The following is a 55,251-nucleotide window of genomic DNA, read 5'->3' as shown; positions in this document are numbered from 1 at the left end:
ACTTCGCCGCGCGCCACCGCGTCGAGGCGCTGGTCGAGCGCTTCCCGATGAGCGGTGTCAACGACGCGCTGGCGCACCTGCGCGCGGGCAAGGCCCGCTACCGCGTGGTGCTGGACGCCGACTTCGACTGAAGCGCCCTCCTTGCCCCGGTGGGCACCGCGGGTTTGGGGCCCGGGCTATCCCCGGTTGCTATCGTTGCCCTTTCCTTTCGGCAAGGAGTCGCCATGAGCAGGAACGCGCGCATCACGGGCCAGGTCGAGTACCGCGAGGGCGACGGCCCGGCCCTGGCCATCCGACCCGGCCCGGTGCAGTACGACGAGGGCGACGACGACGTCACGCTGAGCTGGCACGACGGCGACTACCGCGGCAGCACCGCCATGCCGCGCGCCGACTGGCAGCGCTTCGTGGAAAGCCGCGACATCGAGCTGCTGGACTGAGCGCGGCCGCCGATCATCGAGCCGGCGCGGGGCACAGGCACGCGGTCTGAGCTATCGTGCTCCCATGGGCGGCAGGAGGTTGCCGCCGCAACCGCAATGGGAGAATCTCGGATGCGTCATTTGATGGCCACGCTCGTGCTGGCACCGGCTGCGGCGCTGGCCGCCCCCGGCGACTCGTCGCCATGGCAACCCGACCACGCCTTCGTCCAGCTCGGCAAGCAGTCGGACACCCGCGCCCTGACCATCGGGCTGAACTGGGACTGGTCCTGGTCGCGCCCGCTGGGCTCGGGGCTGCTCACCGGCTACCACGACATCGCGCTCGGCCGCCTGCGTGCCGACGTGCCCGAAGGGCGGGAGAACTTCACCCAGTTCGGCTACACGCCGGTGCTGCGCTGGTGGGGCAGCGGCGAGCGGCGCGGCTTCTTTGCCGAGGCCGGCATCGGCGCCAACGTGTTCTCGCCGCGCTTTCGCACGGTGGACAAGCAGCCGGGCAGCAACCTCACCTTCGGCGACCACCTCGGCGTGGGCTGGCGCAGCGCCGGCGGCATGGACGTGTCGTTGCGCTATCAACACTTCTCCAACGCCGGCCTGGCCAGCCCCAATCCGGCCATCGACTTCGTGCAGCTGCGCCTGAGCCTGCCGCTGCAGTAACCCCCCGCCCACCGGGAGAGCGCCATGTCCGCCGATCCCCGCTTCGACCCCGCGCGCGTGGTGCGCGCGCCACGTGGCACGCAGCTGCACTGCCGCAGCTGGCAGACCGAGGCCGCGTTCCGGCTGCTGCAGAACAACCTCGACCCCGAGGTGGCGGAGGACCCGCAGCGGCTGGTGGTCTACGGCGGCATCGGCCGCGCCGCGCGCGACTGGGCCTGCTTCGACCAGCTGCTGGCCTCGCTGCGCGAGCTCGGCGACGACGAGTCGCTGCTGGTGCAGTCGGGCAAGCCCGTGGGCGTGTTCCGCACCCACGCGGACGCGCCGCGGGTGCTCATCGCCAACTCCAACCTGGTGCCGCGCTGGGCCAGCTGGGAGCAGTTCGAGGAGCTGGACCGGCGCGGCCTCTTCATGTACGGGCAGATGACCGCGGGCAGCTGGATCTACATCGGCAGCCAGGGCATCGTGCAGGGCACCTACGAGACCTTCATGGAAGCCGCGCGCCAGCACTGGGGCGGCGACGCGCGCGGGCGCTGGATCCTCAGCGCGGGCCTGGGCGGCATGGGCGGCGCGCAGCCGCTGGCCGCGAGCCTGGCCGGCGCCTGCTCCCTGGTCGTCGAGTGCCGCCAGGCCCGCATCGACGCGCGGCTGCGCACCCGCTACCTCGACGCGCAGGCGCGCGACCTCGACGACGCCCTGGCGCGCATCCAGGCCCACACCGCGCGCGGCGAGGCCGTCTCCGTCGGGCTGCTGGGCAACGCCGCCGAGGTGCTGCCCGACATCGTGCGCCGCGTCCAGGCCGGCGGCCCGAAGCCCGATCTGGTCACTGACCAGACCTCCGCACACGACCTGCTGCACGGCTACCTGCCGCGCGGCTGGAGCCTGTCGCGCTGGGAAGCCGCGCAGCAGGACCCGGCGCAGCACGCCGCGCTGCGCGCAGCCGCGGCCGAGTCCTGCGCCACCCACGTGCAGGCCATGCTGACGCTGCGCGAGCTGGGCGTGCCGGCCGTGGACTACGGCAACAACATTCGGCAGGTGGCGCTGGACGCGGGCGTCGCGCGCGCCTTCGATATCCCCGGCTTCGTGCCGGCCTACATCCGGCCGCTGTTCTGCGAGGGCAAGGGCCCGTTCCGCTGGGTGGCGCTCTCGGGCGACCCCGAGGACATCCGCCGCACCGACGCCAAGGTGCGCGAGCTTTTTCCCGACAACGCCGGGCTGCAGCGCTGGCTCAGCCTGGCCGGCGAGCGCATCGCCTTCCAGGGCCTGCCGGCGCGCATCTGCTGGCTCGGCCTGGGCGAGCGCGACCGTGCCGGCCTGGCCTTCAACGACATGGTGGCGCGCGGCGAGCTGAAGGCGCCGATCGTCATCGGCCGCGACCACCTCGACACCGGCAGCGTCGCCAGCCCGAACCGCGAGACCGAGGGCATGCGCGACGGCACCGACGCCGTCTCCGACTGGCCGCTGCTCAACGCGCTGCTCAACACCGCCGGCGGCGCGACCTGGGTGTCGCTGCACCACGGCGGCGGCGTCGGCATGGGCTACTCACAGCACGCGGGCATGGTGATCGTGGCCGACGGTACCCCGGAGGCGGCGCGCCGCCTCGCGCGCGTGCTGGTCAACGACTGCGGCAGCGGCGTGATGCGCCACGCCGACGCCGGCTACCCCGCCGCGCAGGATTGCGCCCGCCGCCACGGCCTGAAGCTGCCGATGCTGCGCTGACACGGAAAGCCCCGCCTTGACCGACGACCTGCTGCTCGAACCCGGCGCCGTGGCGCTCGACACCTGGCGCCGCCTGTGGCGCGCCCCGGCACGCGTCACCCTGCCCGAAGGCGCCTGGGCGCCAGTGCGCGCCTCGGCCGCGGCCGTGGACGCGCTGCTGGCCCACGGCGCGCCGGCCTACGGCATCAACACCGGCTTCGGCAAGCTCGCGCACACGCACATCCCCGACGACCAGCTGGCGCAGCTGCAGCGCAACCTGATCCTGTCGCACGCCGTGGGCACGGGCGAGGACCTGCCCGAGCCCGTGGTGCGGCTGGTGCTGGCCACCAAGGCGGCGAGCCTGGCGCGCGGCTTCTCCGGCGTGCGGCCGGTGGTGATCGAGTCGCTGCTGGCGCTGCTCAATGCCGGCATCACGCCCTGCATCCCGGCCAAGGGCAGCGTCGGCGCCTCAGGGGATCTCGCGCCGCTGGCGCACATGACGCTGGCGCTCATGGGCGAGGGCGAGGTGCGCATGGACGGCGTGCGCCGCCCGGCCGGCGCGGCGCTGCAGGCCGCGGGCCTGGCGCCGCTGGCGCTGGCGCCCAAGGAAGGGCTGGCGCTGATCAACGGCACGCAGGTGTCCACCGCGCTGGCGCTGCACGGGCTGTTCCTGGCGCAGCGGGTGCTCGAAGCCGCGGTGGCGGTGGGCGCGCTGTCGGTGGACGCCGCGCGCGGCAGCGACGCGCCCTTCGACGCGCGCATCCACGCCGTGCGCGGCCAGCCCGGGCAGATCGCGCTGGCGCGCGCCTACCGCGCGCTGCTCGCCGGCAGCGCGATCCGGCGCTCGCACCTGGTGGCCGACGAGCGCGTGCAGGACCCGTACTCGCTGCGCTGCCAGCCGCAGGTCATGGGCGCCTGCCGCGACCTGCTGCTGCAGGCCGCGCGCACGCTGGCGGTGGAGGCCAACGCCGTCACCGACAACCCGCTGCTGTTCGGCGACGAGGCGCTCTCGGGGGGCAACTTCCACGCCGAGCCGGTGGCCTTCACCGCGGACCAGGTCGCGCTGGCGGTGGCCGAGATCGGCGCGCTGGCCGAGCGCCGCATCGCGCTGCTCATCGACTCGAACCTCTCCGGGCTGCCGCCCTTCCTGGTGCGCGACGCGGGGCTGAATTCCGGGTTCATGATCGCCCACGTCACGGCCGCGGCGCTGGCCTCGGAGAACAAGTCGCTGGCGCACCCGGCCAGCGTGGACAGCCTGCCCACCTCCGCCAACCAGGAGGACCACGTCAGCATGGCCACCTTCGCGGCGCGGCGGCTGCAGGAAATGGCGCTCAACAGCGCCACCATCGTCGCCATCGAGTGGCTGTGCGCGGCGCAGGGCGTGGATTTCCACCAGCCATTGACCAGTTCCGAGCCGCTGGAGGCGCTGCGCGCGCTGCTGCGCACGCAGGTGCGGCACTACGACCGCGACCGGCTGCTGGCGCCCGAGATGGAAGCGGCGCGCGCGCTGCTGCTGCAGGGCGCGGTGTCGCAGGCGCTGCCCGGCGTGCTCGGCGCGCTCTGGAGCGATTGACGCCATGAGTGCCGCGCCAGCCTGGGACGCGCTCTGGCGCCACGTCCACCTGATGCCGCTGACGGCCGCCGACCCCGGCGCCACGGTGCGCGACGGCGCGCTGGCCGTGCGCGGCGGGCGCATCGCCTGGCTGGGGCCGCAGGCCGCGCTGCCCGCCGGCGCCACCGCCGCCCGGGAGCACGACGGCGGCGGCGCGTGGCTGCTGCCGGGCTTCATCGACTGCCACACCCACGTCGTGCATGCCGGGCAGCGCAGCGAGGAATTCGAGCTGCGCCTGGGCGGCGAGAGCTACGAGGCCATCGCGCGGCGCGGCGGCGGCATCCTCAGCACCGTGCGCGCCACGCGCGCGGCCGGCGAGGAAGAGCTTTATGCGCAAAGCCTGCCGCGCGTGCGCAACCTGATGCGCGAGGGCGTGACGACGCTGGAAGTGAAATCCGGCTACGGCCTGGAGCCTGAAGCCGAGGCGCGCATGCTGCGCGTGGCGCGGCGGCTGGGACGCGAGCTGCCGTTGCGGGTCAAGACCAGTTTCCTGGGCGCGCATGCGCTGCCGCCCGAGTACGCCGGGCGCGCCGACGACTACGTCGCCATGTGCTGCGAGCTGCTGCCCACGCTGGCAGCCGAAGGCCTGGTGGACGCGGTGGACGCCTTCTGCGAAGGCATCGCCTTTTCCACGGCGCAGGTGGAACGCCTGTTCGAGACGGCGCGGAACCTGGGATTGCCCGTGAAGCTGCATGCCGGGCAGCTCTCCGACTTAGGCGGCGCCGAGCTGATCGGCCGATTCGGCGGGCTGTCGGCGGACCACCTGGAGGAAGTGTCGGACGCCGGCATTGCCGCGCTGCGCGATGGCGGCAGCGTCGCGGTGCTGCTGCCCGGCGCGATCCACTTCCTGCGCGAGACGCGGCGCCCGCCGGTGGCGAAGCTGCGCGCCGCCGGCGTGCCGATGGCCCTGGCCTCGGACTGCAATCCCGGCACTTCGCCCATGCCCTCGATCCTGGCCGCGCTGAACCTGGGCTGCCTGCTGCTGGGGCTTACGCCCACCGAGGCGCTGGCCGGCGCCACCTGCCATGCCGCCGCGGCGCTGGGCTTGTCGAACGAAACCGGCAGCCTGGAGCTTGGCAAGGCCGCGGATCTTGCGCTGTGGGAAGTTGAGCGGCCGGCGCAGTTATGCGCCACGCTGGGCATCAATGCCTGCCGACACGTGGCATTCGAAGGATGTCTCCGGACCGACCAATGAAAAAAGCCCGGCAAGCCGGGCTTTCTCATCAGGATTGAATTTTCAGACGTTGTGCTCGGGTTCAAGCACGGATTCCGGCTCCAACAGCGACAGGTCCCGGACGTTCTTTTGCACCGCCACCGCGGCGAACAGGCTAAGCGCAAAGGCCATGGCATAGAAACCCTTTTCACTCAACGCCATCTCGGCATTCCACAAACCGACCGAGAGCAGCACCAGGCAGGTGACCAAGGAAAACCAGCACAAACCGAAATATATTCCAGTGACCGGCGTGCCCTCCAGCTTGTCCCGCACGCTCTTTTGCAAGGAAACTGCCGCAAACAAACCATACAGCAGCACCGTCAAATAATATCCCTTCTCATTGAGCTGCATCTGTGCATTCCAGAGTCCCACCATAAAGCTCAAAACTCCCAACATCAATGCTGCCCAGGAAGCGCCAACGAAAGCGCCGGTGGGCCTTTGAACTTGGGATTGCATGCAGTGCCTCCTGGGGCAGTGAAGGAAAGCCCAATATACACATCGTTGCTGCCCGATCATTGCCCCAAAAGTGGGACAGGGTTGACCCGGAGATTCAAGCCACTGCTCAAAAACCCGGCTTGAAACCCGCAAGATACCCACGCAGCAACCACACCGACACTTCCTCCACCGCATCGCCCAGCAACAAGGCAGGGTTCACACCCTTGACCAGGAAAGGGTTGGCATCCCGCGGCGGGTAGGTCTCGCAGTCGGGAAAGCGCTGTTGAAACCGTGCCACCACCACCGGCGCCCATTGATCGCGGTGCACGCCGATGCACATCGTATGTCCGCGCTCGCGCCACAGCTCAGACCAGATGCCCAGGTAGAGCACCGGCTGGCTTCGGCATTTCAGGACCATGCCGTAATCGCCATCGGTCCAGCGCTTGTGGAATATGCCCTCCACGTCGAAGCCAGCCGCCTCAAACCGGGGTGCAATCTGCTCCATGAAATCAAAAAGCCGACGTGCAGCCGTGGGCGAGGCGACACCGAACATGATGCTGAATCCTTCAGCGCGCCGACAGCGCCGCCACGACCGTGGCCACGCCCAGCGCCAGGTTCACGCCCACCAGCTGGCGGATGGCGTTGAGGGTGCGGGCGGCTTCCGGCCAGCTCGATGCCGCGCAATGCCGGCGCAGCCGGGGAAAAAGCAGGAGGTATATCCAGGCAAAAATCACGGCCATGACGCTGCCCAGTGCCGCCATCACGTGCCAGCCCGGCGGCGCATTCCTGAAACCGGTCTGGACCATCATGCTGGAACCCGTGACCAATATCACGATCACGGCGGCCGCCACCATGGGCAGGAATCGCGAAAAAACCGCCGACCACAGCGGCAGCCGCTGTGGCGGCTCCAGCACCTGGGCTGCGGCCGGGCGCAGGCAGAAATAGGCGAAAAACATGCCGCCGAGCCACAGGATGACGGCCAGCAGGTGCAGGTTGATCAGGAGCTGGCGCGGCATGGAGCAGGCTTCCGAGAGCAGCAGTGGCTGGGCATTCGTCGCAGTCTAACGAGCGCCCGGCCTTGCCCGGTGCAGCTGCCGCATCAACGGCGCCGCGGCCGTGCAAAGCATGAAGTCCCGCATCGTCCTCAAGCTCCCGCCACCCGTCCCCGGATGGCATGGGCCCGGGCGCTGCAGGTGAACGGGCCGCCTGCCCGCGTTTCCAGCCGGGCGCGCACCCGCGCCTGCAGCTCGGCTTTCTGGGCCGCGCTCACTTCCCTGATCCGGGCCCCGACGCTGGGCCCGCCGCGAACGGTGTCCCAATAGTCCTCGAAACCCTGAAATTCGCGCTGCACCTCGATGACCGTGGTTTCCACCTCGACCAGCCCGGCGCCGTGCCACAGCCCCCGCAGCGTTTCCAGGCGCGAGGCCTCCGGACTCGGTGGCAGCGGCACGGCCAGGCCCAGGGCGCGCATTTCCTCCTGCAGCGGCGCGTAAGGAAAACCGCCGCCCGCCATGTCCCAGGCATAAGCCGCCACCCAACCGCCCGGCCGCCCCACGCGCGCCATCTCGGCCACGCCCCGTGCCGGGTCCGGCACGAAGAAAATCACCAGCGGCATGACGGCCAGGTCGAAACCGTCATCCGCAAACGGCAAGGCCTGCGCGTCACCGATTTCAAACTGGACGGTATCCGAGGCCAAATGGGCCCGCGCATATTCGATCTGCTCGGCAGACGGGTCCACGCCCCGAACCATGGCCGGTCGGCAGCGCCGAATGATCAAATCCGTGAAAGCGCCGTTGCCGCAGCCCACGTCCAGCCATTGCAGGCCGGGTGCGGGGTTCAGCCAGTCCAGGAAGATGTTGCCGGCGGACCGGCTCCAGATGCCCATGTAGCGCTCATAGGCGGCGCCATCGTTGAAGCTGATGGTGGCGCTCATGTCAGCCCGGGATCTCCGGCTCCACCAGCGTGGCCAGCTGCGCCAGCGATTCCTGCCAGCCCAGGTAACACATCTCGACCGGAATCGCCTCCGGAATGCCCTCCTGCACGATGCTCAATTCCGTCCCGCACATGACAGGCTTCAGGCTCACCGTCACCCGCAATTCGCCGGGCAGATTCGGGTCGTCGAAGCGGTCCGTGTAGCAGATCTTCTCATCGGGCACCAGCTCGACATACTCGCCACCGAAGGAGTGCGCATTGCCGGAACCGAAATTCACGAAACTCATCCTGAAAGTGCCGCCGACCGTGGCTTCCAGGTGATGCACCTTGCAGACGAAGCCGTACGGCGGCAGCCATTTCGACATGGCGTCGGCATCGAGAAAAGCCTTGTAGATGCGCGCCGCAGGCGCGCGCAGTACGCGGTGCAGCCGGACGGTTCCAGTGGGCATATCCTGTCTCCTTTCAACGCGGATTCAAGCGGCGGCGCAGATCATTCAGCCGTGATGATTTGATGCGTGGCATTGTCCACCACGACCGGGCTGTCGAAATACGTGACGGTCGGCTCGGTGCCGTATTTTCCCTTCACGAACTCGCGCCAGCTTTCGGTGTACAGCGCCTGGGCATCGGCCCGGGTTTTCCAGAGATAAACACCGCCGGCCGTCCTGCCGTCTTCCGACAGGATGTAGCACTTGCGCACCAGGCCGGGCACCTCCTGGTATTTTGGCGCCGTGCTCAGGAATATTTTCTTCGCCTCTTCCGGCGTGATGGGCTGGGGCAACTGGAACGTGGTGATGGTCGTGATCATGGGAAGGCTTCCTCTCGATGGGTCGCGGCGAAGAGGGACGGCATTTCTGCCGGCCCTGTACGCCAGCATGCCAGTTCGCTCACGACCGTTTCAAACATGTTCCCGGCCAGGTCACCGCCACTCGAACCCCTCTGCCCCCACCAGCCGCCACTTGCCCTCCCCCTGCAGCTCCAGCACCTGCCGGTGGTACTTCTGCACCGCCGGGCGGTGGCTGATGCTCACCGGCGTGATGGACAGCTCGGCCAGCTGCGCATAGAGCAGCTCCTCGTTGGCGGCGTCGAGCGCGCTGGTGGACTCGTCCAGCAGCGCGTAGCGCGGCTTGGCCACCAGCGCCCGGGCAAAGGCCAGGCGCTGCTGCTCGCCCACCGACAGCAACTTGCCCCAGTCGCGCTCGGCCATCAGGCCGCCGACGCGGTCGGCCAGCGTCGGCAGGTTCACGCGCTGCAGCCACTGCAGCAGCTCCTCGTCGCTGATCTCGCGCTCCACGTTGGGGTATAGCAGCTGCGTGCGCAGGTTGCCCGGCGGCAGGTACGGGCGCTGCGGCAGGAACAGCATGTCCCCCCCCGACGGCCGCAGCACGCGCCCATGACCCGTGCTCCACAGGCCCGCCATGACGCGCAGCAGCGAGCTCTTGCCCGAGCCGCTGGGCCCGACGATCAACAGGCCCTCGTGCGGCGGGATGCGGAACGACAGGTTGTTGATCAGCACCTGCTCGCGCTGCGGCGTCAGCACGCTCAGGCCCTCCACCGCCAGCTGCGCGCCATGCACCAGCCGCACGTGGTCGGTGCCCTCCTCGCGCTCGCGCGCCTCGCGCGTGGCCTGCTCGTTGAGCACTTCCTGGAAGCCATGCAGCCGCTCGATGCCGGCACCGAAGCGGCTCAAGCCCTCGAAATGCTCCACCACCACCGTCAGCGCGCTCAGGATGGCCGAGAACGCGCCGGCGGCCTGCACCGCCGCGCCCACCTCCAACGTGCCGTCGAGCACCTGCGGCGCCACCACGATGCTGGGCAGCGCCAGCGTCAGGAAGCTGTGCGCGTACTGGAACAGGTTGAGCTTCAGTTGCCAGCGCAGCACCTTCTGGTAGTTGCGGTAGGCAAAGCCGAACACCCGCTGCAGCGCCGTCATCTCGCGCGGCTCGCCGTCGTAGAAGGCGATGGGCTCGGCGTTCTCGCGCACGCGCACCAGGTTGAAGCGGAAGTCCGCCTCGCGCTGCAGCTGCGTGAAATTCAGCGGGATCAGCCGCTTGCCGAACACGGCCGCGGTGAAGAACGTGGCAAAGATGGCGTAGCCGATGAGCACCACCACCAGCAGCCGCGAGATGCCCCACAGCACGCCGGTGAAGGCCACGAGCTGGATCACCGAGCCCAGCACGATCATCGAGAAGTACAGCGACTGCGAGGTCAGGCTGTTGATGTCCTCGGCGATGCGCTGGTCGGGGTTGTCGAGCTCGGGCTGGGCATTGAGCTTGTAGTAGGCGCGGTGCCCCAGGTAGCGGCCCAGGAAGTGGAACGTCATCCAGCGCCGCCAGCGCAGCCCCAGCGTGTCGCGCACGAAGTAGTACAGCGCATAGATCGGCACCGCGAAGGCCAGCCACAGCAGGAAGCGGCGGATCGAGTCCCAGAAGCGGTCGGCGTCGCGCGCGGCCAGCGCCGAGGTGAACTCGCCCGTCTCGTGGTTGAAGGCCACCGCGAAGCCGGTCTGCGCCAGCAGCAGCGCCACCAGCACGGCCAGCAGCCCGGCGGCACGCCAGCGCTCCTCGGAAGTCCAGTACGGGGCCGCGATGGCCTTGAAGCGGTGCAGCAGGCGGGCGTTGAAGCCGGGTTGTTCTTGGTTCGTCATCCAGGCAGGCGCAGGTTCCTCGGTTCATCTTAGACGCGCCGGCGCGGGCCATCCCGCGCGAGGTGCGCCGCCGGCGCCACGGCGACGGCACGGCGCTACAGTGACCGCAGCGACCCGGCCCTGGAGCGACCGCCATGCCCATCACCCGCGACGACTGCCTGCATCTGGATGCCCGGGATGCGCTGGCACCGCTGCGCGAGGCCTTCGAACTGCCCGAAGGCGTGGTCTACCTGGACGGCCACGCGCTGGGCGCGCTGCCACGCGGCGCCACGGCACGCGCGCTCGAGGTGGTGCGCCGGGAGGGGGCCGAGGGCCCGGTGGGCACCGACCCAGGCGCTGGCGGGATCGCGCCGCCGCGCCGCTTGGGCGACCGGCTCGCTCCGTTCATCGGGGCCGGCCCGGGCGAGGTGTTGGTGACCGACGCCGCGTCGCCGGGCCTGCCCAGGCTGCTGGGCGCGATGCTGCGGCTGCGCAACGGGCGCCGCCGCGCCATCGTTGCCGAGCGCGACAACTTCCCCGCCGGGCTGCACGCCGCGCAAGGACGGGTCCGCGGGCTGCGCCAGGCCCACGAGCTGCGCCTGGTGGACACGCCCGCCGACCTCCCAGCCGCGCTCGACGACGACGCGGCGGTGCTCCTGCTCACGCACGTGGACCGCCGCAGCGGCGCGCTGCACGACATGGCGGCGCTGACGCAACTGGCGCACGCGCGCGGCGCGCTGGCGCTGTGGGACGTGGCGCATTCCGCCGGCGTGCTGCCGCTGGACCTGCCCGGCACGGGCGCCGACGCGGCCGTGGGCTGCACCTGCAAGTACCTCAATGGCGGCCCGGGCGCGCCGGCCTTCCTGTGGCTGGCGCCGCGCCGGCATGGCGAGCCCGGGCTGTCGCCACCGGGCGGGTGGGGCCACGCCGAGGCCTTCGCGGAGCCGCTGGAGCAACCTCACACGGGCAGCGGCCGCTTCCCGTGCGGCGCGCAGGACCTCATCTCGCAGACGCTGGTGGAGTGCGGGCTGGCCGTGTTCGAGCGCACCGACCTGGCCCGCATCCGCGCCAAGTCGCTGGCCTTGACGGACCTGTTCATCGCGCTGGTGGAGCAGCGCTGCGCCGCGCACCCGCTCACGCTGCTCACGCCGCGCGAGCACGCGCGCCGCGGCGGCCAGGTGAGCTGGCGGCATCCCGAGGGCCACGCCGTGATGCGGGCGCTCATCGATCGCGGCGTCATCGGCGACGGCCGCGGGCCCGGCCTGCTGCGCTTTGGCTTCGCGCCGCTCTACACCCGCTTCATCGACGTGTGGGACGCGGTGCAGGCACTGTGCGCGGTGCTGGACGGCGGGGAATGGCGGGAGGAACGGTTCCGGACGCGTTGGGCTGTGACCTGAGCCGCGTGCCGCGTACGCCCGGTCGCGCGGGCGCCGAACAACGACCAAGGAGGGCCCATGAAAACCTGGCTGCCGCTGCTGCTGGCGCTGATGCTCGGCACCGTGCTGGCGCAGGCCTTCACGGCGCCGTTCGCCATCGGCGTGCTGGCCGCCTTCGGCGTCTGGCTGCTGCGCCGGCAGGCCCGGCTGGAGGCGGAGCTGCGGCAGCTGCGCGCGGCCCTGGAGTCGGCACGCGCGCCGGGCGCGGTACCCGCGGCCGAGCCGGCGGCAGCGCCGGCCGAAGTTCCGGCCGAAGTTCCGGCCGAGGTTCCGGCCGACGTTGCGGCGACGCAGCCGGCCGGGTCCAGCCCGGCCCAGGACGTTGCGGCCGAACCCGTTGTCGCCGCACCTGCGTTGCCCGCCGAGGCGGTGCCCGCCCTGGCGCCGGCCACCGCCCTGGAAACCGACGAGCGCAGCCTCGGCGTGACCAGCTCGCTGGGCGCGACGCTGAAGGCATGGTTCACCGGCGGCAACACCATCGTGCGGCTGGCCGTGCTGATCCTGTTCCTGGGCGTGGCCTTCCTGCTGCGCTACGCGGCCGAGCGCGCCGTCATCCCCGTCGAGCTGCGCCTGGCCTTTGTCGCCGCCGGCGCGCTGGCGCTGGTGCTGCTGGGCTGGCGGCTGCGCGAGCGGCGCCGCGGCTACGCGCTGTCGCTGCAGGGCGCGGGCATCGGCATGCTGTACCTGACGCTGTTCGCCGCGCTGCGCCTGTACGGGCTGCTGCCCGCGGCGCTGGCCTTCGCGCTGCTGGCGGCGCTGGGCGCCTGCGCCGCGCTGCTGGCGCTGCGCCAGGACGCGCTGCCGCTGGCGGTGCTGGGCACGGCCGGCGGCTTCCTCGCGCCCGTGCTCACCAGCACCGGCGAGGGCAGCCACGTCGCCCTCTTCAGCTACTACCTGCTGCTCAATCTCGGCATCGCCTTCATCGCGCGGCACAAGGCCTGGAAGCTGCTGAACCTGGTCGGTCTCGCCTTCACCTTCGGCATCGGCCTGGGCTGGGGCTTCACCAGCTGGCGCCCCGGCCTGCTGGCCAGCACCGAGCCCTTCCTCGTCGCGCATGTGGCGCTGTACCTGTGGGTCGCGGTGCAGTACGCGCTGCGGATGTCGGAAGCACCGGCCCGGGACGCCACCCCCGCCGTCCCCGCCGTGCCCGCCGTGCCCGCCGCCTATGCCGACGGCGCGCTGCTGTTCGGCATGCCGCTGGCCGCCTTCGGGCTGCAGGCCGGCATGGTGCGCGACATCCCGTACGCGCTGGCGGCCTCGGCCGCGGTGCTGGCCGCCGTGTACCTGCTGCTTGGGCGCTGGCTGTGGCGCCGCCTGGGCGAGCGGCTGCGCCTGGTGACGGAAGGAATGCTGGCGCTGGGCGTGGTGTTCGCGGCGCTGGTGGCGCCGCTGGCGCTGGACGACGCGCGCTGGACCGCCGTCGCCTGGGCGCTGCAGGGCGCCGGCGTGGCCTGGGTGGCGCTGCGCCAGCGCCGCGCCTGGGCGCTGGCCCTGGGCGTGGCGCTGCAGGCGCTGGCGCTGCTCGCCTTCTGGGGCGAGCCGTTGCCGTCACAACCGGTTCCCTTCGCCAATGCCCCGTTCCTGATGCTGGCCCTGATCGCCGCGGCGCTGCTGTTCAGCGCGCTGCAGCTGCAGCGCCTGGGCCCCGCGGCCGAGCGCTGGCCCGGTGACGGCGGCCGCTTCATGCCCCGGCCCACGGCCGCCGGGCTGTACCGGCTGCACGCCGCGCTGCTGGGAACCGGCGCCCTGCACCTCGTGGCCGGCACGCTGCGCGAGGTGGCGCGCGCGCCCTGGGCCGCGCCCGACACGCCGCAGTCCGCGCTGCTGGCGCTGGCCGCGCTGGCGCTGCTATTCGAGGCGCTGCTCCGGCCGCTGCGCTGGCCGGAGCTTTCGATCGCCGCCCGGCCGGCGCTCGCGCTGGGCATTCCCTTGTGGCTGTCAGCCGTGTTCGACGAGCACATCGACCACGGCTTCGGCTGGGAGTGGTGGATGCCGTGGGGAACGCTGTCCACGCTGGCCTGGCTCGCCGCCGCGGCCTGGGTGCAGCACCGGCTCGACCACGACCCGGCGCCGGGGCCGCTGCGCCGCAGCTTCGGCGCCGAGCACGCGGCCGCCGGCTGGGTGGCGCTGGCCGGCGCGGCGCTGTGGGCGCATGCCGCCATGGCGACGCTGGCGCCGCGCCACGAGGGCTGGACGGCCGCCGCGGTGCTGGCCGCGCCCACCGCGCTGGCGTGGCTGGGACTGGGCGCGCTGCGGCGCGGGCGCTGGCCGATGCGCGCGCACCCCGGCGCCTGGCTGCGCGGCTGGGCCGCGCCCTGGCTGGCCGTCATGGCGCTGTGGAGCGTGCTGGTGAACGCCTTCGACGACGGCGGCATGGCGCCGCTGCCCTACCTGCCGCTGCTCAACCCCATCGACCTGGGCCACGTGCTGCTGGCGCTGTATGCGCTGCAGCTGCGCCGCACGTGGCGCGAGGTGGGCGCCGGCACGCCGCGGCTGTCGGCGCATGCCCTGGTGGGCTTCGGCGCGCTGCTGGCCTTCTGGTGGCTCGACAGCCTGCTGGTGCGCACGCTGCACCACTGGGCCGGCACGCCGACGTGGTTCGACGGCGCGCTGGGCAGCGGGCTGGTGCAGACCACCTTCACCATCGCCTGGACCCTGGGCGCGCTGGCGGCGATGTTCGTCGCCACGCGGCGCGTGCCGCCGGCGCTGGCGCGTCCGGTGTGGCTGGCCGGCGCCGCGCTGCTGGCGCTGACCGTGCTGAAGCTGATGCTGGTGGACCTGGGCCAGACCAGCGCGCTGCAGCGCATCGTGTCGTTCCTGGGCGTGGGCGCGCTGATGCTGGTCATCGGCTACGTCTCGCCGCTGCCGCCGGCCGCGTCCGCGCCGCGCCGGGAGGTGGCGCCGTGAAGTGCGCCGCCCCTTGCCTTTGCGGCGCCCTGGCGCTGCTGCTCGCCGCCGCGCCGGCCCTGTCCCAGGACGGCGACGACCGCCCCGCGCGCTACGCCGCCGCGGCGCCGCTGACGCTGGCCGCCGGCGGCGCCGGGCTGCAGCGCGTGGCGCTGCCGCTGGCGCTGCTGCAGGCCTCGCGCAGCCCCGGCTGGGCCGACGTGCGCATCTTCAACGCCGCCGGCGAGCCCGTGCCGCTGGCCTGGGCCGAGGCGCCGCCCGTGCCGGCCCCGCCCGCGCGCGAGGTGGCGCTGCCGCGCTTCGCCTGGCCCGGGCCGGTGGACGCCGCGGCCTCCGCCCCGGCGCCGCTGACGCTGCGGCTGCGCACCGACGGCGCCGTGCTCGACGTGCAGGGCGCCGCCGCGGCCGCGTCCGGCCCGGCCGAGCCCGGCACGCAGGCCTGGCTGCTGGACCTGTCGCCCCTGGGCCGCGAGCGCCCCACCGCACTGCGGCTGGACTGGCCGGCATCGGCGCAGGGCCTGGAGCGGCGCGCCACGGTGCAGGCCAGCCGCGACGCGCAGGCCTGGTCCGACGTGGGCGAGGCCACGCTGGTGGACGTGCCCGGCACCGCCGCCGGAGCCAGCGCGCTGCGCCAGCCGCGCATCGCGCTGCACGGGCTCGACGCGGCGCACCGCTACCTGCGCCTGGTGGTGCGCGGCGGCGCGTTCACGCTGGCGTCGGTGCACGCGGAACTGGCCGTGGCGCCGCCCCTGGAAGGGCTGGACAGCGCGCGTTGGCGCCTGCTGCCCGACGGCGAGCGCGCCTGGCGCCTGGACGCCGGCGCCACGCTGCCGGCGCAGCGGCTGCAGCTGCACCTGTCCGAGGACAACGCCGTGGTGCCGCTGCAGCTGCTGCGCCGCACCTCGCGCCCGGCCGCGCGCGGCGCGGTGGACTGGTGGCCGGTGGCCTCGCTCACGGCCTACCGGCTGCGCCGTGATGGCCGCGTGGACGAGGCCCCGCCGCTGCCGCTCGACGGCCAGCCCGCGCGCGAATGGCGCCTGGAGCCGGATGCGCGCGCGCCGCTGCCGGCGGCGCCGCCCGAGGCCACGCTGTGGTGGCGCGCGCCGCAGCTGGTGTTCGCCGCGCGCGGCCAGCCGCCCTTCACGCTGGCCGCGGGGCGCGAGCGCGCCCCCGCGGCGACGCTGCCGCTGGCGACGCTGCTGCCCGGCTGGGAGCCGGGCGCGGAGCACCGCCTGCCCGCGGCCACGGCCGGCGCGCCGCAGCCGCGCACGGTGGCGCCCCTGGGCGCCTGGGACGCACTGCGCGAGGCCACGCCCGCGCAGCAGCGCCAATGGCTGCTGTGGGCGCTGCTGACGCTGGCCGTGGCGGTGCTGGGCGTGCTGGCCTGGCGCCTGGGGCGCGACCTGAAGCAGCCGCCCCCGCCACCGCCGCCGGGCGGCTGAGGCCGCGCGCCGCGCACCTTGCGGTTTTTCCGAAGCGACGCTGAAGACGCCGCCTCACGCCGCCCGTGAAACCTGTGCGTGGAGAAGGCGTCGAATTTGCTGCAGGCCGGCCGGTCCACGCGCCGAGCGGCGCTGCGGACGGCGCCCGGATGCCTCCGGCGCACTGGCCTGTCTGTCGATTCAGCCACCGAGAGGAGACTGCGATGAACCACCTGAAGACCCTGCGCCTGGCCTGCCTGATGTCCGGCGCCGGCGTGATCGCCGCCGTGCTGTCGGGCTGTGCCTCGAACGCCGCGACGCAGCAGACCGCCGCCACGGGCGGCACGCCGATGCAGGCCACCACGACCGCCGCGGCGCCGGCCACCGGCGTGTCGCCGCAGGTCAGCGGCAGCGGCACCCTCAGCGCCGCCGACGTGCGCGACTGGTCCCAGGTGGACACCAACCGCGACAACCTGGTCTCGCCCGAGGAAATGGAGGCCTATCTCAAGGCCAATCCGTACACGCCGAAGAGGTAGCCGGCGCGCGGCGCGCGGCCGCGCACTGCTGCGTGCCCCGGCTGCCTGGCGGCAGCGCAGGCGCGCGCCGCCCGGCCGCGCGTCACTTCGGCGTGATCACGGGCACCTTGAGCTGCGACAGCACGGCGTTGGCCGCCGGCATGTTCAGCCGGGCCTGGGTGTACACCGTCAGGGCGTGGTTCTGGTAGCCCACGTGGATCAGGCCGCCGCGCTCCACGAACACGCGCGAAAAGCCCTGGCGCTGCGACAGCAGCGGCAGGTTCTTGAAGCTCATCACGCGCGCGTCGCCCAGCGTGGCGATGGCGTAGCTGCCCTTGCCGATGACGGTGCAGTTGCGCACCGAACCGTCGCTGCTGCGCTCCAGGCACTTGTAGTAGGTGGTCGTGTTGTTGGCCCCGAAGGCCACGCGCAGCAGCGCGTTGTTGGTGTAGAAGCCGCCGGTGCCCGGGGGCTGCGTCATCGCGCCGCCCAGGCTGCCCAGGCTGGCCGTGCTGTTGCTCCACCACTCGTTGTTGGCCAGGCTGGTGCCGCTGCTGTTGGAGCTGGCCTTGAAGATGCACGGCTTGCCGGGGTTGAGGCTGACGAGGCTCTCGAGCTTGGCGGGCCTGATCCTGTAGCTGGCCACGTTGTCCGGGGTCACGGCGGCACAGGCCGGCGAGCTGCTGGTGCGCGCGTCGCCGCCGGCGGCGATGCTGGCCTGGAAGGCGGTCACGATGGCCGAGTCCTGCACGTCGTACGACGGTGCCGTGCCGGTCGTCAGCGAGAGTTGGTAGCGCAGCCTGGAGCCGGTGGGGAACTTGGCGGTCTTGCCCAGCAGGTCCAGGTTGGCGGGGCCCCAGCTCGCATAGGGCACGCCGTCGAGCACGCCGGGGAAGCTGCGCAGCCGGGTCACGCCCGCCAGCAGGGTCTGGCCGCCGAGGTCCACGGCCCGGGTGGCCGACACGCCGGTCTCCCGGCCCGCGCAATAGCTGTAGCTCCAGCCGCCGGCCGCGCGCGGCGCCTGCGAGCTGCGGAAGCCCAGCGGGCAGCTGGCCCAGGCCTTGCCGTTCCAGTGCATGTCGTTGGCGCGCGCCGGATTGCCGTGGAAGCCCCAGCGCGTCACCGTGCCCGCGGCGTTGCGCACGAACTCGCTGTAGTAGCGCGTCGCGCCGCTGGCGTCGGCCGTGTTGTCGGCCGCGGTGCTGAGGTTGGCCCGGTAGAACCAGTTGTTGGCGTCGTTGAAGCTGAAGCCGCGCAGGGCCACGCCGGGCTGCCTGCTCGCGGCGTTGGACTCCAGCGGCATCTTCAGCATGCCGATGATGGCCAGCGCCTTGGCGGCGTCGAGCTTGAGGTCCCTCGGCACCGCTTCCCTGGCCATGGCCAGCAGCGTCGCTTCCTTGCTGGCGGCCGGGGTCAGGCTGGTGTCGGCCGCGGTGGCGGCCGCCGCGCCCAGCGCGGGCAGGCCGTCGAGCAGCGTGATGCGGATGGCCTTGTCCAGGTCGGCCTGCGTGGCCGTGGCGCCGCCGAGGTCGGTCTTGCCCACCACGGCGGCCTGCAGCGCCAGCGCCGCCTGCTGCTGCGTCAGCACCACCAGCCGCGCCAGCGTGGCCGCGCGCACCGACGCGGCGTCGGTGCCGGCGGAGAAGTCCGCCAGCGGCGAGACGCCCAGGCCGGCGGTGTTCTGGATGGCCGTGGCGGCCGCCGCGGTGGTCCCGCCCGCGAGTTCCTGGTAAGTGCGCACCAGCGTGGTCAGCGGCGTGACGAGCCCGCTCTGGTCCGCGGGCGCCTGGAGCACGAAGCGCGTGGCGACCTTGCCAAACACCTTGTCCACCGCGTCGGTGCCCACCACGGCCAGCAGCGGCGCCTTGCCGACGCTGGCGCTGGGCACCTGCAGCGTGGCCTTGCCCGTGGCGTCGCTGCGGCCCTGCGCCTCGCCGGCGTCGCAGGCGCCGTTGTCGTTGGCGTCCAGGCACACCAGCGCGTTGGCCAGCGCCCCGTCGATGACCCGCGTCGTCACGGCCTGCGTGGCCGGGGCGGCGGCGACGGCGGCCGCCTTCTCGGTGGCGGCCGGCGCGGTGCCGTCCCCGCCGCCGCAGCCGCTCAGCACCGTGGCCAGCACCCCGGCGCCGGCCAGTGCCTGCGTGATTCCCTTCGTTCCCATGGTTCGCCGCTCCCTCGCGCGTGATGGCCGCGCCGCGGCATGGGCAGCGCATGGGCCGTGACAAAAGCCCGCCATCATGCGGACGCAAAGTAACGAAACGCTGTCGGCGCGGGGCCGAAGCGTGACAAGTGCACGCGGGCGGGCTTTCAGCCCCACGCCAGCCACGCCGCGCAGATCGCCATCGACGCCAGCGTCACCGGCACGCCGATGCGCGCGTGCGTGCGCCAGTCGATCGCCACGCCGTGCCGCGCCGCGGCGTCCACCACGATGATGTTGGCGATGCTGCCGACGATGAGCAGGTTGCCGGCCAGCGTGCTCACCAGCGCCAGCAGCGGCCCGGCGTCGGGGCCGGCCAGCGGCAGCAGCAGCATCACCGCCGGCACGTTCGACACTAGGTTGCTCAGCACGAAGGTGGCGCCGAACAGCGTGGCCGGGTGGTCCAGGCGCCAGCCCGCGTCGGCGAGCTGCCGCACCAGGGCCTCGGGCAGCCCGGTGGCCTGCAGCGCGTGGTTGACCACGAACAGGCCCATGAACAGCACCAGCAGCTGCCAGTCCACCAGGCCCAGCATGTCGCGCGAGTGCAGCCGGCGGCTCAGCAGCAGCACGCCCGCGCCGGCCAGCGCCACCACCTCGCGCGGCCACGGCACGAAAAGGAAGCACAGCAGCACGGCCAGCGCCACCAGCAGGCCCTTGGCGGCCTGCCAGCGCGAGAACGGCAGGTCCTCGCCCGGCGGCGCCGCAGCGGGCACGCCGTCCGCCGCTGCGGCGCTTGCCGCCACCGCGTGGAGCCGCCCGCGCATCAGCCACGCCACCAGTGCCCAGGTGGCGGCCAGCGACGCCAGCACCGGCGTGATCACCTGCAGCACGTAGCCGCCGAAGGGCAGCTGCAGCCGAGCGCCGATGAGCATGTTCTGCGGGTTGCCGATGAGCGTGGCCGCCGAGCCGATGTTGGCGCTGCAGGCCAGCGCCAGCAGGAAGGGCAGCGCGTCGCGGCCGCGGCGTCGGCAGGCGTCCACCAGCACCGGCGCCATGGCCAGGCACACCACGTCGTTGCTGAACACCGCCGACAGCGCCGCCGACACCGCCACCAGCGCCCCCAGCAGCGCCGCCGGCCCGATGCGCAGCGCGGCCAGGCGCCGCGCCACGGCGTCGTAGAAGCCGGCCAGGCGCATCTGCGCCGAGATCACCATGAAGGCGAACAGCAGCAGGATCGTGGGCAGGTCGATCGACTGCGCCGCCGCCTCCACGCTCACCGCCTCCGCGGCGATGAGCGCGATGGCGCCCAGCAGCGCCACGCCGCTGCGGTCGAGCTGCAGGAAGGGCAGCCCGCCCAGGACCATGCCGAGGTAGACGAGGATGAAGACGAGGAGGACGAAGTCGGGCATGGGAAAGCGTGCCGCGCCTTGGAGCAGCGGCCATCAGATCGGTCGGGCGCCGTCAGGCGGGTTGCAGCTGGATGTGGACCTGCTGTCCGCAAGCCGCCGCCATGTTCACCAGCGCATCCAGCGAGAAGCGGCTGATGCGCCCGCGCAGCAGGTCGTTCATGCGCGGCTGGGTGACGGCGCAACGGCGTGCTGCCTCCGCCTGCGTCCAGCCCTCGCGCGCCACCAGCGCCGCGAGCGCCCGCATCAGCTCGGCGCGCGCCTTCAGGTTGGCGGCCTCCTCGGCCGTGTCGGCCAGGGCGTCGAAGACGCTGTGAAAGGTGGCATGGGTCATGGTCGGTTCCTCATCAGATCGCGATAGCGGCGGGCGGCAAGTTCGATGTCGGCCTTGGGCGTGGCCTGCGTCTTCTTCTGGAACGCATGCAGCACGAAGACGGCTTCAGGCAGGCGCGCCAGGTAAATGACACGGTAGGTGCCCTGCCCGGACCACACCCGCAGCTCCTCGACCCCAGCGCCAACGGCGGGCATGGGCTTGAAGTCGTCAGGCTGCTCGCCGCGCTGCACCAGGTCGAGCTGAAAACCGGCGTCCTGACGTGCATCGCCCGGAAAGTCACGAAGCGCTTTCAGCGAGTCGCCAAGGAACGTGATCGGCTTCATTCAAGGCACTATATCCGTTTGGATATGACGCCCGCGCTGGGCACCTGCCTTGCCGCCTCGGCGGATCAAGGAGACTCACCGTCATGACCATCCGCAATACCCCATCGTCCACCCCGCCCGGCGACAGCGCCGGCTCGCGCGGCGGCAGCATCAGCCCCACGCAGAGTGAACACACCGGCCTGGCCGACGGCCAGCCCGGGCAGGAGCCGGCCGGGCGCGAGGGCCGGCCCGGCACCGACGGCCCCACCTCGCAGGGCCTGGCCGGCGCTCAGGGCAGCGGCGGCGGTGCCGAGCGCGGCATCCAGCAGGACCCGGGCACGGGCAGCGGCACCGGCGCCGACCGGCCCGCGGGCCCGCAGGGGGGCTGAGGCGCGGATGACCGGCATCGATCGCGACTGGCACTTCGTCCTGGGCGCCCAGGACCCGGAGATGCGCGAGATCCAGCGCGTCATCGACAGCGAGCACCTGGCCTGGGCCCATGCCGCGCGCGGCGGACGCCGCTGCAGCGCGCGCAGCGCCTACGCCGCCGACGGCGTGGTGCGCGTCGGGCCCGACCAGGTGCCCCGCCCCGCCGTGCTGCCGCCGCGCGCGCCGGCGGTGTTCGTGGAGTGCACCGTGCTGGGCGCGGAGCCGGCCGTGCGCGTGGACCACCACAACCCGGGCGACCCGGGCTACGAGGTCGAGCCCGAGCGCTTCATGGAAGGATCCTCGCTGGGCCAGCTGCTGCGCCTGCTGGAGCGCGAGCCCACCGAGACGCAGCGGCTGCTGGCCGCCGGCGACCACTGCCTGACCGCCGCCTACCAGGGCCGCTGTCCGGGCGTGGACCCGGGCGAACTGCTGTTCCTGCGCGCCTCATGGAAGGCCAAGGTGATGGGGCGCACGCTCTCCGACGTGGTCGAGGGCATCCTCGACGCCGCCAAGCGCGTGAAGGCGCACCACGACAGCGAGCTCGGCGAGAGCCGCTTCCTGGACCCGACCGAGATCCCGCTGGACCTGGCCGAGGGCGCCGCTTACGCCGGGCTGCCGATCCGCTACCGCGAGCTGCTGCCCGAAGGCGTGCTCAAGGAGATGTACAAGGGCGGCACGCCGGCCGAGGTCGAGCGCTTCATGGCCGAGCACGAGGCCGCCGGGCGGCATGTCTACGGCAACCCGTACCGCGGCTACGCCGGCACCTACTGGGGCGGGCGGCGCATGCCGGCGGTGGCGGGGCGGGAAGTGGACGGCTGATCAGCCTCATCCCGCAACAGCCTCTCCAGCGCCGCCCAGGCTTCGGGCTCGCCCAGCGCCGCCGCCGGCGTGCGCCCGGCCAGGGCGGGATGCGGCTGCTCGATCCAGCGGCCGAGCCAGCGCGCGACGTCGAAGCCCGGCCCGCCGCCGCGCAGCGCCTCGGCCTGCGCCAGCAGCCGCAGCAGCGCCAGCGCGCGGGCGCCGGCCACGGCGTTGAGCGGCGCGTCGGCCACCGACTTCTTCTCGGCCGCGGAGCGGTTGGTGCCCAGGATGTCGCGGAAGAAATGCCGCGGCGCGATGTCGAGCGCGCGGCCCAGGTCGCGCGCCAGCACCGCCGGCACGCCGGCCGCGGCCAGGGCCGCGAGCGTGGGGGCATCGGCGCCAGTCAGCGCGCGCGCCTCCGCCATCAGGCTCTGGCCGGTGCGGTAGCGCAGCGGCTCCACGGCGGGGCTCACCGCGCCGCCTCCGGCCGGGCCGCCGGCGGCCACGGGCACAGGGGTTGCCGCCCTGTCGGCAACCTTTGAAGGAGCCGCACCGTGGACGACAAGACGATCCTGCAGCACATCACCGAGCTGGTCGAAGAGGAGAACCGGCTGCGCGCCGAGACCGCGGCGCCGGAGCAGCACAGCGCCCGTATCCAGGCGCTGGAGGAAGAGCTGGACCAGTGCTGGGATTTACTTCGCCAGCGCCGCGCCAGGCGCGAGTTCGGCCAGAACCCCGATGACGCCCAGGTGCGCGACAAGGACACGGTCGAGAAGTACATCCAGTGACTCCGGCGCGGCGCCGAGGGCGGCTTCAGTCCCCGCCCCCGTCGCCGCCGCCATCGCCGTTGCCGCCGCCGGCTTCGTCCGCGCCGCCGCCCTCGCGCCCCTGCGGCCCCGCCGCGGCGCGCGACAGCTTTGCGAAGTACGCCGACTTGCCCGTCTTGTAGAGTTGCTCCCAGGCCTGCAGCGCCTCGTCCTCGTAGATGCCCAGCAGGGCGAAGATCTCTCGCGCGAACTCGATGGGCGCCATGCCGCCGGCGGTGATCAGGTTGCCGGCGCGCAGCGCGGCCACGTCGCGGTAGCCGTCGGCGCCGCCGTAGCCGGTGCCTTTCAGGTAGCTCAGCGCGTTGCTGGTGTGGGGCCGGGACTCCAGCCAGCCCGCGCGCGCCAGCGCCGCGGTGGCGCCGCAGATGGCGGCCACCGGCACGCCGCGGCGCAGGAACTCGCCGGCCTTGCCGATGGCGGCGTGGTGCGAGGCGTCGTCGGCCCAGCCGATGCCGCCGGGCAGGATCAGCATCGCGCTGGCGTCGGGCCGCAGGTCTTCCACCGCCATGTCGGGCAGCACCGAGACGCCGCCCATGGAGCGCGGCACCGCGTGCCGGCCCGGGCCGACCGTCTTGACCTGCCAGCGCCCGGGCTCGCGCTGGAACTGCGGGTTGTGGATGCCGGCCACCGCGAAGGCGGCCTCCCAGTCGGCGAAGCCGTCGAAGACGTAGAGGTGGACGGTGTGCAGCGGGTTGGCGTCGGCGCTGGCGGCAGCCGCGGCGCCGGAGGAGGCGAGGTCTTGCATGACCGGGCGGGTCAGCAGGCGCCGTGCCTTGGGGCGCCGGTTCAGCGGTAGGTGGCGAGGTGAATGCTGGTCTCGGTGCCGCGGATGCCCTGCAGCAGCCGGATGCGCTCCAGCACCTGCGACAGCGCCTGCAGGCTGTCGGCGCGCAGCTCGGCCAACAGGTCCCAGCGGCCGTTGGTGTCGTGCAGCGCGGTGACGCCGGGCTCGCCCAGCAGCCGCGCCACGACCTCGCGCGTGCGGTTGCCCTCGACCAGGATGCCCATCCACGCCGTGATGCCCTCGGGCTGCGCGTCGGGGCGCAGCAGCACGGTGTAGCCCACGATCACCTGTTCCTGCTCCAGCTTGCGGATGCGGTTGGCCACCGTGCCGCGCGACACGCCCAGGCGGTGCGCCAGCGTGGCGGTGCTCAGGCGGGCGTCGGCGCGCAGCAGGGCCAGCAGGCGGTGGTCGAGGTCGTCGAGCATGGGGCGATGGTGGCACGCAGGAACGGACCTCCAGGCTCCGTCAGGGGCGGGCGGCCATCCTGGACGCCTCCGGCTGGGCGCACCGGCCAAGCGCCGCCTCTCCCTCCACCGGCAACCCCTCGCACTGGCATCGGTACCGCTCGTCCTGTCCCACCCACTCCGCCCACGCCGCCGGGCTCATGTTGCGCGTGAGCCGCTCGCACAGCGTCTGCGGCCACACGCCCGGCGCGGGCCACAGGTGCAGCACCGCGTCCAGCGTGCCGGCCGCGGCGATGCGCCGCGCGTCGGGGCTGAAGGCCAGCGCCGCCACCGGGCCGCGCTGGCCTTCCAGCGCCATGCCCAGAAGCCGGCGGGATTCCACGTCCCACACCCGCAGCACGCCCAGCCAGCCGCCCGCCACCAGCCGCTTGCCGTCGGGCCGGAACACCACCCGCAGCACCGGCCCGCGGTCGCCCTGCAGCTCGCCACGCGGCTCGCCCGTGCGGGCGTCCCACAGCCGCACCGCGTGGTCCCAGCCGGCCGAGGCCAGTAGCGCGCCGTCCGGGCTGAAGGCCAGGCCCATCACGCGGTCCTTGTGCCCGGCCAGCGGCGCGCCCAGCGGCTGCAGGTTCGACGCGTCCCAGAGCCGCACCCGGCCGTTGCCGCCGGCGGCGGCCAGGCGCCGCCCGTCGGGGCTCCACGCCACGGCCCAGATCTCGCCGACCTCGCTCTGCAGCGGCGCGCCCAGCGCCGCCCCCGTGGCCGCGTCCCAGCGCCGCAGGCTGCCGTCGTGGCTGCCGGAGACCAGGACCGCGCCGTCCGGGCTGAAGGCGACGCCCGTCACGCGGTCGGTATGGCCGGCCAGCGCCGCGCCCTGCGGCTGCCCGGTGGCGGCGTCCCAGCGCCGCACCGTCCGGTCGGCACCGGCCGAGGCGATCCAGCGCCCGTCCGGGCTGAAGGCCACCGCCAGCACCCGGTCGCCGTGGCCGCGCAGCGGCTCGCCCAGCGGCCGGCCCGTGGCGGCGTCCCACAGCCGCAGCGCGTGGTCGCCGTGGGCGGTGGCGATGCGCCGGCCGTCCGGGCTCCACGCCAGGTCCAGCAGCAGCCCGTGCGGCGGCACCGGAGGGACGCCGGACGGCCCGGCGGCGGACGCCATGGGCTGCAGGGTGTAAGCCAGCACGCCCGGCACGGTGCTCTCGGCCAGGAAGCGGCCGCGGGCGCGCTCGCGCCGGGCCAGCACCAGCGCGTCCAGCGCCGCGGCGTCGTCGCTGCGCCACCAGCGCAGGTTGCCGTCCAGGCTGGCGGACAGCAGCCGCTCGCCGTCCGGGTTGAAGGCAAGCGCCGTGATGCGCCCCTCGAAACCGTCGAACACCGGCTCCAGCAGCCGGCGCCCGCGCAGGTCCCACAGCCGCAGCACTTCGCCGGCGCCGCCGGCAGCCAGCCGCGCGCCGTCCGGGCTGAAGGCCAGCGCATGCACCTCGTCGCCGTGGCCGGGCAGCGGCGCGCCCAGCGGCGCGGCCGTGGCGGCGTCCCACAGCCGGATGTCGCCGCCCTGGCCGGCCGAGGCCAGTTGCGCGGCGTCCGGGCTGAAGGCCAGCGCGTGGATGCCGCCCGGGTGCAGCACCGGCGGCGCGGGCCGCGCGGCATCGGCCGCGCCGGCGGCGGCATGCCAGCGCCACAGCTGCCCGGCGACGTCGCCGGCGGCGAGCCAGCGCCCATCCGGGCTGAAGGCCACGGCCTGTACCGGACGGCCGGGCTGCTGCTGCAGCAGCGTGTCCAGGCCGCGCCCGTCCTCGGCGTCCCACAGCCGCAGGCTGCCGTCCTCTCCGCCCGAGGCCAGGCGGCGGCCGTCAGCACTGAAGGCCATGGCCAGCACATGGCCCTCGTGGCCCTGCAGCGCGCCGCCCAGCGGCCGGCCCGTGGCGCCGTCCCACAGCCGCAGCGTCTGGTCGTCGCTGGCCGAGGCCAGCCGGCGCCCGTCCGGGCTGAAGGCCAGCGCCTGCACCGCGGCCACGTGCCCGGACAGCGGCTCGCCCACGGGCCGGCCCGTGGCGCCGTCCCGGAGCTGGATGCGGCCATCGTCGCCGGCCGTGGCGATGCGCGTGCCGTCGCGGCTCACGGCCAGCGCGCGCAGCGGCGTGCCGGCATCGACCAGCCGTGCCAGCCCCGGCTGCGCCAGCACCGCCTGCAGCAGGTTGCCGTCCACGGCGCCGGGCTCCAGCCGGTGCGCGGCCAGCAGCAGCTGCAGCGCCAGCTCGTCGCTTTCCACGCGCGCGTCGATGAGCATGGCCTGCGCCTGCGCGGCCAGGCGCAGCGCGTTGGCACGGCGGCCCCGCTCCTGCGCCGCCTGCTTCTGGTCCACCGACTCCTGGAAGGCCCACAGCGCGAAGCCCAGCAGCGCGCACAGCATCAGCGTCAGCGCCCCCAGCCCGTTGCGCATGCGCGCCAGCCCCGCGCGCGCGCGTTCCGACTGCTCGCGCCGCCGCCGCTCCAGCGCCGCCTCGCGCTGCGCCGCCTCGTGCGCGAGTGCCTGCTCGCGCTGCTGCGCGGCCTCGCGCGCCAGCCGCGCGTCGCGCGCGCGCGCCACGATGCCCACCAGCCGGTCGTGGATCAGCTCGATGCGCGCCACGCCCTGCTGCTGCTCGATGCGCAGCAGCCGGTGCTGCTCGGTCAGCGCCGCGAGCTCGGCCGCCGTCAGCAGCCCCTGCGCCAGCGCCTCGTCGCGCGGGTAGCTGCCGCGGTAGCGCCCGCCCTGCACCAGGTGCGTCTCGATGAAGCGCGGCACGCGCTCGGGCAGGTCCACCAGCGCCTCGTCGTGGAAGCTCTGCAGGATGTCCTGCCCGGCGCTGGCCAGCAACGCCTCGTCCACCCGCGCGCCCGGCGCGCGGCGCCGGTTGAGCTGGGTGCAGCACAGGCTCAGCAGCACCGGCTCGACCTCGGCCTCGCCCCCGGCCGCGGCGGCGCAGACGCCCGTGCCGCCGCCGGGCTCCTCGCAGCGCGAGACGAAGTCCACGATGGCCGCCGCCACGCCCGGCGCCAGCACCGCCGCGCCGGCGCGCTCGGTGGCGGCCACGGCCTGGCGCGCCGTCATCGGCAGCAGCCGCAGCCGGCTGCGCAGCAGCGAGGGCACGCGGTCCTTCCAGCCCTCGACTTCGGGCAGGAAGTCCTCGCGGAAGGACAGCACCACGCGGGCCGGCTGCGCGTCCAGCGCCAGCGCGCGCAGCCGCTCGCGCGCCCCCGGCCCCTCGCACAGCTCGGCCGGGATGCGGTTCTCGATCAGGTCGGCCATGGCGTCGAAGACGCTGCCGATGCGCTCGCGCCCGACGCCGCCGCGCGAGAACAGCTCCTCGAACTGGTCGAGCACCAGCACCGGCGTGAGCAGGTGGTTGTCGGCGCTCCAGATCTCCAGGTCGCGCCGGTGCAGGTACTCCCACAGCCCCTGGCCCGGCGCGCGCGGCGGCGCTTCCGCGCCGGTGCGCGCGATCTCCTCCTCTAGCCGCCGCGCCACCTGCTCCAGCGGCGCGCAGGCGGCTTGCGGGCCGAAGTCCACGCGCACGTACACGGGCAGGAAGCGCTCGGCGCGCAGCGCCGGGAACACGCCGGCCATCAGCAGCGAGCTCTTGCCCAGGCCGGACTTGCCGTAGAGCACGGCCAGCGGCGACAGCCGGATCAGGCGCAGCAGCTCCGCGGCCTCGTCCTCGCGGCCGTGGAAGAAGCCCTGCGCGCCCTCGTCGTAGGCGGCCAGCCCGGGCCAGGGATGCTGCGCGTCGAGCCGCACGGCGCAGGACGGGACGGCGCCGGCATCGGTGCCGTCATCGGTGCGCGCGCACCGGTCGCCGTTGCCGGTGGCGCCGGAAGGCGCGAGGAAGGCGTCCATGGCCTCAGGCCAGCGCGCGCTCGGCGTCGGGGCGCCGGGCCTCGCGCACCAGGGCCTTGAGCCGCGACATCAGCCGCCCGTCGGGCACGCCTTCGGGCGCGTGGCCGAAGTCCAGCTCCAGCCACGGCCGCACCGGCTCGGCCTGGTAGCGCTCGGGCTCGTAGTCCCCGTCCACGATCACCGGGAAGATGAAGCTGCGGTTCATGCCGCGCTGGCGGTCGTTGATCGCGCGCCACTCGCGGAACACGAAGGCTTCCTCGCGCTGCAGCGCCCTGTCCGACAGCAGCGGCAACGCGTAGCGGCAGCCGCGGATGCCGTCGAAGATGCGCTGCGCGAAGTCGTGCCCGGGCTCGATGCTCTGGCGGTCGAACCAGATCTCGCCCTCGGACACACCCACCTTGAGCAGCGCCTGGAACAGCGCCTCGGCGCGCGGCAGATCGGTGGCGCGCGAGTAGCTGATGAAGAACAGCGGCTGCGGCGGCGGTCCGGCCGGCACGGCCGCGGCGGCGCCCGCGCCGCCAGGGCCCGCCTCGCCCGCGCGCGCGGCCTGCTCGGCGCTCCAGCGCCGGTGCAGCTCGGCCACGAACCGCGCCGGCGGCAGCGACGACAGCACCTCGGTGTCGCGGCTGTAGCTGCGCAGGAAGCTCGTCAGCCCGGCTTCGGGCTGCAGCTCCTCGATCAGCCACTCGCGCTTGGCCTTCTCCGACAGCCGGCTCTTGTTGGTCACGCGCAGGAAGAAGCGGCCGAGCCAGTCGGGGAAGTTGCAGCCGATGAGCAGCAGGCTCCTCTCCTGCAGCTCGCCCAGGAACGTCGCGGGCACGTGCCCGCCGCGGGCCATGATGTTGTGCGCGTACTCCAGCACGTCCTCGTCGTGGATGGCGAACATCGGCGCCGCGCGCGACTTGCCGAAGAGATAGAGCAGCTGCGCCTCGCCGGCGCGCGACTGCCAGTCCAGGGGCAGGTCGCGGCCCTCGCTGGTGGGCAGCCGCGGCGAGTGCACGATCTCGTTGACGGCGCAGCGCCGGCGCAGGCTGCGCGCGAGCAGCTCGTCGGGCGTGAGCGTGACCAGCAGCCTGAAGTCGCTGATCTGCGCCAGCTGCCGGATCGGCTCGGGCACCACCGCGGCATCGTCCCCGGCGGTGAGCTCCCGCAGCGCGGCATGCACGTCGCCGTAGAGGTCCTGCAGGTTGACGCGCGGCTTGAGCAGCGAGACCGCCTCCTGCAGCTCGCGAAAGGCGGGCAGCGGCATGTCGGGGTCGATGCCGTCGTCCGCATGCCACTGCAGCAGCAGCCGCGCCACGCGCGACTGCAGCGGCGGCTGCCCGCCCGCGCCCACCAGCAGCTGCGCCCCCACCACCGGCACCACCATGCCGTCGCGGATCTGGCCCAGCAGCCGTCTCCAGGCCGCCTCGTTCATGCTCGCCTCCCTGGTCCCGGGGCCGCCCGCGCGGGCGGTGGGTTGCGCAAATCCGCGCGCCGGTTCGGGCAGCGCGCTTGTAACCCATCGTACAGGGTGGGAAACGGCAGCGGCCCCATTCCCGGGGCCGCGGGGCCGTCAGCGGGCGAGCAGCGGCTGCGCGGGGGTGCCGGGGCACATTTCCGGCTTCGCCGTGGAGGCCGGGTCGTCGGGGGTGATGGGCAGGCCCGGGCACTGGCATCGGTATTCGATGTCGGAGGCGACCCACTCGCGCCATTCCTTGCGGCTCATGTTGCGGGTGAGTTTGGCGCAGAGCTCGTCGGGCCAGGCCGCGGGAGCGGGCCACAGCAGCGGCGTACCGTTGCGCCCGGCGGACACCAGGCGCTTGCCGTCCCAGCTGAAGGCCAGCCCCCAGACCTCGCCGGTGTGCCCCTGCAGCGGGGTGCCCAGCGGGCGGCCCGTGTTGGCGTCCCACAGCCGCAGCGTCGGGTCGGCCTTGAACCCGGCTGCGGATCCGGAGATGCCGATGGCTCCCCCGCTGGCCGAGGCGAGGTAGCGCCCGTCCGGGCTAAAGGCCACTCGCGACACCGGCCCCTGGTGGCCTTGGAGCCGGCTGCCGACCGGCCGGCCTGAGGCGACGTCCCAGCGCTGCAGCGTGCCGTCGGTGCTGCCCGAGACGATGTGGCCGCCTTCCGGGCTGAAAGCCACTGCCGTGACGGGCTCTCCATGCCCGGCCAGCGGGGCACCGACGGGCCGGCCGGAGCTCGCGTCCCACAACCGCAGCGTCCGGTCCCGGCTGCCGGAGACGATGCGTCGGCCGTCCGGGCTGAAGGCCACACATTCCACGGCACCGTCGTGCCCCTGCAACGGCGCGCCCATGGGCTCGCCCGTCATGCCGTCCCACCGCTGCAGCGTCCGGTCCGCACTGCCCGAGACGATGCGGGTGCCGTCCGGGCTGAAGGCCACGCTGCGCTGGTGCGCCCCGCCCTGCGTCCCCCGCGGCGGTCCCAGCGGCGTGCCGGTGTGGGCATCCCACAGCCGCAGGGTGCCGTCGTGGCTGACCGAGACGATGCGCCGGCCGTCCGGGCTGAAGGCCACGTCCGCCACCCAGTACAGGTGACCTCGGAACGGCTTGTCATCCAGGGGCCGGCCGGTGGCCACGTCCCACAGCCTCAGCCCGTTGCGCAGGTTGCCGGCGACGACGCGGCTGCCGTCCGGACTGAAGGCGACGCTGGACACCAGGTGGTCCGTCCCCGAGAGGGGCAGGCCCAGCCCCTGGCTGGCCTGCGCGCTCCACAGCCGCGGCGCTTCGCCATTGCCGCTGGAGACGATGCGGCCACCGTCCCGGCTGAAGGCCACGCCCAGCACCGGGCCCGCGTGCGCCCGCAGCGGCACGCCGACCGGCTCGCCGCTGCCCGCATCCCACACCCGCACCGTGCCGTCGTCGCCGCCCGACACGATGCGGCGGCCATCGGCGCTGAAGGCCACGCTGCGCACCTCGCCCTGGTGCCCCGTGAACCGGGACCGGTCCGGAAAGATCGTGTCGGTGTCGGAGTGCCAGTCCAGCAGCGGCCCGTCGTCACGGCCCGCCACGGCGTGCGTGCCGTCGGCATTGAAGGCCATGCTGCGCACCCGCCAGGGCAGCCGCTGCAGCGCCCACGCGGTGGCACGGCCGCCCGCCAAGTCCCAGCCGCGCACCGCGCCATCGGCATCGCCGGAGACGACGCGGCCAGGCCCGGCAAAGGCCACCGCCAGCACCGCGGCGGCATGGCCGGACAGCGGCGGGCCCAGGGGCCGGCCGGTGTCCGCATCCCACAGCCGCACGCTGCGGTCGTCGCCGCTGGAGACGACGTGGCGGCCGTCGGGGCTGAAGGCCGCGCCGTTGACCGCGCCCTCGTGTCCCGGCAACGCCTCGCCGATGGGCTCGCCCGTCGCGGCATCCCACCGCAGCAGCCGGCCGTCGCTGCCGCCGGAAACGAAGCGGCCACCTCCGGGTGCGAAGGCGAGCACGTTCACGCGCCCGTGGTGGGCCTCGCCGCGAAAGGCGAGCGCGCGACCGCTGCCGGTGTCGAAAACCTCCACCGAGCCGTCATCGCCGCCGGTCACCACCCGGCTGCCGTCGGGGCTGAAGGCCACGGCCCGGGCGGTTTCGCGCAGGCCCTGGGTGTGCAGCTTCGCGAGCTCGCGTCCCTGCAGCACCTCCAGCAGCTCACCGTCCACCGCCCCCGGCGCGGTGCGCGCTCCGGCCAGCAATTGCAGCAGCGCCCGCTCGTCGCCGCCCGCGAGCGCGCCGGCCCGCATTGCCTTCGCCTCCGCGGCCAGCCGCAGCGCATTGGCGCGCACCGAGGCCGACGTCGCGAGCCGCTGCGCCGCGGTGGCCTGCCGGAACTGCTCGTAAGCCCAGGCGGCGGTGAGCGCCACGACCGCCAGCGCCGCGTACAGGCCGCGCTGCCGCACCCGCAGCCGGCGCGCCCCCGCTTCCGCCTCGCGGCGCGCCAGCACCTCGACTTCGGCCCGCTTCTCCTGCTCCGCCGCGATGCGCTGCGCCGCCTCCAGCTCGGCCTGCCGGCGCGCCTGCTCCTCGTGCCTGCGCACGTCCTCGCGCCGCCGCGATGCCGCCAGGAAGTCGCGGCAACTCTCCAGCCGCCGCACGAAGCCGGGCTTGCCCGCCAGCGCCTCGGCAATGCCCAGCCGTTCTCCCTCCATCAGCCAGGCGTCCCTGCGCCCGGCCTTCTCCCAGGCCTGCGCCGCGCGCTCCAGCACGTCGGCGTCCTTCAGGTCCTCGCGCTCGGCCGCGAGCCAGCCGGCCAGCTCATCCCATTGCCGCAGCAGTGCCTCGTGCGCCACCTCCACCACGGTGTCGTCGCCGCGCCGGTCCGTCAGCAGCAGCCGCCGCGCGGCCAGCGCATGGACGAGCGCGTGGCTGGGCGGCGGCAGGTCCGCCAGCCGCGCCACGCGGCGCATGGGCTGGTCGTTGGCCGGGTTGATCGTCGCCAGCCAGGGCACGAAGGCGGCGCGCAGCAGCGCCAGCTGTTGCGCGCGCGTGGCCGCGTCGGCCGCCAGCATGCCTTCAACTTCGTTGCGCACCACGCTCGCCAGGCCGCCCATGTCGCGGTAGTCATCCAGACCGAGCCGTCCCCCGGCGCCGTAGTCGCGGTACAGCCGCGCCAGCACCAGGCCCAGCAGCGGCAGCGTGTCGCCGCCCTGCGCCGAGTCCTCTACCAGCCGCTCCACCAGCGCGGGCTCGACCGCCAGGGCCTGGCCCGCCGCCTCGGCCCGCTGCGCCGGGCCGGTGATCACGTCCCTGAAGCGCGTAGGCGGCATCGGCTTGAGGTCGTCGAACACCACGCCCTGCAGCCCGGCGAGCTCGGACGCGGCCTGCAGCGGCTCGTAGCGGTCCGAGCGAATGGTGAAGGCCGCGATCAGCGGCACCGCCCCGGCGCCCGCCGGACCGTCTCCACCCGCCCCCATCACGCCGCCGAGCAGGCGCAGGAAGGCCTGTGCCTCCTCGCCCGCATCGGCGTTGAACAGCTCCTCGGCCTGGTCCACCGGCAGCAGCGGCACCGGCACTGCCTCGCCGTCCAGCGGTTGCAGCAGCCGCGCCGCGGCGGCGTCCCGCAGCGCGTGCAGCAAGGCCGCCAGCGCCGCAGGCCCGCCTGTGCGCAGCCGCTCCAGCAGCCGACCCGGTGCCACGTCGGGCAGGTTCAACGCCATCAGCGCACGCCGCAGCGCCTGCACCAACCCGTGCGGTCCCGACAGCGGCGCACGCTGCGGCCGCACCGGCGCCAGTGGCAGGAAGTGGCGATCGTCGCGCGCCAGCCGCGGCAGCAGCCCGGCGCGCAGGAACGACGACTTGCCCGCGCCCGAGGCCCCCAGGATCACGAACAGCCGCTTGTCGGGACCTGCGCGCATGCCACGCAGCGCGTCCAGCGCGCGCACGATCTCCACGTCGCGGCCGAAGAACACCGCCGCATCGACCGACTCCAGCGGCTCCAGGCCGCGGTACGGGGCGCGGCCGGGATCGTCAGGCGGCGGCCAGGGGAAGAAGGACGCGTCCAGCTGGGCGCGGTGCAGCCCGTCGGCCAGGCGCAGCAGGCCCTCGGCCCGGAACTCGACCCGGTCTGCGGCCTCCCTGTACTCGAAGTGGATGCCGGCCTGGCGCCCCTCGCCCGCCAGGCGGCACAGCTGCCACTCGGCCGTCAGCTCCGCAGGCAGCTCGCCCAGGGGCACCTCGTGCAGCACCACGGCGAAGATGCGCTTGTTCAGGCTCTTGGCGAGCAGGAACTCCGCCAGGCACCACTTCGAGGCGGCCCAGGCCGGCGACAGCAGCACCAGCACCGCCTCGCAGCGGTCGGCCGCCCGGCGCAGCGCCTCCTGCCAGCGCTCGCCCGCGGCCAGGCCGCGCTTGGGATCGACGTCCAGGAACACGTCGTCCCAGCCGTTGTCGCGCAGCCACTGGCACAGCGCCACCGCCTCGCGCTCATCCGCGCTGGAATGGCTCAGGAAGATGCGGGACATCGCGGCTCACCTCCAGCGTGGAAGTGTCCGCGCGGTTGGTGGCGGGTGGGACGGTGAAACCTTGCGTCACCCGGCCTACGCGGCCCGGCCGGACTTCAATCCAGCGCCACCGCGCCCACCGCCTCGCGCATGCGCCGCCAGTGCGAGCCGTGCCAGAACACGCGCGCGCAGCCCGGGCAGCGCCAGAAGGCGTCGAAGGCGGCGCGCGTGCGCGGCAGCAGCTGCGCCTCGACCTCGGCCTTGGCCACCGGCACGGGCACCGCGTTGCACTCCAGGCAGCGGCTTGGGCCCGCCTCGCGCAGCGGCAGGGAAAAGCGCCGGGCCACGTCGGCCAGTTGCGCCAGCGGGTCGTCGTCGCGCAGGCAGGCGCCCTTGACGACTTCGCGGCGCATCAGCAGCGCGCGGTCGCGCGTGAGCACGGTGCGGCCTTCGGCCGCGGCGATGGCCACCAGCTCGGCGTCGTCCCAGGCGTTGTGCCAGAGCGTGTCGAAGCCGGCGAAGCGCAGCCAGCGCGCCAGCCGGCCCAGGTGCGCGTCGGCGATGAAGCGCCACGCCGCATCCGGCGCCGCCGGGTCGAGCCGGCGCAGCGCCGGCAGCACGGCCACCCGATCGCCGGGCCGCAGCCGCGTCTCCAGCGGCGCGGGCTGCCCGTTGACCAGCAGCAGCGCCACCTCGGTGTGCGGCACGCCCAGCGCCTCGATGGCGTGCTTGGCGCTCTCGTGCGGCGCCACCGCGTGCTCGAAGGCCCGGCCGCGCCGCGGCGGCGCCAGGAAGTCGCCCAGTTCGGCGTAGAAGCGGAATTCCATGGCGGCGGGACGCGGTGCACTCGGTCCCATCACGGCGGCAAGGCCCATGCCCCCGGCCGGTGCATCAGCCCGGCGCCACCTCCACGTGGTACAGCCCCCACGGGCAGACGCCGAAGCGCTCCTTGAGCGGCTTGTCGCGGAAGTCGGGCAGCCGGTCGGCGTCGTACACCGCCCAGACCGGGCCCAGGCCGCCCAGCGGCATGGGCCGGCCATCCAGCTGCGTGGCCAGCACCATGCCCCAGCGCCGCGCGTCGGCCAGCGTGACCTGCACGGCGTAGCCGTCGAGCGCGCGCAGCGTCACCCTGGCGGGTGCGTCCGGCTTGACGCCGGCCGCGGCCAGCACCTGCTCCAGCAGGGGGCCGGAGAGCCGGTGCGGCTGCTGGTCGTATTCCAGCGTGGGCCGGATCTCCACCGCCGGCAGCGCCTGCAGCGCCGCGGCGTCGAGCTCGAAGGCGCGCTCGAAGCGCACCTGGTGCTTGATGAACAGCCGCTCCAGCGCCGGGTCCAGCGCGCCGCGGTTGCTGCGGCCGAGCGCGGCGCCGCTGAGCGTGAGCAGCGCCGGCCCGCCGCGCCGCGCGGCGCCGTCCTGGCGCGGGGCAGCCTGCGCCTGCGCCTGCGGCACGGCCAGGGGCAGCGCGCCGGCCAGCAGCGCGGAAGTGAAGGCTCGTCGGGGGTTCATCGGGGTTCGTCCTTGATACAGGTGATTACGTCTGCAACCTCAGCCTCCATCGTGTTTTGTCCGAGGTCAAGATTTGAGGCTCAAGCGGCCGCGAAATGAGCCGATCGAGAAATTGGTCACGGATCGGTGCCGGGGCTTGTGCCACCGTGGGGGTGGAGCTGAGGAGAAGTCCGAGCGACGGGCTCGCCTTTCGCGCCGCCTGCGGCAGGGGCGCGGCGGGTGGAGCACCGGTGCGGACCGAATAAGGAAGCAGTAAGGGGAAGGGATGGGACCCAACGACAACGGGGGGCCGGACAGCGGCCCGCCGTTCACCGTGGACGAGGCACAGCTGCAGCGCATCCGCGAGAAGTCGCGGCGGCGGCTGCACACGCGCCAGATCCCGGCCATGCGCGCCGCGGGCTTCTTCGTGCTGGCGGTGATCCTGCTGCTGTACGACCTGCGCGCCGGGCGGCCGCTCGACGCCCCGGCGCTGTGGCAGGTGCTGGCGGCCAACGTCGCGTACTGCCTGGGCAGCTGGTGGGTGCTGCGGCGCTGGTGGGAGCGCAGCACCCGGCTGGACCTGGGACTGGTCTTCCTGCACCTGGACCTGCCGATGTGGCTGCTCAACCTGCACCACATCGGCAGCGACCCGCTGCTCTACGTCGCGGTGCTGCTGGTGCGCGTGGCCGACCAGGCCGGCTTCGGCTTCAAGCGCGCGCTCTACTTCAACCACGTGGCGCTGCTGGCCTACCTGGTGCATGCCGCGTGGTTCGGGCCGCCGGGCGAGCCCGTGCCGTGGCTGGACCACATCGGCATGGCCGTGATCCTGTACCTGGCCGGGCTGTACCTGTCGCTCACCGGGCTGGTCACGCAGCGGCTGCGCGAGCGCGTGCGCCGCGGCGTGCATGCCGCGCGCGACCTGGTGCAGCGCCTGGAGCAGCAGACGCGCCACCTGCAGCAGCAGACCGAGGCGCTGCGGATGGCGCGCGCCGACGCCGAGCAGGCCAGCGAGGCCAAGTCGCGCTTCCTCTCGGCCATCAGCCACGAGCTGCGCACGCCGCTCAACGGCGTCATGGGCATGCTGCAGCTGCTGCAGGGCACCGAGCTGGCGCCGCACCAGCGCCGCTATGCCGACACGGCGCTGGAGTCCGGCACGCGGCTGGTGACGCTGATCGAGGAGCTGCTGGACGTGGCCAGCATCCAGGCCGGCGGGCTGGCGTTGCGCCCGCAACCCTTCAACCTGGCCCAGCTCATCGAGGCGCTGGTGGCGGAGATGCTGCCGCTGGCGCAGGGCAAGCCGCTGCTGCTGGAGTGCGACCTCGACCCGGCGCTGGACCGCCCCTTCCACGCCGACGCGCGGCGGCTGCGCCAGCTGCTCTTCCACCTGCTGCACAACGGGCTGAAGTTCACCGAGCGCGGCGAGGTGCGGCTGCACATGCGTTGCCTGCGCGAGGACGAGCACGTGGCGCTGGTGCGCGTGATCGTCAGCGACACCGGCTGCGGCATGCCGGCCGAGCAGGTGGAGCGCCTCTTCAACCCCTTCGAGCAGGCCGACTCCTCCAGCACCCGGCGCCACGGCGGCAGCGGCCTGGGCCTGGCCATCGCGCGCGAGACCGTGGCGCTGATGGACGGCTCCATCCGCGTCAAGAGCGAGCCCGGGCGCGGCACGGCCTTCGAGGTGGAGTTCGAGTTGAAGAAGGCGGCGGGGTGAGCGGCCGCGCGCGGCCGCACGTGGCCGCTCAAACGCCCAGCAACGCCGCCAGGTCGCCCGTGGACAGGGCGCCGGCGTGCGTCACCGGCCGGTCGGAGTTCTGGTTGCGGGCGACGAGGTAGGGCACCGAGCCGGCACCGAGGGACTGGAACACCTTCGTGTTGGCCTGCACCTGGTCGCGGCCGGCCGGCGCGGCGTCGGTCACAGCTAAACCCTTGCCGCCGGCCAGCAGCTCCGCCTCGTGCCGGTCCATCAGCGCCACGGGCTCCTGCGCCCCGAGCAGGGCGGCGCCCTGCTCCAGGCTGTCCTTGTTGAGCAGCGCCACCGGTATCCACACGAAGCGCACTCGGTCCTGCAGCGGCTTCGACGCCTGCCACAGCCGCCCGCAGTGCGGGCACTGCATGTCGAAGAAGACAAAGGCCTCCTGGCGGGCCGTCGTGGCGCCGGCGGTGAAGCCGGTGGCCGTCCGGGCCAGCGCCACCGGGTCCGCGTCCCCGGCGGCGGCCTTCTCGTTGCGCACGCGCGCATCGCAGCCGCCCAGCGCCGCGCCGCCCAGCCCGGCGGCCAGCGCCAGCAGGCAGGCGCGCCGGCCGCGATCCAGGTCCGCTGCTTCCATGAAGACTCCTCCAATCAATGCCGTCAGGCGCCGCTGTTGGCAACCGCGATGCCATGGCGGCGCGTCGCCTCAACCCGCGGCGTCCGGCCCGTGGCGTGCGCGTGGCGCCGCCGCGGCCTCGGGGCCACCGGCGGCGGCGGCGCTGGCCTGCTCCTGCTCGATCTCGCGGCCGAGAAAGAAGTTGAGTGCCGTGCGGATCACGGCGATCGCGGCCAGCTTGCCGATCTGGTCCCAGGACGGGGCGATGGCCGTCGAGAGGATGTCCGCGGCCAGCTGCAGCTCCAGCGCCAGCGCCAGGTAGCGCGCCAGCGACAGCCGCACCGGGTTGAAGCCCGTGCCGCGCTCGCTGAGCATGTGCCGCAGCAGGCCCCGCACCGCCACGGCGATGCCCAGCGCGATGACGACCGCGCCCAGCGTCTCGACCAGCAGGCGCAGCCACTGCACGCCGTTGCGCACGGCGCTCTCGACCGCCTCGTAATCCATCGGGGTTCACCTTGCGCAGGAACGTGGAGCCGCGGTCACCCGGCACCGCGGGCCGGGACCGGAATGGAGACGGCGCACGCGCGCCTAGCGCGCCAGCCCCGTCTTGGGCTGCTTCACGTCCTCGCTGGGCGGCGCCGTGCCGTGCTTCTCGCTGCGGATGGGCAGCGCCGGCGCCGCGGCCCCGGCCGCCGGCGTGCCCGGCGCGCTGTGCGGGTTGCCCTGCCCCGGCTGCTGCGCGCCGCCGGTGCCGGCGCCGGAGTTGCCCACCGCGGCCGTGGCCACCGGCGTGGGCGGGTTCACCTTCCAGCCCTGCGCGGCGGCGCGCTGGCGCCAGTGCTGCGCGACGCGGTCGGTCGCGGCATCGAGCTGCTGCTTCTCGACCGCCGCGGCCGAGGCGGCCTGCGCGGCCTTGGCCGCCGCCGCGGCCTGCTGTTCCGGCGTGGGCGCGGGCAGCGCGGCCTGCGCCGCCACGGTGAATCCGCCCAGCGCGAGCCCCACGGCCAGCGCCAGGGCCCGGGTGCGAAGGTCGCTGCGATCCATGGCTGCCTTCTCCTTCATGTCAGCGCACGCCCGGCGAGCTGGCCGGGCGCGAGCCGCCGGCGGCCGCGCCGGACGATGCCCCTGACACCGCGCCGGGCACGTTGGACAGCCCGCCCACCGCCGCGCCGCCCTCGACCGACGAGGCCGACACGCCCGGCGGGACGACGCCCGAAGCGCCGGGATCGGCCGCGGCCGAGGCCGCCTTCTGCGGGCCCTCGCCGGCCGGCAGGCCCGACTGCTCGCCGCTGGTGCCGCCCAGGCGCGTGCCGCCGGTGTTGCCCTCGGCGCCCTGCGGAATGCCGGGCGTGCCCGCCGGCGGCGCGGTGGCCTTGCCGCCGGCCTGCGCGATCACCTCGCCGCTGGTGCCGCCACCGGCGCTGACCATGCCGGGAAACTTGGTCTGGACCACGCCGTCCTCCACCTTCGGGCCGCGGTCGCAGCCCCCCAGCAGCAGCAGCGCGGCCAGCACGGCGGCCGCCGCGCGCACGGGGTTCATGCGCGCGCTCATCGCCGCGTCCCCGCGCCGCGCTCGCGCGAGATCTGGCGCCACCACAGCTCGTGGTGCGTGCGCACCCAGGCCTCGTCCACCGTGCCGTGGCGCATGCCGCGATAGGCGCCGGGGCTGCCCAGCGTGCCCAGGTAGATGTGGCCCATGGCGAAGGCCATGTAGGCCGCCGAGCCCAGCAGGTGCAGCAGGTTGGCCCACTGCAGCAGGTAGCGCGTGAAGCCGGGGCCGGGCGTGTTGCCGGCGAAATAGGGGAAGTTGAGCATCAGGCCGGTCACGGCCATCAGCGCGCCCAGCAGCGTCACGCCGAACCAGAACCACATCTTCTCGCCGAAGTTGAAGTAGGGCGCGGGCACGTGCGCGTGCGACACCAGCCCGCCGCCGGCCTTGATCCACTGCAGGTCGGCGCGCTCGAAGCGGTTGCGCCGCACGTAGGCGAAGAACATCGCCAGCGAGCTCAGGATGAACAGCGGCCCCAGGATGTTGTGGGCGTACTTGCTGATGATGGCGACCCAGGAGAACAGGTCGTGCCCCATCCAGGGCAGCAGCAGCTTCTTGCCGAACAGGATCACCAGCCCGGTGATGGCCATGGCGATGAAGGTGATGGCCGTGGCCCAGTGCGTCCAGCGGTCCAGGCGCGAGAAGCGCTGGATGTCGCGCCCGGTCTCGGGGCCCTCGATCTTCTGCGGCCCGAACACCTTGTACAGCCCGAAGATGGCCAGCGGCGTGAGCAGCAGCAGCGCCGCGGCGACGGTGGAGAGCGGCCCGTTGCGCCAGGTGCGCCAGGTGTTGCCGCCGCGCTGCAGGATCACGTCCTGCTCGGGCATGAGCCCCGGCGGCTTGATGTAGTGGCGGTCGAAGTGCCGGCGCCCCGAGGCCGCGTCGCCCCAGCCCGGCTCGGGCTGCCCCTGCTCCGACTGCAGGATGGTCTGCTCCTCGGCATAGGCCGGCACCGCGCTCTGGTGGGGGACGGCGGCGAGCGCGGGCACCAGCGTGGCCAGCGCCAGCACGAGCGCCAGCAGGAAGGGCGAGAACCAGAGCAGCAGGCGGCGCAGGGACATGGGGCTTCCTCGGTACGGCTGAAAGACTTGACGGCTCACTCACGGGCGCATGCGCGCGTACTCGTTCTGGTGGCGGTTGCGGTTGTCGAGGGCGGCGTTCCAGGCCAGGCGGTCGCCGTTGAAGCGCAGCTGCTGCGGCAGGTCGTCGGTCTTGCCGTCGTACTGCCCCTCGCGCCAGGCGGGGTACTGCTCCACTTCCAGGCAGCCGGTGAGCAGCAGGGCGGTGGCGATCAGCAGCAGGGCTTTCATGGGCGTGTGTCCTTGGGCGGCGTCAGCTCGGCAGCTGCCGCGGGTTGTTCTGGAAGCTGTCGAGCAACTGGTTCGTGCGCGGCCCGCTGCCGCGCGCGCTGTTGTCGTGCACCGTGCCGTCGGGGCCGCGCGTGTCGGGAATGCCGGCCCTGCCCGCACCCGACATGGTTGGCGCGGTTGCGGGCGCACCCTGGGTGGCGGGCAGGCCGCTGCCGTTGATCTCCGGGCCGCCGACGCCGGTGGCCGGGCCGTTGGCGCCGATGCCGTTGGCATCGTGGCCGTTGCCCGGCTGCGCCCCGCCGTTCATGGGCGCGCCGGCCTTGCCCGGCGGCGGGCTGCCCTTGGGGTTGTAGGCGATGTCCCAGCCCCAGAGCTCCGGCCCGTAGCCGCGCGTGTCCACGCGCTGCTTGTAGATCAGGGCAATGATGTTGGCATCGCCGCCCAGCAGCGCCTTGGTGCCGCACATTTCGGCGCACAGCGGCAGCTTTCCCTCGGCGATGCGGTTGCGCCCGTACTGCTGGAACTCGGCCTCGCTGGCGTCGGGCTGCGGGCCGCCGTTGCAGAAGGTGCACTTGTCCATCTTGCCGCGGTGGTTGAAGGCACCCGTGGACGGGAACTGCGGCGCGCCGAAGGGGCAGGCCAGGTAACAGTAGCCGCAGCCGATGCACTGGTCCTTGTCGTGCAGCACCACGCCGTCTACCGTGTGATAGAAGCAGTCGGTCGGGCACACGGCCATGCACGGCGCGTTGGTGCAGTGCATGCAGGCCACCGACATGTAGTGCTCGCCCGGCGCGCCGTCGCCGATGGTCACGACGCGGCGCCGGTTCACGCCCCAGGGCGTCTCGTGCTCGTTCTTGCACGCCGTCACGCAGCCCATGCAGTCGATGCAGCGCTCGGTGTCGCAAATGAATTTCATGCGGGCGGCCATGGTGTTCCTCTCGTGTTCGTTGAGCAGGCAGGCATCAGGCCTGGCGCAGCCGACACAGCGACACCTTGGTCTCCTGCATCATGGTCACGGCGTCGTAGCCGTAGGTCCAGCCGGTGTTGCAGGCCTCGCCGCGCACGATCGGCGCGGCCCCTTCCGGGTACTGCCTGAGCAGGTCCTCGCCCATCCACCAGCCGCCGAAGTGGTAGGGCATCCACACCACGCCCTGCCCCACCCGCGGCGTGACCATGGCCTGCACCTTCAGCCGCGCGCCGGTGGGCGTCTCGACCCAGACGTACTGGCCGGTCTGCACGCCGATGCGCCCGGCGTCGAAGGGGCTGACTTCCACGAACATCGCCTGCTGCAGCTCGGCCAGCCAGGGGTTCGAGCGCGTCTCGTCGCCCCCGCCCTCGTACTCGACGAGGCGGCCCGAGGTCATGATCAGCGGGTAATCCTTGCTGTAGTCGCGTGCGCCCTGCACCGACTTGTAGAGCGTGGGCAGCCGCCAGAAGCTGGCGCGGTCCTCGAAGGTCGGGTACTTGGCCAGCAGGTCGGGCCGCGAGGTCAGCAGCGGCTCGCGGTGCACCGGCACCGGGTCGGGGAAGTTCCAGACGTGGGCCCGCGCCCGCGCGTTGCCGTAGGGCGCGCAGCCGTGGGCGATGGCCACGCGGATGATCCCGCCCGACGGGTCGGTCTTCCAGTTCTTGCCCTCGGCCGCGGCCTGCTCCACGGGCGTGAGGTCGCTCCACCAGCCCAGCTTCTTGAGCATCACGTGGTCGAACTCGGGGTAGCCGATGTCGAGCTCGCTGCCGCGGGTGGTGGAGCCGTCGGCGGCCAGCAGCGGCTGCCCGTCGTGCTCCACGCCCCAGTTGGCGCGGAAGGGCATGCCGCCCTCGGCCACGGGCTTGGACAGGTCGTACAGGATGGGCGTGCCCGGGTGCCGCATCTCCGGCGTGCCCCAGCACGGCCAGGGCAGGCCGTAGTAGTCGCCCTTGCAGGGGCCGGAAGCCGCGCGCAGCGTGGTCGGGTCGAAGTCGGCCTTGTGTTGCATGTGCAACTTCAGCCGCTCCGGCGACATGCCCGAGTAGCCGATGGTCCAGACGCTGCGGTTGATCTCGCGCAGGATGTCCTCGATCACCGGCTCGTTGTTGACCACCTTGATGTTCTTCACCAGCTGCTCGGCAAAGCCGAACTTCCGGGCGAAGAGGTACATGATCTCGTGGTCGGTCTTGCTCTCGAAGATGGGCATGATGACCCGCTCGCGCCACTGCACGCTGCGGTTCGAGGCGGTGCAGGAACCCTGCGTCTCGAACTGCGTGCACGCGGGCAGCAGGTACACGCCGTCCTTGCGGCCGTGCATGGCCGCGGTCATGGTCGGGTACGGGTCGATCACGACCAGCGTGTCGAGCTTCTGCATCGCAGCGCGCATGTCGGGCAGCCGCGTCTGGCTGTTGGGCGCGTGGCCCCAGTACACGACGGCGCGCAGCGGGTTGGGCTGGTCCATGTACTCGGCCTTTTCCAGCACGCCGTCGAACCAGCGCGACACGGTCATGCCGGGCTTTTCCATCAGCGCCTTGGAGGCGAAGCGCGACTGCATCCAGGCGTAGTCCACGCCCCAGACGCTGCAGAAGTGCTTCCACGCGCCCTCGGCCAGGCCGTAGTAGCCGGGCAGCGAGTCGGGGTTGGGCCCGACGTCGGTGGCGCCCTGCACGTTGTCGTGGCCGCGGTAGATGTTGGCGCCGCCGCCGGCCATGCCGATGTTGCCCAGCACCAGCTGCAGGATGGACAGCGTGCGCACGTTGGCCGTGCCCACGTGGTGCTGCGTGATGCCCATGCACCAGACGACGGAAGAGGGCTTGTTGCGCGCCAGCATTTCCGCCGCCTCGCGCACCGAGGCCTCGGGCACGCCGGTGACCTCGCTGACGCGGTCCGGCGTCCACTTCTGCACTTCCTTGCGCACGGCATCCATGCCGTAGGTGCGCGCGGCGATGTAGTCGCGGTCCTCCCAGCCGTTGGCGAAGATGTGCCACAAGAGGCCCCACACGAAGGCGATGTCGGTGCCGGGGCGGATGCGCACGTAGTGGTGCGCGAAGCGCGCGGTGCGCGTGAAGCGCGGATCGACCACGATCATCTTGGCGCCCAGCTCCTTGGCGTGCAGGAAATGCAGCATGGAGATGGGGTGCGCTTCCGACGGGTTGGAGCCGATGAACAGCACGGCCTTGCTGTGGTGCAGGTCGTTGAAGCTGTTGGTCATGGCGCCGTAGCCGAAGGTCTGCGCGACGCCGGCGACGGTGGTGGAGTGGCAGATGCGCGCCTGGTGGTCGCAGTTGTTGCTGCCGAACATCGACACGAACTTGCGCAGCAGGTAGGCCTGCTCGTTGTTGTGCTTGGAGCTGCCGATCCAGAACACGGCGTCCTGGCCGGCCTCCTGCCGGACCTTGAGCAGCCGGTCGCCGACCTCGTCGATGGCCTGCTGCCAGGAGATGCGCTGGTACTTCCCGTCCACCAGCTTCATCGGGTAGCGCAGCCGGTGCTCGCCGTGGCCGTGCTCGCGCACCGAGGCGCCCTTGGCGCAGTGCGCGCCCATGTTGATGGGCGAGTCGAAGGCGGCGTCCTGGCGGATCCACACGCCGTTCTGCACCACCGCTTCCACCGAGCAGCCCACCGAGCAGTGGCTGCACACGGTGTGCTTCACCTCCACCGGCGAGTTGGCCGGCGGCTTGGGCTCGGCGGCGGTGGCGGGCTCGATGAAGTGGTTGGCGATGGGCTGCGCCAGCAGCCCGGTGGCGCCCGCCCCCAGGCCGGCGCGCAGCAGCAGGCCGCGCCGCGTCAGGCCGCGGCCCTGGGCGCCGTTCCTTCCGGCCGCGGCGGGGTTCTTGCGCATGAGCAGGCTGGACATGGCGCGAGGTCTCCCGGTGTCTGTGTTTGGTGTGCGGGTCAGAGCCGCGCGGCGCTGCGGTAGTAGCGGCGCGCGTGCTCGGTCTCGTGGTAGGTGGCGGGCCGGCTCGGGTCAGGCTCCGGCCTGGCGGGCGGCGAAGCAGCCGGCGGCACGGCGCGGCCGGCGGTGGCGGCAGCGGCGGCCACCGGCGTGCAGGCCAGCGCGGCCAGGAGGTTGCGGCGGGGCAGTCGCGAGGTCATGGTGAGCTTTCGTGGACTGAATGAAGAGGTGTTCGGCGGGGTGGGCGGCGGCAGGGCGTTTCAGGGCAGGGGCCGCGCCTCAGGCGGGCGCCGCCGCTTCGGCGTCGGTCGCCTCGGCCTCAAGCTCGAAGGCCTGCGACTCCAGCGCCAGGAAGGCGTGCATGAACGCCGCCAGCGCGGACAGGAAGGCGCCGCCCGGCCCCACGCCGGCGGCGGCGTCGATGTCGTCCAGGCAGCGCCCGGCCCAGGGCCCGATGTGCGTGTCGAAGAAGGCGCCCTGTTGCGCCGTCGTGCGCCGCGGCAGGCCGGGGGCGCCGGTGATCAGCAGCCGCATCACCTCGCACAGGGCGCCCAGGTGGTCCTCGGGCTCGCCCACGCCGGCGCGCCGGCGCAGGCCCAGGCGCGCGAGGTCGTCGCGCAGCCGCGCCAGCGGCACGTCCAGCAGGTGGCCGGCGAGGTAGAGGCTGGCGTAGGGATTCAGCAGCGGCTGCGCGGTGCTGACGAACAGCTCGGCGTGGCGCTCGCAGATGGCATCACCATCGCCGCGGGCCGCGGCGCGCAGCGCGTCCCAGGTGCGTGCCAGGGGCGCGCGCTCGGTGTCTTCGACATGGGCGGCGCCGCCGTCCAGCGGTGGCGCAGCGGCCAGGGCGGCCAGCAGCGCGTCGTCGGGCGGTGCCAGCAGCAGGCGCCCCAGCAGCCCGTACAGGTCGGCACGTGACTGCTCGTGCGGCGGCAGGGGAATATCAACGGGGTGTGGCGGGGACATCGGTGACTCGAAACTGCTGCGGCGCAAGGCAGCAGTCCGTGTGCCCATGTGACGCCGGGTGGGAGCGAAGCGACCCGGGCCGATCCCGCAGGGCCCGAGGTTTCGGCAGGCCGGCTTACCGGAGCGCGCGGCCGTTTACCTTCGCAAACTCCCGCGCTGCGGCGCCGGGAGTACCTTGCGCGCCCTGCACGGAACCGCGAGCCGGCCGCCACCGTTCCTGCGCTCCGCTTTCAGGAGGTGCCGCATGGAGACCACGTTTCTCATCCGCCGCCTGGTGCTGCTGGGAGCCGCATGGCTGCTGGCCTGCGCGCAGGCCTACGCCGCGGGGCCGCGGTACCGCGTCGAGGCGCTGGACCTGGACCTGGGCGACGGCCACTACTTCGAGCCGGTGGACATCAACGCCCGCAGCGGCATCGCCGGCGTCACCCGGCGCGCGGGCAGCGACGAGCGCAGCCTGGCCGTCTTGCGAGGCGGCCGCCTGCGCACGCTGGGCAGCCTGCCCGGCAGCACGGGCGAGGTGCTGGAGATCAACGACCGCGGCGAGATCGTAGGCCATGTCTGGGACGACAGCCGGCAGCGGCCTTTCCTGTGGCGCGGCGGCCGCGCCACGCTGATGCCGCTGCCCGAGGGTGCCGACAGCGCGGTCCGCGTGCTGGACTTCAACAACCTGGGCCATGCCGTGGGCTACGCGCTCGACGGCAGCTACCGGCCGCGCCCGTTCTTCTTCGACGGCGAGCGCAGCCGCTACCTCGACGCGGACGGCGCCCTGCCCGAAGGCACGCTGCTGCAGGCGCTCAACGACCGCGACGAGATGGTGGGCAGCACCGGCGACCACCGGGTGGTAATGCTGCGCGACGGCACGGTGACGCCGCTGGCGTCCTCGCCGGTGCCGCCCGAAGGCGACTACTTCGGCCTGGGCCCGATGCGGCTCGACGGCGCCGGGCGCGTGGCCGTGGGCTACGCCATCGACAACGACAAGGACGCCAACGACCGGTGGGGCGCCTATTTCCTGGACGGCGGCCGCTACACCCTGATCGGCGAGGGCCTGCAGATCGGCGACATGAACAGCCACGGCTGGGTGGTGGGCCACTATTTCGATGAGTCCGGCGACCCGACGGAGAGCGGCGCGAGCGTGTTCCGCGACGGGCGCTTGTGGCTGCTGCAGGCGCTGCAGCAACCCACCGATACACCCTGGGAGCTGCTGCAGGCGCGCCAGATCGACGACCGGGGCCGCATCCTGGGCGTGGGGCGGCTGTCGGAGTACGACTACCACCACTACCTCGCCACGCCGGTGCCCGAAGCCGGGACGCTGGGGATGCTGCTGGCCGGCGGCGGCTTGCTCGCCGCGGCCACGCGCCGTCGCCGCGCGGCCGCTGCCACCGGCGCCTGGCGCCACCCCGCCACCCGGCCCGGAAGAAGCCCCATGCGCAAGATCTGGACGGCCGCGTTGGCGGCGCTGCTGCTGAGCCTGGCCGGGCCCGAAGCCCGGGCCGCGCTGCCGCACTACCGGCTCGACCCCGTCACGCCGCCGCCGCCCGGCTACGACAGCTTCCGGCTCACGGGCCTCAATGGCGCCGGCCTGATCACCGGCTACCTGAACCGCCGCAACGGCGGCCGCGATGACTACGAGGCCTTCATCCTGCGCAACGGACGCTTCCAGCGGCTGGACTCGCTGGGCGCCCGGTTCAACGAACCCGTGGACATCAACGAGCGCGGCGAGGTGGCCGGCAACCTGCAGCTCGGCGACGGCACGTACCGGCCCTACCTCCACAGCCAGGGACGCACGACCGCCATTGCCCTGCCCGCGGACGCCGGGCCGACCGCCCGGGCCGTGGACGTCAACAACCTCGGGCAGGTGCTGGGCGTGGCCGAGGACGGGCGGGCCTGGCTTTACGACGGCCACGGCACACGCTGGTTGGACTCGGGCGGCCTGGCCTTCGGCCGCGCCGCGGCCTTCAACGACCGCGGCGAGGTCTTCGGCAGCTACACCTTCGAGGAGCTGGGCGAAGTGCATGCGCAACCCTTCATCTGGCGCGACGGCCAGATCACGCTGCTGCCGCGGTTCCGCGAAACGAGCTTCAACCGCACCGAGACCTTTCTCACCGGTGGGCAGATGAACAACGCCGGGCAGGTGGCCTTCACCGTCAAGGGCAACAACTTCCACACCGAGGACGAACGCAGCAGCTACCTCTACAGCGACGGCGGCTACGTGCGGATCAGTGCCGAGCAAGCCATTTCCGCCTTCCTGAGCGAGAACGGCACGGCCGTGACGGTGGCCTTTCCGTACAGCGACGAACCGGTGCCCAGCCAGGTGTGGCTGTACCGCGACGGCGCCCGGGCCCAGCTGCGCGACCTGGTGCCGCCCGGCAGCGTGGACGACTACACGCTGTTCGAAGTCTGGGACGTCGATGCGCGCGGGCGCATCCTGCTCAACGGCGATCGCGGCGCGCTCATCGCGACGCCGGTGCCGGAAGTGGGGACGGTGGCGATGATGTTGATCGGATGGGTAGGCATCGCCGCCGGGATGCGGCGGCGTGGCCATGGAGGGCGAGCGCCTGGATTCAACCCGGCTTGAAATTCAGGAGGCCGGATTCAGGAGGCGGAAATCATTCGAAAACCTTGACCCCGGCATTTCCGCCCATCGAAGACAATGGCAGGGAGATTGGCAAACTGATTCCTTTCATTCCGTGACGGAATCTTTATTTGACCCCGCCCGTCATGGAGCCGCCCTTTCCCCAATATTGACAACCCATATCATCGGACAAAACACTCCGGTGGGCATGTTATAATTGAATAATGATTCGATAATGGTTCGAACAAGGTATCAAGCCGCTGAAGCGGCGGCTTGAAACAGTGCTCCTTACACAGGCCGTGCCAGGCAATGGCCTGGAAACACTCACGGAATGATGGACTGGTTCCCGATCGTCTTCTTCACGTTCAAAATCCTCGTGCTCGGCACGGGCATGTTCTTCGCCATCAAGTGGCATTACGACAAGGGAAAGAAGGAAAAAGAGAACAAGAAGAAAGAGGAGCAGAAATAACGGAACATGGAATCCCGCTGTCCACCTTTGAGTTCGCCGGGGAATGGGAAATACTTTCGCCATATCTCACTCGGAGGTCTGCGATGAGTTTCTCCTCCGTCTTCACCAACAACCGATCCCAGGCCGTGCGTTTGCCGGCGGACGTGCGCCTGCCAGAAGGCGTCAAGAAGGTTCAGGTGCGCGACCGAGGATAGTGCGAGGGTCGCGCCAAACCTTGCCGCGCTGGAAGAGTTCGCCAGCCCGCTCGAAGTGCAGCCCTACCCTGCCAAGGCCTCTGCACACTATGGCGCCATCCGCTCTGCGCTGGAGGAGGCGGGGTAACCCATTGGCGTCAACGATTTGCACATCGCGGCCCACGCACGCAGCGAAGGGTTGACCCTGGTGACCAACGACCTCGGTGAGTTCGAGCGGGTGCCCGGCCTGGTGCTGGAGAACTGGGTCAGCAGCCTGACCTGAGTAACCAGCCAGGACCAGGAGTCAGCCTGGCCCCCATTCCACTCCCACCCTCAATCCCCCCAGCGCCTCGGACCGCCCCACCGCCACGCCGGCCCCATGCGCCGCCGCGATGCGCCGCACGATCGACCACCCCAGCCCGCTGCCGCTGGCCCCGCTGCCCAGGACGCGAAAGAAACGCTCCCCCAACCGCGCCCGCTGCGCCTCGTCCAGGCCCGGGCCGCTGTCTTCCACCTCCAGCCGCACCACGCCGCCCGCGCCGCGCGCCACCGTCACGCGCACCTGCGCGCCCGGCGGGCTGTAGCGCAGGGCGTTGTCCACCAGGTTGCGCAGCAGCACGGCGGCCAGCGTGGGCTCGGCCTGGATGCGGCAGCCCGGCTCGGCATCGAGTTCCAGCTCCTGGCCGCGGTCCAGCGCGGCGGGCGCCAGGTCGGCCAGCACCTCGCGCGCCAGCGCGTCCAGCGCCACCGGCCGCAGCGCCGGCGGGCCTTCGGACTCCAGGCGGGAGAGCGTCAGCAGCTGCTCCACCAGGTGCGCGGCGCGCGTGCAGCCCTGCAGCACCGACTGCAGCGCGTGGCGGCGCGGCGCGTCCTCGCTCGCGCCCAGGGCCACCTGCGCCTGCGCGCGGATCGCCGCGATCGGCGTGCGCAGCTCGTGCGCGGCGTCGGCGGTGAAGCGGCGCTCGGCGTCCATCAGCTGCGCGATGCGCTCGAACAGGCCGTTGAGCGCGGCCAGCATCGGCGCCATCTCGCTGGGCGGCGCCTGGCGCGGCCGCAGCGGCTGCGGCGCGCGCGGGTCGCGCGCCGCGATGGCCGCGCCGATCTCGCGCAGCGGCGCCATGCCGCGGCGCACCGCCCACCAGGCGCCCGCCACCAGCAGCGGCAGCGCCAGGGCCAGCGGCCACAACATGCCGCGCAGCAGCGTCCACAGGATGTCGTCGCGCCCGCGCTCGCGCTCGGCCACGTACACGCGCACGCCCTCGACCGCGCCCTCGGTGGAGAACACGCGCCAGCGCGCGCCGTCGAAATCCCGGTTGCTGAAGCCAGGCACGAAGCGCGCGCCGCCCATGGGCGTCACCGGCGCCTCGGCCGAGCGCTGCCACAGCTCGTCGCCGCTCCAGACCTGGAACGCCACCCGCGGCGCGTAGCGGTGCAGCGTGGGCAGGTCCACCGCGTCGTCGTCGTCGGCGTCGTGCGCCTGCGCCACCAGCAGCCCCGCGGCCTGCGCCAGGTGCGCGTCGAGCAGCTCGTCCAGCACGCGGTGCACGTCGCTCCAGGCCAGCACCGCCGCCACCAGCCACACCGCCGCCACCAGCCCGATCACCAGCGCCAGCAGCCGCGCCTGCAGCGAGCGCAGCGGCGGCAGGATCGCCCTCATCGCGCCGCCGCCTTCACGGGGCCGGCTGCGCCGCGAGCCGGTAGCCCACGCCGCGCACGGTCTGGATCAGCCCGGCGCCGAGCTTGCGGCGCAGGTGGTGGATGTGCACCTCCACGGCGTTGCTCTCCACCTCCTGGCCCCAGCGGTAGAGCTGCTGCTCCAGCTGCTCGCGCGACTGCACCCGGCCCGCGCCCAGCATCAGCGCGTGCAGCAGGTCGAACTCGCGCGTGGACAACGACACCGGCGCGCCGTCGAGCGTCACGCTGCGCGTGGCGGCATCGAGCACCACGCCCTGAGCCTGCAGCCGCTCCTGCGGCTGGCCGTGCGCGCGGCGCACCAGCGCGCGCAGCCGCGCCGCGAGCTCGTGCAGGTCCACGGGCTTGATCACGTAGTCGTCGGCGCCCGAGTCCAGGCCGCGGATGCGCTCGGCCACGGCGTCGCGCGCGGTCAGCACCAGCACCGGCAGCCGGATGCCGGCGCGGCGCACGGCGGCGAGCACGTCGAGGCCGTCCAGGCGCGGCAGCCCCAGGTCCAGCACCGCCGCGGCGTGCACGCCGGCGCGCAGCTCGCGCTCGGCGGCCACGCCGTCGCGCACCCAGTCCACCTGGAAGCCGAGCTGGTTCAGCCCGGCCTGCAGCCCGTCACCGAGCAGCGGATCGTCCTCGGCCAGCAGGATGCGCATGCGTCTTCTCCCCTTCGTTGTCCATGGCAGTTGCCGCCATGGTGCCTGCCCGGCGCTGACCGGGCGTTGACCTCGCCCTGCCCGCCGCCGCCGCGGACCGGCCCGCAGTCACCGGCGGTCACCGCCGCGCCCGAGGCGCCAGCGCATCATCGGCGCCCCCGCACACCCAGGAGATGACCCATGAAGCTCGTTTCCCGCGCAACCCGCGCTGTCCTCGCGCTGGCCCTGGCGGCCGGCAGCGCCGCGCTGATGGCCGCAGAGCTGAAGCTCTCCGGCGACCAGGAGGTGCCGCCGGTGACGACCTCGGCCAGCGGCAGCGGCAACATCGCCGTGGCGGCCGACGGCACCGTCAGCGGCAGCGTCAAGGTCAGCGGCGTGGAGGCCACCGCCGCGCACATCCACCACGCGCCGCCGGGCAAGAACGGGCCGGTGATCATCCCGCTGACCAAGGGCGAGGGCGGGTCGTTCAGCGTGCCCGCCGGCGCCCGGCTCAACGCCGACCAGATGAAGGCCTACCAGGCCGGCGAGCTCTACGTCAACGTCCACAGCGCCGCCAACCCCGGCGGCGAGGTGCGGGCCCAGATCAAGCCCTGAGCCGCGCCCGGACGGTTGCGGGCGCACGCGCTGCGCGCGTGCCGCCCGCGGCAGCCGGCGCTCACACGTCGGCCAGCACCTCGAAGCCGCCGATGATCATGCGCCGGCCGTCGAAGGGCATTTCCGCGCCGGGCTGCATGCGCGGGTCCCTCATGGCGCGGGCGTTGCCGTCGTCGCGCACCGCCTTGGACGGCCACACGATCCACGAGAACACCACCGTCTCCTCGTCCGTGGCCTGCACCGCGCGGCGAAAGTCCGTGACCTGGCCCGCCGGCACGTCCTGGCCCCAGCACTCGACGACGCGGATCGCGCCATAGTCCTTGAACACCTGCGCCGCCTGCGTGCACAGCGCGCGGTAAGCCTCCTTGCGCTGGGTGGGGACGGGAACAACGAATCCGTCGATGTAATTCATCTCAGAGGCTCCGGTTATGGTTTTGCAGACCCGGGGCCGCTCCCGGGTGTTTCAGCTTGCAGCGGGTGCTTACGCGGCGCTGTAAGGCCGTGTATGAAGCGCATCGCCTTATGCGCCGGCTGCGCCCTCCACCGCCCCCGGACCGATGGCGCGCCCCGCCCGCGCAGGGAACGGCGCTTGCCTCACGCCGCCGGTGCCGCACCGGCGGCGACGTTGTCCAGGAGCCGTTCCATGCAGTCCCTCCCGCAGTCCCTCCCCTCTCCCGACGCGTCCGCCACGCCGTGGCGCAGCCTGGCGCGCTGGTCGCTGGCGGCGCTGGCCGCCGTGTGCGCCGTGCCGGTGCCGGCGCAGCAGCAGCCGCTGGAGACCGGCTACGCCGTCGGGCGGCGCGTGTCGCCGGCGCAGGGCGCCTTCAGCCCGGCGATCGTCCACCGGCTGCGCGTGCCGCCGGGCTTTCGCGTCAACCTCTTCGCTTCCGGCCTGGGCAAGCCGCGCATGCTCGAAGTCGGCCCCGACGGCACCGTCTACGTCACGCGCCGCGACCAGGGCGACGTGCTGGCGCTGCGCGACGCCAACCGCGACGGCGTGGCCGAGCAGGTCAGCACCTTCGGCACCGGGCTGCAGGACGTCAACGGCATCGCCGTGCAGGGCGACACGCTGCTGCTGGCGGCCTCGACCACCGTGTGGCGCACGCCGCTGGCGCGCTTCGCGCCGCAGGTGCTCATCAGCGGGCTGCCCGACGCCGGGCAGCATGCCAACCGCACGGTGCGCGTGGCGCCCGACGGCACGCTGGTGGTGTCGGTGGGCAGCAGCTGCAACAACTGCGCCGAGGGCAACCAGCTGGAGCGCGCCACGCTGATCCGCTACTCCGCCGCCGGAGAGCGGCTGGAGGTCATCGCCAACGGCTTGCGCAACACCATCGGCTACGACTGGCACCCGCGCAGCGGCGCGCTGTGGGGCATGGACCACGGCAGCGACTTCCGCGGCGACTGGACGCCGCCCGAAGAGCTCAACCTGATCCAGGCCGGCAAGCATTACGGCTGGCCGATCTGCTACGGCAACCGCGTGGTGGACAAGCTCGCCGAGGCCCGGCCCGCCCAGTTGGCGCTGCAGCCCGGGCAGAGCAAGCCATCGGGCGTGGACATCCCGCGCGAGGACTTCTGCGCCCAAACCGAGCCGCCGGTGGCGACGCTGCCGGCGCACTCCGCGCCGCTGGCCATGCGCTTCTACGTGGGCAGCAGCTTCCCGGCCGAGATGCGCCAGGACGCCTTCGTGGCGCTGCGCGGCTCCTGGAACCGGCGCGACCCGCGCGGCTACAAGGTGGTGCGGCTGCACTTCGACGCCGCCGGGCGGCCGCAGTTCGAAGACTTCCTTACCGGGTTTCTCGACGCCGAGCGGCTGGTGCAGTGGGGCCGCCCGGTCGGGCTGGCCTGGCTGCCCGACGGCTCGATGCTGGTCTCCGACGACAGCAACGGCGCCATCTGGCGCGTCAGCTACGGCGGCTGAGGCCCGCGGCCGGCGCGACTGTGTCCGAAGCGTGTCGCCGGCCCCGCGCCGCCAACTTCGGCACGGAAACGAGGCGTTGAATTCGTAACGCCGTGTGTAATATGAGGACTCGGCAAACGGGGTGAGAGCCTCGGACGCAAAGCCACGGGTCCTCATCGCATGGCGGACGGACAGCCGGGCTGCACCGGCGCTGCCCCACGGCACTGCCGGACCTCCGTAGCTCGCGGCGGGAGACGCGGCGCCCTTGGGCGCGCCGGCGGCCCGCGCGTCGCGAGACGAACCCTTTGCCCCGGACCGGCACGGTCCGCAGCGCCGCAGCCGGCTTCAGGCCGCGCGGCGCCGCGGCGCGCCGACGCCATGCAGGATTTCGAGGGGTGAAGCGGTGAAGCAGGTTGCGACGCGAATGAAGACGGTGTCTCCGGGCGAGGCGATCTTCGCCGAGGGTTTTGTCGGCATTCCGGCCATGTACTTGATCAAGACCGGGGAGGTGGAGATCTCCGCGGTGCGCGACGACGTGAAGGTGGTGCTGGCGCGGCTGGGCAAGGGGCAGTTCTTCGGCGAGGAGGTGCTGCTGTCGGCCTCGGCCGAGGCGCGCGGCACCAGCGCGCGGGCGCTGAGCTACTGCGAGCTGCAGATGATCGACGCCGCCGGGCTGCGCGCGCTGGCCGACGGCGCCGCGCCGCTGCTGCGCCACATGCTGCTGTCGCTGATCCAGTCGGGCCAGAAGAAGGACGCGCTGCTGGCCGCGCACGAGAACATCCAGACGCAGCCCGACATCCTGAGCTATGCCCACATCCTGGCGCTGATGGCCGCGCCCGAGGCCGGCGGCACGGGGATGCGGCGCGACCGGGAGAAGGAGTCGTCGCTGGCGGTGGCCGACGTGGTGAAGCACTGCCGTGGCATCACCGGGCACTCGCGCCGCCACGTCGCCACCACGCTCAAGCGCATGGCCATGCTCAACCTGGTCACGCTCGACCGCGCCGCCGGCACGGCGCCGCGCGGTGGGCCGGTGCGCGGCGGCGGCGAGATCGACACCACCGTGGAAGCCGCGCTGGGCGGCGCGCACACGCTGCGCTTCAACCACGAGGACATCGTGCCGCGCGCGCAGGAACTCGCGCGCCACAACCTCGACGACAAGCTGCACCGCGAGCAGGAGCTCATCGAGCTGGCCGACGTGGCCACGCTCACCGGCGTGGACCGCGCCCTGCTGCTGCGCAAGCTGGCGCAGGGCGAGCTGGCCGACGAGCTGTTCAACTTCCGCCGCTCCGAGGTGCTGCGCTTCGTGGCGGAGAAGGGCCGCGATTACTTCGCCAGGCGCCAGGGGGCGGGGCAGCTGCAGTCCATCGAGGACCTGGCCACGGTGGACAAGCGCGTGCTGTTCGAGGCGCTCAACGGCATCGACACGCTGGAGCTGGCCAAGCTGTTCCAGCACCTGTGGGACGAGACGGTGCGCGAGCGGCTGCTGGGCTGCCTGGCGCGCGCGCGGCGCGAGGAAATCGAGCGCTGCGTGGCCGAGGACGTGCCCTGCGACGCCGAGGAGGCGCAGCTGGTCGAGGAGGCGCTGCTGGAGGCGGTGCGCGAGCTGCGCCGCCCGCGCGGCCGCGCGGCCGCGCCC

51 protein-coding genes, 1 pseudogene and 1 riboswitch (1 of these 53 only partly in view) are annotated in these 55,251 nt (G+C 73.1%); of the genes and pseudogenes, 20 read left to right on the top strand and 32 right to left on the bottom strand.

The genetic code is table 11. The annotated features are described in order from the left end of the window. The 6 genes from ahr to hutI form a co-directional block, all read left to right on the top strand. Positions 1–131, top strand: partial view of an NADPH-dependent aldehyde reductase Ahr gene (gene ahr, locus FJ694_RS23155; protein WP_157269688.1) — the final stretch only. 886 nt of this gene lie to the left of the window's left edge; 131 of the gene's 1,017 nt are visible here — the last part of the coding sequence; its start codon lies off the left edge, out of view; it ends in the stop codon at positions 129–131. A 93-nt stretch (positions 132–224) separates the two neighbouring features. Further along, the gene (locus FJ694_RS23150; protein WP_157269687.1) at positions 225–437 is read left to right on the top strand and encodes a hypothetical protein; all 213 of its coding nucleotides are present in this window, start codon (positions 225–227) and stop codon (positions 435–437) included. A 123-nt stretch (positions 438–560) separates the two neighbouring features. Beyond that, positions 561–1,088 carry an acyloxyacyl hydrolase gene (locus FJ694_RS23145; protein WP_157269686.1) on the top strand — a complete coding sequence of 176 codons (528 nt, stop codon included), beginning with the start codon at positions 561–563 and terminating at the stop codon, positions 1,086–1,088. Between the two features lie 24 nt (positions 1,089–1,112). Beyond that, on the top strand, positions 1,113–2,804 hold the full coding sequence (gene hutU, locus FJ694_RS23140) for a urocanate hydratase (protein WP_157269685.1): 1,692 nt from the start codon (positions 1,113–1,115) through the stop codon (positions 2,802–2,804). A 16-nt stretch (positions 2,805–2,820) separates the two neighbouring features. Next, positions 2,821–4,356, top strand: a complete 1,536-nt coding sequence (hutH, locus tag FJ694_RS23135; RefSeq protein WP_157269684.1) for a histidine ammonia-lyase — start codon at positions 2,821–2,823, stop codon at positions 4,354–4,356. Positions 4,357–4,360: 4 nt separating this feature from the next. Beyond that, entirely contained in the window at positions 4,361–5,590 is a 1,230-nt protein-coding gene (hutI, locus tag FJ694_RS23130) for an imidazolonepropionase (protein WP_157269683.1), read from the top strand. A 42-nt stretch (positions 5,591–5,632) separates the two neighbouring features. Here the strand turns inward: hutI and yiaA are convergent, their stop codons facing one another. The 7 genes from yiaA to FJ694_RS23095 all read right to left on the bottom strand — a co-directional run bounded on the left by yiaA (position 5,633) and on the right by FJ694_RS23095 (position 10,619). After that, entirely contained in the window at positions 5,633–6,064 is a 432-nt protein-coding gene (yiaA, locus tag FJ694_RS23125) for an inner membrane protein YiaA (protein ID WP_157269682.1), read from the bottom strand. Between the two features lie 106 nt (positions 6,065–6,170). Further along, positions 6,171–6,596 (bottom strand): hypothetical protein, encoded by a 426-nt coding sequence (locus FJ694_RS23120; protein ID WP_157269681.1) that lies wholly within the window; start codon positions 6,594–6,596, stop codon positions 6,171–6,173. A gap of 13 nt (positions 6,597–6,609) precedes the next feature. Next, on the bottom strand, positions 6,610–7,059 hold the full coding sequence (locus FJ694_RS23115) for a CopD family protein (protein WP_157269680.1): 450 nt from the start codon (positions 7,057–7,059) through the stop codon (positions 6,610–6,612). 128 nt (positions 7,060–7,187) lie between these two features. Then, the gene (locus FJ694_RS23110; RefSeq protein WP_157269679.1) at positions 7,188–7,976 is read right to left on the bottom strand and encodes a class I SAM-dependent methyltransferase; all 789 of its coding nucleotides are present in this window, start codon (positions 7,974–7,976) and stop codon (positions 7,188–7,190) included. Between the two features lies 1 nt (position 7,977). Beyond that, complete coding sequence (locus tag FJ694_RS23105; protein ID WP_157269678.1) at positions 7,978–8,424, bottom strand: SRPBCC family protein; 447 nt, start codon at positions 8,422–8,424, stop codon at positions 7,978–7,980. 41 nt (positions 8,425–8,465) lie between these two features. Beyond that, on the bottom strand, positions 8,466–8,780 hold the full coding sequence (locus tag FJ694_RS23100) for a YdhR family protein (protein WP_157269677.1): 315 nt from the start codon (positions 8,778–8,780) through the stop codon (positions 8,466–8,468). A gap of 111 nt (positions 8,781–8,891) precedes the next feature. Further along, complete coding sequence (locus FJ694_RS23095; RefSeq protein WP_157269676.1) at positions 8,892–10,619, bottom strand: ABC transporter ATP-binding protein/permease; 1,728 nt, start codon at positions 10,617–10,619, stop codon at positions 8,892–8,894. A 134-nt stretch (positions 10,620–10,753) separates the two neighbouring features. On the opposite strand from FJ694_RS23095, the gene FJ694_RS23090 reads away from it, so the two are divergent. The 4 genes from FJ694_RS23090 (at position 10,754) to FJ694_RS23075 (ending at position 16,898) form a co-directional block, all read left to right on the top strand. Continuing rightward, positions 10,754–11,995, top strand: coding sequence for a kynureninase (locus tag FJ694_RS23090; protein WP_157269675.1), 1,242 nt, complete (start codon positions 10,754–10,756; stop codon positions 11,993–11,995). Positions 11,996–12,052: 57 nt separating this feature from the next. Beyond that, entirely contained in the window at positions 12,053–14,941 is a 2,889-nt protein-coding gene (locus FJ694_RS23085; protein WP_157269674.1) for a DUF2339 domain-containing protein, read from the top strand. Beyond that, on the top strand, positions 14,938–16,383 hold the full coding sequence (locus tag FJ694_RS23080; RefSeq protein ID WP_157269673.1) for a DUF3999 family protein: 1,446 nt from the start codon (positions 14,938–14,940) through the stop codon (positions 16,381–16,383). Before FJ694_RS23085 ends, FJ694_RS23080 begins: the two co-directional genes overlap by 4 nt. A 203-nt stretch (positions 16,384–16,586) precedes the next feature. After that, on the top strand, positions 16,587–16,898 hold the full coding sequence (locus FJ694_RS23075; protein WP_157269672.1) for a hypothetical protein: 312 nt from the start codon (positions 16,587–16,589) through the stop codon (positions 16,896–16,898). Positions 16,899–16,980: 82 nt separating this feature from the next. Here the strand turns inward: FJ694_RS23075 and FJ694_RS23070 are convergent, their stop codons facing one another. From FJ694_RS23070 to FJ694_RS23055, 4 genes are all read right to left on the bottom strand, one after another. Beyond that, positions 16,981–19,038: a hypothetical protein gene (locus FJ694_RS23070; protein ID WP_157269671.1), complete on the bottom strand. Its 2,058-nt coding sequence runs from the start codon at positions 19,036–19,038 to the stop codon at positions 16,981–16,983. A gap of 146 nt (positions 19,039–19,184) precedes the next feature. Beyond that, positions 19,185–20,423, bottom strand: a complete 1,239-nt coding sequence (locus FJ694_RS23065; protein WP_157269670.1) for an anion transporter — start codon at positions 20,421–20,423, stop codon at positions 19,185–19,187. 52 nt (positions 20,424–20,475) lie between these two features. Continuing rightward, entirely contained in the window at positions 20,476–20,754 is a 279-nt protein-coding gene (locus FJ694_RS23060) for a helix-turn-helix domain-containing protein (protein WP_157269669.1), read from the bottom strand. Then, on the bottom strand, positions 20,751–21,077 hold the full coding sequence (locus tag FJ694_RS23055; protein ID WP_157269668.1) for a type II toxin-antitoxin system RelE/ParE family toxin: 327 nt from the start codon (positions 21,075–21,077) through the stop codon (positions 20,751–20,753). Before FJ694_RS23055 ends, FJ694_RS23060 begins: the two co-directional genes overlap by 4 nt. An 83-nt stretch (positions 21,078–21,160) precedes the next feature. Between FJ694_RS23055 and FJ694_RS23050 the strand changes: the two genes are divergently transcribed. After that, a complete protein-coding gene (locus FJ694_RS23050) occupies positions 21,161–21,445 on the top strand; it encodes a hypothetical protein (protein WP_157269667.1) in 285 nt (94 codons plus the stop codon). A 7-nt stretch (positions 21,446–21,452) separates the two neighbouring features. Continuing rightward, entirely contained in the window at positions 21,453–22,304 is an 852-nt protein-coding gene (locus FJ694_RS23045; RefSeq protein WP_157269666.1) for a TetR family transcriptional regulator, read from the top strand. Here the strand turns inward: FJ694_RS23045 and FJ694_RS23040 are convergent. Further along, on the bottom strand, positions 22,250–22,759 hold the full coding sequence (locus FJ694_RS23040) for an antitoxin Xre/MbcA/ParS toxin-binding domain-containing protein (protein ID WP_157269665.1): 510 nt from the start codon (positions 22,757–22,759) through the stop codon (positions 22,250–22,252). The two genes, FJ694_RS23045 and FJ694_RS23040, sit on opposite strands and share 55 nt — an antisense overlap. Before the next feature lie 81 nt (positions 22,760–22,840). Here FJ694_RS23040 and FJ694_RS23035 point away from each other — a divergent pair, with 81 nt between their 5' ends. Further along, on the top strand, positions 22,841–23,074 hold the full coding sequence (locus tag FJ694_RS23035) for a DUF2630 family protein (protein WP_157269664.1): 234 nt from the start codon (positions 22,841–22,843) through the stop codon (positions 23,072–23,074). Between the two features lie 25 nt (positions 23,075–23,099). Here the strand turns inward: FJ694_RS23035 and FJ694_RS23030 are convergent, their stop codons facing one another. The 7 genes from FJ694_RS23030 to FJ694_RS23000 form a co-directional block, all read right to left on the bottom strand. Then, positions 23,100–23,858, bottom strand: coding sequence for a DJ-1/PfpI family protein (locus FJ694_RS23030; RefSeq protein ID WP_198320951.1), 759 nt, complete (start codon positions 23,856–23,858; stop codon positions 23,100–23,102). A 41-nt stretch (positions 23,859–23,899) separates the two neighbouring features. After that, the gene (locus FJ694_RS23025) at positions 23,900–24,322 is read right to left on the bottom strand and encodes an Lrp/AsnC family transcriptional regulator (RefSeq protein ID WP_157269663.1); all 423 of its coding nucleotides are present in this window, start codon (positions 24,320–24,322) and stop codon (positions 23,900–23,902) included. A gap of 40 nt (positions 24,323–24,362) precedes the next feature. After that, positions 24,363–28,178 (bottom strand): nSTAND1 domain-containing NTPase, encoded by a 3,816-nt coding sequence (locus FJ694_RS23020; protein WP_157269662.1) that lies wholly within the window; start codon positions 28,176–28,178, stop codon positions 24,363–24,365. A 4-nt stretch (positions 28,179–28,182) separates the two neighbouring features. Further along, positions 28,183–29,595 (bottom strand): toll/interleukin-1 receptor domain-containing protein, encoded by a 1,413-nt coding sequence (locus tag FJ694_RS23015; protein ID WP_157269661.1) that lies wholly within the window; start codon positions 29,593–29,595, stop codon positions 28,183–28,185. Positions 29,596–29,733: 138 nt separating this feature from the next. After that, positions 29,734–34,113: an nSTAND1 domain-containing NTPase gene (locus FJ694_RS23010; protein ID WP_157269660.1), complete on the bottom strand. Its 4,380-nt coding sequence runs from the start codon at positions 34,111–34,113 to the stop codon at positions 29,734–29,736. A gap of 95 nt (positions 34,114–34,208) precedes the next feature. After that, positions 34,209–34,919, bottom strand: a complete 711-nt coding sequence (locus FJ694_RS23005; protein WP_157269659.1) for a Mut7-C RNAse domain-containing protein — start codon at positions 34,917–34,919, stop codon at positions 34,209–34,211. 64 nt (positions 34,920–34,983) lie between these two features. Next, positions 34,984–35,598 (bottom strand): putative pterin-binding protein, encoded by a 615-nt coding sequence (locus FJ694_RS23000; protein ID WP_157269658.1) that lies wholly within the window; start codon positions 35,596–35,598, stop codon positions 34,984–34,986. A gap of 265 nt (positions 35,599–35,863) precedes the next feature. Between FJ694_RS23000 and FJ694_RS22995 the strand changes: the two genes are divergently transcribed. Continuing rightward, positions 35,864–37,288, top strand: coding sequence for a sensor histidine kinase (locus tag FJ694_RS22995; RefSeq protein WP_157269657.1), 1,425 nt, complete (start codon positions 35,864–35,866; stop codon positions 37,286–37,288). 28 nt (positions 37,289–37,316) lie between these two features. On the opposite strand, the gene FJ694_RS22990 is transcribed toward FJ694_RS22995, so the two are convergent. From FJ694_RS22990 to FJ694_RS22945, 10 genes and pseudogenes are all read right to left on the bottom strand, one after another. Further along, positions 37,317–37,904 carry a thioredoxin domain-containing protein gene (locus tag FJ694_RS22990; protein ID WP_157269656.1) on the bottom strand — a complete coding sequence of 196 codons (588 nt, stop codon included), beginning with the start codon at positions 37,902–37,904 and terminating at the stop codon, positions 37,317–37,319. 69 nt (positions 37,905–37,973) lie between these two features. Beyond that, positions 37,974–38,387 carry a DUF1622 domain-containing protein gene (locus tag FJ694_RS22985; protein ID WP_157269655.1) on the bottom strand — a complete coding sequence of 138 codons (414 nt, stop codon included), beginning with the start codon at positions 38,385–38,387 and terminating at the stop codon, positions 37,974–37,976. Between the two features lie 84 nt (positions 38,388–38,471). Continuing rightward, the gene (locus FJ694_RS22980) at positions 38,472–38,927 is read right to left on the bottom strand and encodes a hypothetical protein (RefSeq protein ID WP_157269654.1); all 456 of its coding nucleotides are present in this window, start codon (positions 38,925–38,927) and stop codon (positions 38,472–38,474) included. A gap of 19 nt (positions 38,928–38,946) precedes the next feature. Continuing rightward, a complete protein-coding gene (locus tag FJ694_RS22975) occupies positions 38,947–39,423 on the bottom strand; it encodes a hypothetical protein (RefSeq protein WP_157269653.1) in 477 nt (158 codons plus the stop codon). Between the two features lie 8 nt (positions 39,424–39,431). After that, a complete protein-coding gene (locus FJ694_RS22970; protein WP_157269652.1) occupies positions 39,432–40,493 on the bottom strand; it encodes a formate dehydrogenase subunit gamma in 1,062 nt (353 codons plus the stop codon). A 39-nt stretch (positions 40,494–40,532) separates the two neighbouring features. Further along, on the bottom strand, positions 40,533–40,742 hold the full coding sequence (locus FJ694_RS22965; RefSeq protein WP_157269651.1) for a hypothetical protein: 210 nt from the start codon (positions 40,740–40,742) through the stop codon (positions 40,533–40,535). Between the two features lie 286 nt (positions 40,743–41,028). After that, positions 41,029–41,658, bottom strand: a pseudogene (gene fdh3B / locus FJ694_RS22960) (formate dehydrogenase FDH3 subunit beta); the annotation flags it as partial. A gap of 46 nt (positions 41,659–41,704) precedes the next feature. Further along, positions 41,705–44,551, bottom strand: a complete 2,847-nt coding sequence (locus tag FJ694_RS22955) for a formate dehydrogenase subunit alpha (RefSeq protein ID WP_232540183.1) — start codon at positions 44,549–44,551, stop codon at positions 41,705–41,707. A 53-nt stretch (positions 44,552–44,604) separates the two neighbouring features. Next, the gene (locus FJ694_RS22950; protein WP_157269649.1) at positions 44,605–44,805 is read right to left on the bottom strand and encodes a formate dehydrogenase; all 201 of its coding nucleotides are present in this window, start codon (positions 44,803–44,805) and stop codon (positions 44,605–44,607) included. A gap of 79 nt (positions 44,806–44,884) precedes the next feature. Next, complete coding sequence (locus tag FJ694_RS22945; protein WP_157269648.1) at positions 44,885–45,571, bottom strand: TorD/DmsD family molecular chaperone; 687 nt, start codon at positions 45,569–45,571, stop codon at positions 44,885–44,887. 244 nt (positions 45,572–45,815) lie between these two features. On the opposite strand from FJ694_RS22945, the gene FJ694_RS22940 reads away from it, so the two are divergent. The 3 genes from FJ694_RS22940 to FJ694_RS38000 all read left to right on the top strand — a co-directional run bounded on the left by FJ694_RS22940 (position 45,816) and on the right by FJ694_RS38000 (position 49,068). Then, a complete protein-coding gene (locus tag FJ694_RS22940; RefSeq protein ID WP_157269647.1) occupies positions 45,816–48,146 on the top strand; it encodes a PEP-CTERM sorting domain-containing protein in 2,331 nt (776 codons plus the stop codon). 328 nt (positions 48,147–48,474) lie between these two features. Then, on the top strand, positions 48,475–48,612 hold the full coding sequence (locus FJ694_RS36770) for a hypothetical protein (protein WP_198320950.1): 138 nt from the start codon (positions 48,475–48,477) through the stop codon (positions 48,610–48,612). Positions 48,613–48,936: 324 nt separating this feature from the next. Beyond that, positions 48,937–49,068 (top strand): PIN domain-containing protein, encoded by a 132-nt coding sequence (locus tag FJ694_RS38000; protein WP_375140248.1) that lies wholly within the window; start codon positions 48,937–48,939, stop codon positions 49,066–49,068. Positions 49,069–49,089: 21 nt separating this feature from the next. Here FJ694_RS38000 and FJ694_RS22925 read toward each other — a convergent pair whose 3' ends face one another. Beyond that, on the bottom strand, positions 49,090–50,442 hold the full coding sequence (locus FJ694_RS22925) for an ATP-binding protein (RefSeq protein ID WP_198320949.1): 1,353 nt from the start codon (positions 50,440–50,442) through the stop codon (positions 49,090–49,092). A 13-nt stretch (positions 50,443–50,455) separates the two neighbouring features. Beyond that, positions 50,456–51,124, bottom strand: coding sequence for a winged helix-turn-helix domain-containing protein (locus FJ694_RS22920; RefSeq protein ID WP_157269645.1), 669 nt, complete (start codon positions 51,122–51,124; stop codon positions 50,456–50,458). 180 nt (positions 51,125–51,304) lie between these two features. On the opposite strand from FJ694_RS22920, the gene FJ694_RS22915 reads away from it, so the two are divergent. Next, positions 51,305–51,718 (top strand): CHRD domain-containing protein, encoded by a 414-nt coding sequence (locus FJ694_RS22915; RefSeq protein WP_157269644.1) that lies wholly within the window; start codon positions 51,305–51,307, stop codon positions 51,716–51,718. Between the two features lie 61 nt (positions 51,719–51,779). Here FJ694_RS22915 and FJ694_RS22910 read toward each other — a convergent pair whose 3' ends face one another. Beyond that, a complete protein-coding gene (locus FJ694_RS22910; protein WP_157269643.1) occupies positions 51,780–52,130 on the bottom strand; it encodes a DUF1428 domain-containing protein in 351 nt (116 codons plus the stop codon). Positions 52,131–52,361: 231 nt separating this feature from the next. Between FJ694_RS22910 and FJ694_RS22905 the strand changes: the two genes are divergently transcribed. Together FJ694_RS22905 and FJ694_RS22900 are read left to right on the top strand one after the other, a co-directional pair. After that, positions 52,362–53,636, top strand: coding sequence for a PQQ-dependent sugar dehydrogenase (locus tag FJ694_RS22905; RefSeq protein WP_157269642.1), 1,275 nt, complete (start codon positions 52,362–52,364; stop codon positions 53,634–53,636). A 101-nt stretch (positions 53,637–53,737) separates the two neighbouring features. Further along, positions 53,738–53,823: riboswitch (cyclic di-GMP riboswitch) on the top strand. A gap of 216 nt (positions 53,824–54,039) precedes the next feature. Beyond that, the coding region (locus FJ694_RS22900; protein WP_157269641.1) for a cyclic nucleotide-binding domain-containing protein at positions 54,040–55,251 on the top strand (1,212 nt) is incomplete at its 3' end.

The organism is Azohydromonas aeria, from assembly GCF_009760915.1.
GTDB classification, from domain to species: Bacteria; Pseudomonadota; Gammaproteobacteria; order Burkholderiales; family Burkholderiaceae_C; genus Azohydromonas; species Azohydromonas aeria.
Note: the sequence above shows the minus strand (reverse complement) of the source record. Positions and strands in the feature narration are given on the sequence as shown.

Excerpts from the sequence above, each read along its gene's own strand:
- FJ694_RS23150 (WP_157269687.1), top strand. The coding sequence starts at position 225 with ATGAGCAGGAACGCGCGCATCACGGGCCAGGTCGAGTACCGCGAGGGC.
- FJ694_RS23145 (WP_157269686.1), top strand. The coding sequence starts at position 561 with ATGGCCACGCTCGTGCTGGCACCGGCTGCGGCGCTGGCCGCCCCCGGC.
- hutU (WP_157269685.1), top strand. The coding sequence starts at position 1,113 with ATGTCCGCCGATCCCCGCTTCGACCCCGCGCGCGTGGTGCGCGCGCCA.
- hutI (WP_157269683.1), top strand. The coding sequence starts at position 4,361 with ATGAGTGCCGCGCCAGCCTGGGACGCGCTCTGGCGCCACGTCCACCTG.
- yiaA (WP_157269682.1), bottom strand. The coding sequence starts at position 6,064 with ATGCAATCCCAAGTTCAAAGGCCCACCGGCGCTTTCGTTGGCGCTTCC.
- FJ694_RS23120 (WP_157269681.1), bottom strand. The coding sequence starts at position 6,596 with ATGTTCGGTGTCGCCTCGCCCACGGCTGCACGTCGGCTTTTTGATTTC.
- FJ694_RS23115 (WP_157269680.1), bottom strand. The coding sequence starts at position 7,059 with ATGCCGCGCCAGCTCCTGATCAACCTGCACCTGCTGGCCGTCATCCTG.
- FJ694_RS23110 (WP_157269679.1), bottom strand. The coding sequence starts at position 7,976 with ATGAGCGCCACCATCAGCTTCAACGATGGCGCCGCCTATGAGCGCTAC.
- FJ694_RS23105 (WP_157269678.1), bottom strand. The coding sequence starts at position 8,424 with ATGCCCACTGGAACCGTCCGGCTGCACCGCGTACTGCGCGCGCCTGCG.
- FJ694_RS23100 (WP_157269677.1), bottom strand. The coding sequence starts at position 8,780 with ATGATCACGACCATCACCACGTTCCAGTTGCCCCAGCCCATCACGCCG.
- FJ694_RS23095 (WP_157269676.1), bottom strand. The coding sequence starts at position 10,619 with ATGACGAACCAAGAACAACCCGGCTTCAACGCCCGCCTGCTGCACCGC.
- FJ694_RS23090 (WP_157269675.1), top strand. The coding sequence starts at position 10,754 with ATGCCCATCACCCGCGACGACTGCCTGCATCTGGATGCCCGGGATGCG.
- FJ694_RS23085 (WP_157269674.1), top strand. The coding sequence starts at position 12,053 with ATGAAAACCTGGCTGCCGCTGCTGCTGGCGCTGATGCTCGGCACCGTG.
- FJ694_RS23075 (WP_157269672.1), top strand. The coding sequence starts at position 16,587 with ATGAACCACCTGAAGACCCTGCGCCTGGCCTGCCTGATGTCCGGCGCC.
- FJ694_RS23070 (WP_157269671.1), bottom strand. The coding sequence starts at position 19,038 with ATGGGAACGAAGGGAATCACGCAGGCACTGGCCGGCGCCGGGGTGCTG.
- FJ694_RS23065 (WP_157269670.1), bottom strand. The coding sequence starts at position 20,423 with ATGCCCGACTTCGTCCTCCTCGTCTTCATCCTCGTCTACCTCGGCATG.
- FJ694_RS23060 (WP_157269669.1), bottom strand. The coding sequence starts at position 20,754 with ATGACCCATGCCACCTTTCACAGCGTCTTCGACGCCCTGGCCGACACG.
- FJ694_RS23055 (WP_157269668.1), bottom strand. The coding sequence starts at position 21,077 with ATGAAGCCGATCACGTTCCTTGGCGACTCGCTGAAAGCGCTTCGTGAC.
- FJ694_RS23050 (WP_157269667.1), top strand. The coding sequence starts at position 21,161 with ATGACCATCCGCAATACCCCATCGTCCACCCCGCCCGGCGACAGCGCC.
- FJ694_RS23045 (WP_157269666.1), top strand. The coding sequence starts at position 21,453 with ATGACCGGCATCGATCGCGACTGGCACTTCGTCCTGGGCGCCCAGGAC.
- FJ694_RS23030 (WP_198320951.1), bottom strand. The coding sequence starts at position 23,858 with ATGCAAGACCTCGCCTCCTCCGGCGCCGCGGCTGCCGCCAGCGCCGAC.
- FJ694_RS23025 (WP_157269663.1), bottom strand. The coding sequence starts at position 24,322 with ATGCTCGACGACCTCGACCACCGCCTGCTGGCCCTGCTGCGCGCCGAC.
- FJ694_RS23020 (WP_157269662.1), bottom strand. The coding sequence starts at position 28,178 with ATGGACGCCTTCCTCGCGCCTTCCGGCGCCACCGGCAACGGCGACCGG.
- FJ694_RS23015 (WP_157269661.1), bottom strand. The coding sequence starts at position 29,595 with ATGAACGAGGCGGCCTGGAGACGGCTGCTGGGCCAGATCCGCGACGGC.
- FJ694_RS23010 (WP_157269660.1), bottom strand. The coding sequence starts at position 34,113 with ATGTCCCGCATCTTCCTGAGCCATTCCAGCGCGGATGAGCGCGAGGCG.
- FJ694_RS23005 (WP_157269659.1), bottom strand. The coding sequence starts at position 34,919 with ATGGAATTCCGCTTCTACGCCGAACTGGGCGACTTCCTGGCGCCGCCG.
- FJ694_RS23000 (WP_157269658.1), bottom strand. The coding sequence starts at position 35,598 with ATGAACCCCCGACGAGCCTTCACTTCCGCGCTGCTGGCCGGCGCGCTG.
- FJ694_RS22995 (WP_157269657.1), top strand. The coding sequence starts at position 35,864 with ATGGGACCCAACGACAACGGGGGGCCGGACAGCGGCCCGCCGTTCACC.
- FJ694_RS22990 (WP_157269656.1), bottom strand. The coding sequence starts at position 37,904 with ATGGAAGCAGCGGACCTGGATCGCGGCCGGCGCGCCTGCCTGCTGGCG.
- FJ694_RS22985 (WP_157269655.1), bottom strand. The coding sequence starts at position 38,387 with ATGGATTACGAGGCGGTCGAGAGCGCCGTGCGCAACGGCGTGCAGTGG.
- FJ694_RS22980 (WP_157269654.1), bottom strand. The coding sequence starts at position 38,927 with ATGGATCGCAGCGACCTTCGCACCCGGGCCCTGGCGCTGGCCGTGGGG.
- FJ694_RS22975 (WP_157269653.1), bottom strand. The coding sequence starts at position 39,423 with ATGAACCCCGTGCGCGCGGCGGCCGCCGTGCTGGCCGCGCTGCTGCTG.
- FJ694_RS22970 (WP_157269652.1), bottom strand. The coding sequence starts at position 40,493 with ATGTCCCTGCGCCGCCTGCTGCTCTGGTTCTCGCCCTTCCTGCTGGCG.
- FJ694_RS22965 (WP_157269651.1), bottom strand. The coding sequence starts at position 40,742 with ATGAAAGCCCTGCTGCTGATCGCCACCGCCCTGCTGCTCACCGGCTGC.
- FJ694_RS22955 (WP_232540183.1), bottom strand. The coding sequence starts at position 44,551 with ATGCGCAAGAACCCCGCCGCGGCCGGAAGGAACGGCGCCCAGGGCCGC.
- FJ694_RS22950 (WP_157269649.1), bottom strand. The coding sequence starts at position 44,805 with ATGACCTCGCGACTGCCCCGCCGCAACCTCCTGGCCGCGCTGGCCTGC.
- FJ694_RS22945 (WP_157269648.1), bottom strand. The coding sequence starts at position 45,571 with ATGTCCCCGCCACACCCCGTTGATATTCCCCTGCCGCCGCACGAGCAG.
- FJ694_RS22940 (WP_157269647.1), top strand. The coding sequence starts at position 45,816 with ATGGAGACCACGTTTCTCATCCGCCGCCTGGTGCTGCTGGGAGCCGCA.
- FJ694_RS36770 (WP_198320950.1), top strand. The coding sequence starts at position 48,475 with ATGATGGACTGGTTCCCGATCGTCTTCTTCACGTTCAAAATCCTCGTG.
- FJ694_RS22925 (WP_198320949.1), bottom strand. The coding sequence starts at position 50,442 with ATGAGGGCGATCCTGCCGCCGCTGCGCTCGCTGCAGGCGCGGCTGCTG.
- FJ694_RS22920 (WP_157269645.1), bottom strand. The coding sequence starts at position 51,124 with ATGCGCATCCTGCTGGCCGAGGACGATCCGCTGCTCGGTGACGGGCTG.
- FJ694_RS22915 (WP_157269644.1), top strand. The coding sequence starts at position 51,305 with ATGAAGCTCGTTTCCCGCGCAACCCGCGCTGTCCTCGCGCTGGCCCTG.
- FJ694_RS22910 (WP_157269643.1), bottom strand. The coding sequence starts at position 52,130 with ATGAATTACATCGACGGATTCGTTGTTCCCGTCCCCACCCAGCGCAAG.
- FJ694_RS22905 (WP_157269642.1), top strand. The coding sequence starts at position 52,362 with ATGCAGTCCCTCCCGCAGTCCCTCCCCTCTCCCGACGCGTCCGCCACG.